The sequence below is a fragment of the Mesorhizobium sp. P3_A9 genome (assembly GCF_056402975.1).
This window is the reverse complement of the sequence record NZ_JBFUGJ010000009.1, coordinates 1-57,671: the sequence shown is the minus strand read 5'-3', so window position 1 is coordinate 57,671 and position 57,671 is coordinate 1. Positions and strand designations below refer to the sequence as shown.

Here is a 57,671-nt window from a genome sequence, read left to right as displayed (position 1 = left end):
GATCGTCACCGGCTCGTCGAAGGGATTGCGCCAGGCATGACGCGCGCCCTGCTGCACCACCGTATCGCCCTGCTTCAGCTCAACGGTCTTGCCGTCATCAAGCTCGAGCACAAGCCGGCCCTTGACGACGGTCACATAGTCGACCGTCGGCGTCTGGTGCATGCCGGGGCTGTCCATCTCGAAGCACTCGGCGATGCCGGGCGCGGCCTTCACATGCTCCGGACCCGCCAGTTCGGGTTTCCAGTCGGGCGACATCATCACGCTGTCCGGCGGAAAGGTGATCATCCAGAACACCGAGCCCCCGACCGAAGCCAGCATCGTGCCCTCGCTCGCCATCGGATCGACGCCGTCGCGTTTGGCCAGATCCGGCGTCCCGTCGACCTTCCACTGCGGGGAGGAAACGAAGCCGGGCGTGTGCCGCAGCGCCATCTCGCGCGGCGAGGCGCCGTCGCTGATGAATACCGATTTTCCTGCGGCGTTCTTTCCTGTGACGATGCGGCGAATGTTCATGTCTTGAACCTCCCAAATAACATGGATACCATCCGGTATCAACATACTACTACGTATGCAATTACGGATGGATCACAAAATTCGAGAACCCGCCATGGCGCTGGGCGATACCCGAAATGGCCTCATTGACCTTGCTCATGGGCGTTGCATGGGTTTCCAGGAGGTCGAAGCTGACCTTGCCGATCCCGACGAGGTCAGCCATTTCCTGGCCCTCGGATGTCGTCAGCCATGCCGAACCGATAAGACGCTGGTTGCGGTCCATCATCATGTGCACGTCAATGGGAACCGCACCCATCACGGCGCCGATGTCGACGGCGACACCGCCACGGCGCAGTGCCCTGAGACCCGCCAGGAAAGGCTCTTGCGGGGTACCGGGACCGTTGCAGTCGATGAAGGCGTCGACCCCTTCGCCATGCGCCGTCCTGGAACGGGCCCATTCGTCGGGCGATCCGTCGTCCAGCGAATGCGTCTCGATGATGCCAGGCGCCAGCGCCTCGATCTCCTTCAGCAGCTTCCTGTCGCGACCGGTGCCGAGAATCTTCTTGACCCCGAAGGACGGACCGAACACCGCGATCGATATGCCGAGCGTGCCGGAAATGCCATTGACGAGGATCGTGTCGCCAGGGCCGACCTGCGCCTTCTTCAGAGCGGAATAGCCTGTGCCCATGTAGCCGAGCCGCGCCGCCTGATCGAAGGTCATGTTGTCTGGAAGCGCGACGATCGCCGATGCCGGCGCGGCCATGTACTCGGAAATGCCGCCGACCGGGTAGTCTTCGAATGTCTGCAGCGCGTCGTGGCTAAAGCCGAAATAGCCCTGGAAGGCGTAGTGGCGGCAGGAAATCATGTCACCGCGCCGGCAATGACGGCAAGAGCCGCAGGAGCGCCCCGGATTGACGTAGACGCGATCGCCAGGCTTCAAACCGTGGACCTGGCTGCCGACCGTGGCGATCTCGCCGGTCGGGTCGAGGCCGAAGATCGCCGGCAGCGGCGGCTGCGGCATGTGGGGAAACCAGGTCGGCCACATCGCCAGGATGTTGGCGAGGTTCGGCACGATGCCGCACGACCTGACGCGAACGAGCACGTCCATCGACCCAAGCTTCGGGACCGGCACTTCCTCGATCCTCAGCTGGCCGCCGATCTCGTGCATGCGCGCCGCCTTCATCGTCTGCGGAATTGCTGTCACGTCGATACCTCCCGTTCGCTCGAACCAGTGCATGCCGAACTTTTCGGCGCGCACCTGGGCCTCCTCCCGAGGCCAGATCGGTGGTCGCACACTTTTTTCGAAATATCAATATTTTTTCGTAACTTTGTTGTGACAGGTGGAAATCGGCACCATGCTCAACCAGCGATCAGGCCATTTCGGTCTGAAATCGGTTCGCTTTGCCGCCGCCTTCCAACGACTTGCATATTTTCGAAAATCCGATTTACTCCGCTGCAGAGGTGCCTGCCTTCATGGCACGTCTTGAATGGGTGAGCCTTTGAAATTCGCTTCCTTCGTTGACCACTCCGGTGCCGGCTATGGAATCGTCGACGGCGAAACGATCCTGCGCCTGGATTCCGTTCCCGGCGCGCCGCTGGATCTCAAAGCCCATCTCGGCAGCCGCTTTCCCGACATCGCGCCCGACAAGGGCGATTTCGAAACCCTGCGGCTGGCCGAAGTCAGCCTGCTCCCTCCGATACCCAACCCGGGCAAGATCTTCTGCGTCGCCACCAACTTCCACGAGGATGGCAAGCCGGCGCCGCAGTTTCCCCTGCTGTTCATGCGCCACGCGCAAGCACAGATCGGCCATGGAGGCGCGATCCTGAAGCCGGCGATTTCCGAAAAGCTGGATTTCGAGGGCGAACTGGCGGTGATCGTCGGGCGCCGCGCCCACAAGATCGCGCGCGCCGAAGCGATGGCATGTGTCGCCGGCTACGCATGCTTCAACGAGGGGAGCGTGCGCGATTGGCAGAAACACTCGAGCCAGTTCACGCCAGGCAAGAACTTCTACCACAGCGGCGCGTTCGGCCCCTGGATGGTCTGCACGCGCGAGATCCCGGACCCGGCGCGGCTCCTTCTGGAGAGCCGGGTCAACGGCGTCACCAAGCAGTCGATCGCGATCGATCGCATGATCTTCGACATCCCCTGGCTGATCTCCTACATCTCGACGTTCGCCCCGCTCGACCCTGGCGACGTCATCGTTACCGGCACCCCCTCGGGTTTCGGCGCCAGCCGCAATCCGCCGGAGTTCCTTTTCCCCGGCGACGAGGTCGAGATCGAGATCCACGGGATTGGAACGCTGCGAAACACAGTCCGTTCAGACAGCCACCTCTAATATTTCGTAATAATATCTTTTTTTCGAAAATTATTGCCGTCGGATTGAGTTTGCTCTAAGGAGATCGCCAGGGCCACGCTGCGACCGCAAGAGGAGGATAGTGATGCACCTGGTATTTGGGGTCGGTCACATAAAGCTGAATGTCCGTGACGTCGGGGCCGTGATCCACGACTCGACGGAGATTCTCGGGCTGCGGATCACCAAGCAGACGGCGGGCGAGACATGGCTGAGCTCGAACGGCCGCAAGGCCGAACTCGTTCTGCTCCAATCCGATGAGAATTCCTGCCATACGATCGGGCTCGAAGCGCTGACCGCCGAGGCCGTCGCGGAAGCCGCCTCGCGCGTCGACGGTGCCGGCTGCCGGATCCTCTCGCGCGAACCCAGCCTGGCCTGTTGCGATGCCGGCGTGACCTTCGCAACGCCGGAAGGACTGCGCTTCGAGGTTCACACCCCGGCGCGCGACGACATGTACAATCCGCGCTTCCCAACCAACGGTATCAAGCCGCGGCGGCTTGACCACATCAATCTCATCACACCCGACCCGGTCGTTACCAGGCGGCAACTCTCCGAAATCTGCGGCATGCAGCTCACCGAGCGCATGGTCAACGAAGCGCTGAGCTGGATGCATGGCGGCAACCGCCAGCATCACATCCTGGGTTTGGCTAAGGGCCCGGTCGGGCTTCACCACTATTCCTTCGAATTCAGCCACTTCAGCGACTACTGCCGGCTCGGCGACATTCTCGACGGGTTCGACCGCCAGCTCCTCTGGGGGCCGGGCCGCCACCGTCCGGGCGACAACACCTACGCCTACTATCTGGACGCCAGCGGAGCCATGGTCGAGTGCTCCGGCGCCATGCACACCGTTGCCGACGACGCCCACTTCGTGCCGAACGTCATCACCAATTTGGAGCGCCCAGGAAACGTCCGCCAGATGAATGTCTGGGGGTCTCCCGCCCCCCAGGACTGGCGCGAGCACCATTTTCCGTTCGCCAGGATCGACTGACCAGGAAGGTGCGGCGGCGGGCCGCGCTTCGGCAGACCGTACAAGGAAGCAAGGCGAAGCAGCTCAACCCAGGGTGTGGGCGCTGCTTCGATAGGAGATTGCCATGCAGGAAAAACTGACGTTCGAATCCGACGGCCTGAAACTGTCGGCGATTCTGCACATTCCCGACAGCCACCGTCCTGGACAGAAGCTGCCGGCGTTCATCGTCTGCCACGGTTTCGTCGGCTCCAAGGACGAGTCGCACGCCCAGATCCAGGCGGAGATGATGGAAGCGTTCGGCTATGCCGCGCTGCGCTTCGACTTCCGCTGCTGCGGCGAGAGCGAGGGCGAGCGCGCCCAGGTGCGCTGCTTCGATCAGGTCGCCGACGCAAAGAACGCGCTCACCTTCCTCGCCAAGCGCCCCGAGATCGACCCGAAGCGAATTGGCATCACCGGCCACAGCTTCGGCGCCGCGGTGTCAGTCTACACAGCCGGGATCGATGAGCGGTTCGCCTGCGTCATCTCCTCATGCGGCTGGGGCCACGGCGAGCGGAAGTTCCGCGGCCAGCATCCCACGCCGGAGGCCTGGGAGCGTTTCATGGGCTTGCTCGAGAAGGGGCGCGAGCACAAGCGCGCGACGGGCGAGAGCCTGTGGATCTCGCGCTTCGACGCCGTGCCGATCCCGGAAAAACTGCGCAAGAACCTGTCGCCCAAGGCGATCATGGAAATCCCGACCGAGACGGCATGGAGCATGATGAACTTCAGGGCGGATGACGTGGTGGCCAATATAGCACCGCGGCCGGCCCTGTTCTTCCACACCGCCGACGACATCATCACGCCGACCGAGCAATCCATCCGCCTGTTCGAAAAGGCCGGGCAGCCGGCCGAACTGATGCTGATCACGGGCACCGCCCATTTCCCGCTCGCCCCTGAGGACGCGCCGCGCACCAAGGTGATGATCAAGGGCTGGCTCGACAAATTCTTCCCGGCAACGCCGGTCGCTTGAGGTCGATGCGGCCAGACCAGGAGACATCAGGCATGCCCGTCGCCCAGGAAACCGAACTGACCGATTTTGCCGCAGCGCTCCTGCATGCTGCCGGCTATACGCCGGACGAGGCGACACAGACCGCGCGGCTGCTGGTGTGGGCCAATATGCGTGGCACGGATTCGCACGGTGTTCTCAGGATCCCGCGCTACATCGAGATGATCAAGACCGCCGTCGTGTGCTCTGGTCAGCAGCCGACGCTGATCCGGGAGTTCGGGGCGACCTGCGTCTTCGACTACGCCAAGGCGCCGGGCGCCGGCGCCATGATGCACGCGGCGGGCAAGGCCGGCGATCTGGCCGAAGTATTCGGCATCGGCTGGTGCGGCGCCCGCGCCATATCGCATGCCGGCGCAATCGGCTACTTCACCACCCAACTGGCCGGCCGCGGCCTCATCGGCATCGCCATGACCGCGTCGAGGCCGCTCATGAGCTACTTCGGCGCCAAGGGCGAGGCCCTGTCGACGAACCCCCTGTCGATCGCCGTTCCACGGCCGGGCGGCGCCGATCCGATCGTGCTCGACATGTCGACCGCCGCCGTCGCGCTCGGCAAGATCATGGCGGCCAAGGATTCGGGCAACCCGATCCCCAAAGGCTGGGCCATCGACGGCAACGGCGTCGAAACACAGGATCCACATGCCGTGGCCGCCATCCTGCCGATGGCCGGACCGAAGGGATCCGGCCTGTCGCTGATGATCGAAATTCTGTCGAGCGTGCTGATGGGCAATGCGGTCATCGCGCCGTTCCTGCGCGGCGAAAAGAAAGGCGGCTTCAATGGCCTCATGCTTGCCATCAATCCGGCGGCCTTCGGCGACAGCTCATCCTTTCTCACCTCGGTGGAAAGCCTCGCCGGCGCGATCCATGCGCTTGATCCGGCAGGCGGCTCCGATGGCGTGAAACTGCCTGGCGAACGTGGCTTCCAGACCAGGCGGGAGCGTACCGCCAACGGCATCCCGCTGGCCAAGGGCACGGCCAGGAACCTCACCGATGTAGCCGTTCGGCTGGGGCTCTCGGTGCCGACTTTCCTGCAGTGATGCCGCGCGGCAGTTCGCACCGTGCCGGCCAGAGAGGACGGGAGTATCACTGATGGCGCATGATGAGGCGGACGTCGTGGTGGTCGGGCTCGGACCGGTCGGCATCACCTTGTGCAATCTTCTTGCGGCAGCAGGCGTCGGGGTGGAAGGCATAGACGCCGCGGACGACGTCTATGCCCTGCCTCGCGCGATCGGCATGGACCATGAGGTGATGCGGGTCTTCCAGAACATCGGCGCGGCCGACGCCGTGGCCGCAGCGACGGGGCACTATCGTCCATCGGAATATAGGTCCGCCGACGGGACCTTGTTGCGCCGGTTCGAGTCCCCTTCCGAACCCTACCCGCTTGCCTGGCCGCCCTACCAGACCTTCCTGCAGCCGCAGCTTGAACAGGCCCTGCGCGCCAATGGCAAGAGGTTCGCCAATCTGACGCTTCGCACCGGAACGGAACTCGTCGGCCTTGAGAATCCCGAAAGACCGGTCCTTAAGCTGCACGACAAGGCGAGCGGTGAGCGCACAACGCGCGACCCGCGCTATGTCGTCGGTTGCGACGGCGCGAACAGCTTCATCCGGCGCGGGCTCGGCGTCGCGCTTGAGGACCTCGACTTCGACGAACCCTGGCTCGTGGTCGACATGATATTGGAGGACCAGCAGGCGCCATTGCCGGAGACCAACGTCCAGTTCTGCGATCCCGCGAGACCGCACACCTACGTGTGTGGGCCTGATCAGCTACGCCGCTGGGAGTTCATGATCCTGCCGGGCGAAAATCCGGCGGAGATCAACCGCCCGGAACGGATCTGGCAATTGCTTTCGCCCTGGCTTCGGCCGGAACAGGCCAGGCTGTGGCGCTCGGCGACCTACAACTTCCACGCCCTCGTTGCGGAGCAGTGGCGCGTGGGTAATGTCTTTCTCGCCGGCGATGCCTGCCACATGACCCCGCCGTTTCTCGCGCAGGGAATGGTGCAAGGCATCAAGGATGCAGCCAATCTTGCATGGAAGCTGGCCCATGTGATCGGCGGCGGATCGGAGCACTTGCTCGACACCTACCAGGCCGAGCGCAGGCCGTTCATGCGCGAAGTCATCGACATCACCAAGCGGCTTGGACAGTTCATCTGCGAGCTGGATCCGGACAAGGCGCAGGCGCGTGATGCCGAGATGGCCGCAGCCATGCGCGCGGGCCAGGGTGTTCAGATCCGGCAGAACCTCTTTCCGCCCATCCGTCACGGACTTGTCGCCAGCAACATCGACGGCTCGCCGAGCCCTGGCGCCGGTGAGCCATGTCCTCAACCCTGGGTTATCGGGCCTTTCGGCCGGATGCGGCTCGACGATGCGTCGCCGCCAGGATTCCAGCTTCTCATCGCCGGCGACATGGACCCCTCTCCTACCCTCCTGGACAAGGCGCGGGAGGTGGGCATTGCCGTGCATCGCGTGGCGCAGGAGAAATCCTACCCTTCGCTGCTGATGGAAGAGGACCGCGTTCTCGTCAACTGGCTGACCGCGAAGGGCGCGCGCGCCGCCCTGGTGCGTCCCGACCATGTGGTCTTCGGTACAGCCGCCGGCACAAGGGAGGCCGAGCAGCTCGTGTGTCAACTTCAGATGATGCTGGTGGCGGCACCAACCCAATGACGGTGCTTGCGTCGTGCGCCTGGACGGCCTCGGCTGCGAGCCAAGACTGACCGGTGCGTGTTGGAAGCGGCCTTATTTGCGGGCTGGCTGCTTCAAGTGCCTGTAGAGATGGGCTTCGTGCATCGAGGTGAGCGTGGCCCTCACCATCTCACCCGGCGAATCGTCCTTCATGAAGCTGGACAGGCCGCCATAGATGAGTTCGAGAACGACGCCGCCGACATAGAGTGGTTCGATATCGGAACCACCGTACGGGAAAAGCTTYCCGGACAGCAATTTGCCCAGGCCCACCCACTGGTCCTTGAACAAGCGCAGATGCCGCTCTTCTAGCGTGTTGTCCCGGCGGGCGATCCGCAGCAGGTCGATGGCAAGCGTTCCCCACCGCTTGTCCTTCGCGCGCTGGTTGGCCCAATTGCACATCGCGTCGATGATCTCTTTCGGGTCATCGTAACCGTCGAGCAGGCCGGTGAGTTCGACCACGTCGCCGCCGGCATGGCGCTCAAGCAGTTGAAGGAAAATCTCTTCCTTGGTGGCAAAGTTCGAATAGAAGGCGCCCTTCGAATATCCGGCCTCTTCCGCGATGCGTTCGATGGTCGCGCCGGAATAACCGTCGCGCGCCACGACCTCGCTCGCCGACAGCAAAAGCTTCTCGCGGGTCAGAGCCTGGCTCTGTTCGCGTGTCAGTCGCGCCATCTTTTAGTCCTTCCAGTCCACTATCGGGATACCTCTGGTATCCGAATCGGCCGAAGGTTAGAAGGCCGAAACAATACAGGCAAGCGCCCAGAAAATCGGGTATTCGGGGCCCATCAGCTGCCAGCGCCAGCGTGGCCCATTGATGCGCACCACCGCATAGGCCGCCCCCAGCAAGACAGCCACGCCGCACGCCGCCGCCCATCGCGGATGAATGTTGAACACCATTCCAACGGCGGCGAGAAACTCCAGCCCTATGGTCAGCACGATGAAAGGCTTTCCTGGCTTCAGTCCCGCGGCCTCGAACGTCTTCGTCGCCTTTTCGAAGTTCCTGATCTTTCCGACGAGATGCGGAAGGAACCAGAGCCCGCACAGAATGCGCAGAAGATCGATTGGCGTTAGCGTAAACTCCGGCACTCATCCCTCCGTGTAGGACGCCGAACGGGCCTTCGATGCCCTTTCATCTGTCCTTGTTGCCTGGATGGCGCCACGTTCATTCAGCGAGCGAAGTTCGCGCGGCGAAAGCGTTCATCGCCGGGCCGCAACCGGCACGGCATACGCCGAGATCTCCTGCAAATGCTTTCGTCAGTGGAAATCGGCTCTTGCGTCATCCAATCCAGATACTGTACGGTATCTGCAATCCAGTTGGAATGTCAATGCGGCATCTCCGGGAACCGACATATTGGGAGGAACAGACGATGACGATCATGATGCGGGCGGCACGGCTACATGCCGTGAACGAGCCGATGCGTGTCGAGGAGGTGGCGAAACCGGTGGCGTCCGGCACGGATGTGGTCGTCGAGGTCAAGGCCTGCGGGATGGTGCCCAACCTCGCGAACGYGCTGAACAACTGGGAAACCTGGTACCCACATCAGCCGCTGCCGACAAAGCCCGCGATCTTCGGCCTCGACCCCGCGGGCATCGTGCATCAGGTCGGCAACCAAGTCGTGGCGATCAAGCCTGGCGACCGCGTCTACGTCAATCCGCTGCGTTCCTGCGGCGCCTGCCATGCCTGCGTCAGCGGCCATCAGGCGAAGTGCGAGTACTTCACCTTCAACGGCTATTTCGGCTTCAACGAGAAAAGCCTCGAAATCTACAAGCGCTATCCGGAAGGCGGTTTCGCCCAGTTCATGTGCGCGCCGCAGAATGCGATCGTCAAGATTCCCGACAACATGACCTTTCCGCAGGCCGCCCGCATGGGGTACCTCGGCACGTCCTATTCCGCGATCAAGAAGTTCGGCATACCGACCGGCAAGTCGCTGATCATCAATGGCGCGACGGGCACGCTGGGCGTCGGCGCCACCCTCTTCGCGCTCGCCATGGGCGTCTCGACGATCTACGCGGTGGCACGCGGCAAGCCCCTGCTCGAGCGGCTGAAGCAGCTTGCCCCGAACCGGATCCAGACCTTCTCCAACCAGGACGGCAAGGTCGCCGACTGGGTCCGCTCGCAGACCGGTGGTCTCGGCGCCGACTTCATGCTCGACTGCCTCGGCGCGGTCGCCGACGTCAATGCCATGAAGGATGCCATGATGGGCGTCAAACGCGGCGGCCGCATCGTCAACATCGGCGGCACCGGCAGCGACATGCTGTTCAACACCAAATGGTGGATGGACAATTCGATGGAGCTGATCGGCTCGGCCTGGCTGACCACGGCCGAGGGCATGGAGATCGCCGACATGGTCCGCTCCGGCACGATCGATCTCTCGGTGCTGGAGGCCAGGACGTATCCGCTCGAGCGGATCAACGAGGCTATCAACGGCGTCGCCTCCGGTGACGGCGGCTTCACCAACTACGTGCTCGAACCATAGGCGCAACAATCGGCGGCGGCGGATCTCGGCATCCGCCGCTTGCCGGATCGCGTCGCGAAGAGAACCGAAATGATCATCGACTGCCACGGCCACTACACGAGCGAACCGCAGGACCATCATGCCTTTCGCAAGGCGCAGGTCGAGTTCGTCGAGGGCACGCGCGACTTGAGGCCTGCCTATCCCCGCATTGCAGACGACGTGCTGAAGGCAACGGTCGAACAGAACCAGTTGCGCCTGCAGCGCGAGCGCGGCTCGGACCTGACCATCCTGTCGCCGCGTGCTTCAGGCATGGGCCATCATATCGGCAGCGCGGAGAACAATGCCGAATGGTCGCGCATCTCCAATGATCTGATCGCCCGCATCGTCGACATGTTCCCGGCCAACTTTGCCGGCGTATGCCAGCTGCCGCAATCGATGAGCGGCGACCTGAAGCCGGTCCTTGCCGAGATCGAGCGCTGCGTCGTCGAACTTGGCTTCGTCGGCTGCAACCTCAATCCTGATCCGTCCGGCGGCTTCTGGTCGGCGCCGCCGATCCACGACCGCTACTGGTACCCGCTCTTCGAAAAACTAGTCGAGCTGCAGGTGCCGGCCATGATCCATGTCTCCGGCTCCTGCAGCTTGTGCCTGCATACGACCGGCGCGCACTACATCAATGCCGATACCGCAGTGTTCATGCAGCTGATCCAGGGCGACCTGTTCAGCGCGTTTCCCGATCTCAAGCTGATCATCCCGCATGGCGGCGGTGCRGCGCCCTATCACTGGGGCCGCTATCGTGGCCTGGCGATGATGTTGGGCCGGCCTGAACTGGGCGCGCACCTGCTGCGCAACGTCTACTTCGACAGCTGCGTCTACCATCAGCCAGGCATCGACACGCTGTTTCGCGTCGTTGGTCCGGCCAACATTCTGTTCGGCTCCGAGTTGCTTGGAGCGGTCAAGGCCATCGACCCGGAGACCGGCTTCGACTTCGACGACACGCGGCGCTACATCGACGCGCTTTCGCTCGATGAGGCCGAACGGCACGCCGTGTTCGAAGGCAATGCCCGCAAGGTCTATCCGAGGCTTGATGCGCGGCTGAAGGCGCAAGGGCGCTAGGTCGACCTATGAGCACTGTTTGGGCGCGGCCAGACGGCCGCCCCTCATCGTTACGGGAGAACACCGATGGCCAAAGTCGTCACGAAGACCGAGCGTACGCCGATCGAGACCTGCGATGCTCTTGGCCAACTTGGCGTGGCCACGGTTCACGAGGCGCAGGGACGGACGGGCCTGCTCGCCGCGCGGCTGCGGCCCATCTATGATGGCGCCAGGATTGGCGGCAACGCGCTGACTTGTGAAGTCGCGCCGGGCGACAACTGGATGATCCACGTCGCCCTGGAACAGGCGCGACCAGGCGACATCCTGGTCGTCACCCCGACCTCGCCTTGCGACGACGGCTATTTCGGCGACCTGCTGGCTGAATCGGCCAAGGCGCAAGGCATCAGGGGCCTCATCATCGATGCTGGCGTGCGCGATGTGTCGACCTTGCGCTCCATGGCCTTCCCGGTCTGGTCGAAGGCGATCAGCGCACAGGGGACGGTCAAGGAGACGCTCGGCAACGTCCAGGTGCCGATCGTCTGCGCCGGGGCCCACATCCGGCCCGGCGACGTGATCGTAGCCGATGACGACGGCGTGTGCGTGGTGCCGCGCGAAACCGCTGCAAAGATCCTCGAAATCGCCCGCAAGCGCGAGGCGATGGAAGAAGAAAAGCGCAGCCTCTATGCCGCGGGCAAGTTCAGTCTCGATGTCAACGACATGCGCGAGCGCTTGCAGCGCAAGGGCCTCATCTACGAATAAAGACGCCTTGCCATGAGGCGCGCAGTAGAAACGGAAATCGAAAGGGCTAACGACCTATGTTATGGCCGGCGCGCCCTTACTCCTGGTAGATGGTCTCAATGCCTTCATCGCGGGCGGCAATCGGGCTCGAGAAAATCTGTGGCTTGCCGCCGAACCAGATCTCGCCGCCATCAGGCTGATAGACTCCCGAGACACATTTTATCAATGTCGACTTGCCGGCGCCATTGTCGCCGAGCAAGGCAACCACTTCGCCCGCCGCGATATCTAAGCTGACATCATCGACCGCTGTCAGGCCGCCGAAGCGCTTGACCAGATGACGGATAGAAAGCACGGGCTCGCTCATGTGCCCCGGATCGAAATTCAACTATTGCTCGGTTCGCGTCTCGACTAGCGCAAATAGAGATTTCTGTATCCGTGGATATCCTGGAGGCGGTTTGCGATCATCTTGCCCACGGCTTGTGGGCTGTGCATTGCGGCCATATAGGAGCGGGCACGCTCGCCGATGGCGGTGATCAAATCGCTTTGCCCAGCCAGTAACGTCATGATCCGGGCGGCTTCGATGACATCGGGGTCCGCCCATTTCTGCCCTGGGATAAAATAAGGATACTGTTCAGGTTCCACGCCGATCAGCCGGTAAGGAATCGGAAATGCCGTCTGAGGGCTGACAAAATCCTTACTTCCCGAATAGTCCGTCGCGATGACTGCCTTGCCCATGGCCATGGCTTCGGCAATTCCCAATCCAAAGCCTTCCGAGCGATGTAGAGACACAAAGACATCGCACGATGCCGTCAGGCTGTATGTTTCGGATCGGGTCAGAACCTCGTCGATCAGGATGATCCTGTTGTCCGCCTGTGCCAGGCTGCGAATTGTATTCAGGATCGCTTTTTTTTGCGGGCTGCTTCCCATTGTCTTGATGACGAGGGACACCCGACGATCGCTGTCTTGCCCGAACGCGTGCAGATATGCCTGCAGGACGGCATCCGGGTTCTTTCTGTCCGGGTAGGACGAAAAATCGAACGCGAAGAGAAATGCGGTCGAGGTGGCGGGAATATGAAATCGCTCCCGGTTCGGCGCTATGTCGGGTGGGATGGATATAGCGACCGGAATATGCGTAACGGGGCGATCCGTCCCCGCCACGAACGCGTCGCGGACAAAGGTCGTCGGGGCCCAGATCTCGTCCACTTGCTGCAAGGCGTCCAGCCATTGCGGATTGATGTTGGGCAATTCCCAGAACGGGCGCACGACATTGTACCTGTTGGGAAGAATGTCGTTGCCTATTCCCTGGATGGTCGATCCCAGCATGTCAGCGTTCACGCAGAAAACGTTCACCGTTTTCGATGGTCGCTCGGCAACTCGAGACGCCAGCGCCCGATCGCCACGTGACGAGGTTACCTGCTGATCGAAATTCGTGACGTCGTAGCCGATGTTGGCGCTTTCGATCGAGCTTGCCAACAGACGCATGCCCTCGCCAACGCCCGTCTCCGAAAAGGGATAACCGATCAGAGAAAGACCGGGCACAAGCGCGGCCTTGGTTGTTGCGTCGAAATTGGTGGGCCATCCGCGTCGCAGGAGCGCATCGAGAACCTGCCTTCGCCTAGCCGCCGGTACCTTTCTGTAGAGCCATCGAATACGGGGCTCGGCCCTCAGCAGAGCTCTATAAATACCACGCGCGACACGACGCGTGGCGATCGATACCGCTCTGCCTGAAGCGCTTGTCACACCTTCTGCAGCCGTGATGGATGAGCCGAGCCGATCAATTCTCTTGGCAACGGTGTCAATGAACCGCGCTGGGATCCCAGCCGACGTGGCACCGCCGGTGACATACCAGTCGGCGAAGTTGACCTGCGCCTGGGCTTCCCTGAGCGGGAAGTGGAACTGCAAATCCGGCCGCGCCGCCCAAAGTGTGCGCGCGAGTTCCGTGACCACGCCACCGGGATTTGGATCGACATCGGCTGGACGGTCGAGATAGTCGGGCATGACGGCGAAGGGGTCACCTTCGATCGGCTCAAGCTTCTCGCGAAACAGCACGCGCGCCAGGATCGGAATTGCGGTTCCGTCGGCGAATGTCCCGAAGCCGTAGGGCATCGAAGAAAATCTGCTGGCGCCGTGATCTTCCAATTGCTGGTGATAGTCCGTCAGCAAGGTCGCCAATTCCGGGGTGGAATTCGGCTTCCAGCGCTGCTGATGCTTGGAGAGGACACTTCGATCGCTGGGCATGATCCCGCTGAAGTGAAAGAAGGCCAGCGGCGAACCGTTGACGTCGTAGTCGTCGCCCTTCTTCGTGATCGTGCGCGAATCCAGGTTCCAATACGCCACGTTGTAGGCCGGATCGCGCAGGATGTGCGTGCCGGGGCAATAGGCCGGCCACAGGTCCATGAATTTCTGATCTACGAAAATTCCGTCGGATATCCGGGTCCAGACACATTCCTTTTGCAGACGTGTCTCCCACCATTCCAGCAGGGCCAGCGTCTCCTTCGTCTTGGCCAGGGCCAGAAATCCCAGATTGTAGACGCCGGCGCGCAGGAAGGTCAGGTCGTTCGGACTCTCTGCATGAAGGTTGGGTTCGAGCGCGTGCGGCGTCAGTATCGAGGAAGCTCCGGCGTCAAACGCCGCCAACAGCTCGTCGAAGCGACGATAGGCGAAGATGTCGGGGTCGAGGTAAATGACGCGATCAAAACCTTCGGCGAACAGTCGACGAAACATCGTCGGCTTGATGGCCGTGTTCAGCTCCATGACATCGTAGCGAAAACTCAGAGCATGACGATCCGGAAGATCGAGATCGTCGAAAAAAACATGATCGTCGAACTCGGGAAACGCGTCCTTTCCCAGGTCATCGCGAGGCTTGTCGCAGATCGCGATCACACATGAAAAATCGGGATGATGACGGGCGAAGGAGGATGCCACGGTCCGGGAATAGTGGAGGTAGTTCCACGACGAAATCGTAAAAAACACATTCCTCATGCTTGGCTCGAATCTTCCCTCGCCGGTACATTAGAAACTTCGCCATAGCGCATGCGTTGAGCCGCCACAATTCAAACGCGGGAGGACAGGCGTGGCAAATGAGCCGGCGTCGACAACAGGCATCACGGCCCAGGACTGTGGGCATCAAACAAGGCTGGTCAAGTACTCGGTGAAAAGGGGGAAGTCTCGCGGCGGATCGACGGTCTCGATACGGATCGGAACTGGGGTCAGTGTAGGGTCCAAGTTGAAGCTATTTGGGAACGCTTYGACACGGCGCGCGTCAGTAGCCCCACATCTGGTTCAGATCGCGTCCGATCAGGTCGCTGGTTATGGCGACCTCTGCCGCGAACAACGCTTTCAAGTCGCCCGCTACTTCATCCGAAACAGCCATTTTGGAGCCCTTCGCGCGATTGTCCCAAACTCTCTGGCTGACTTTGATGCCCAGGAACCTCTGCAGATCTTGTTCCCATATCCCCTTTTCCCAGAAGCGGCGGGGTCTTATCAGATCCTCATAGATGAGGACTATTATCTGATCTCTGGGAAAGAGATCATAGTAGCGGCGCAGGTTGCTGCCATAGAACGAGTGGGCGATGTTCAGAGACGCCGAGTACCAGGAATTTTCCTGATGTTGCGCGCTTTTCATCTCGGCGAGCCCGGCTCTCAGATACGCATCGATATCAAACGCGAGTTCCGGGCCGAGGGACACGTCTACTTTTGCCTTCATGTGTCTGTATTGCGAAATCACACGGCTGACGGGTTCCCGCAGCGTTGCGATGATTTTTGCTTCGGGATTGTAGGACTGTATCCGTTCGGCCGCCTGCCGGCTTGAAAGGTAGACCGGAGAGATATCCGCCAGATAGCGGCAGTCACTGCGTGCGTCGGCGAAGCGCGTTTCATAGCGGGCTTCGGCCATATCGGCGTCGATGCCGAAGCCATTAACTTCCTTTTCCGGGGGTATGAAAACTTTCCGCGTGGCGCCAAGCATTCTGGCCAGACTGCTTGTGGCTGTTCGCGGCGCGCCGATACCGATGAGATTTGCCCGCCTTGGGGACTGCTCGTTCAATGCCAGCAATTATACCTCTCGGGACGGCCGGTAAACCAGGCGCGACTCCAGCACTCTAAACGATCCTGTTGAAGCGCCAAGACGATCGTTGTCGAACGCGGTGCGTGCCCCTATGACCTTTGGCAGAAAATCACAACGGGGAAGATTGTTGGCGACTGGGGCGATCACGACCCGTGTCCCGGACCAGGCGGCATCGAAGCCGGCGTTTCGGCGCAGTTGCGCCCGCGATGCGGCCGTCGCGCTGCTGCTCGGGCTTCTTTCCCTTCTTGTCTACAATGCAAACCTGCGCTCGATAACGGCGGCTGACAGCTATGCAGCGCGCTACCTGCCCTTTTCAATCTGGCAGAACCACAGCCTGACCCTGAACCCAATTCTGACCACCGTAGCTCAGGGACGAAAGCCCCCGGCAACGCTGGAGAAAGGCGATACGGCTCACTGGATTCTGAAGGTTCGTGGAGACAACTATGTCTCAAAGTTTCCCATTGTTGTTCCGGTCATCCTCTCCCCGTTTTACCTGCCGGCCGTCGTCTATCTGAACCATCATGGTTCCGATCCGCTGGTTTTCGACAAAGTCGCACGCATCATGGAAAAGCTCTGTGCTTCTTCGTTGGCGGCGCTGTCGGTCGCTCTGATCTATCTGCTTTTGCGACGGCGCACCGATCAAAACATGGCCGTCATTCTCACGCTGCTTTATGCATTTGGCACGACGACGTGGGTCATCAGCAGTCAGGCTCTGTGGATGCACGGGCTCGCCCAAGTCCTGATCGTGGCTACGATGCTGTTGCTCACGGGACCTGCCACAACGTGGCGGATTTTCCTGGCAGGCCTGCTTTGCGGACTTATCGCAGCAAACCGTCAGCCCGATGCCATTCTGGCGGCTGGGCTTGGTCTCTACGGCCTGTGGTGGGCCGGCCGCATGCGGCCTTTGTTCGTCCTGGCGGGCCTGATCCCCGTTGTTTTGGTCCTGAGCTACAACATCATGCTCGTCGGCAATGTTGCCGGAGCTTATGCGGTCCATGTCCGCGCCGACAATTTCAACGACAGCATCGTGGGCGGCATTGCTGGCCTGCTTTTCAGCCCGACCCGAGGGCTATTTGTATTTTCGCCCTTCCTGATGTTCGTTCTGATCTTTTGCCGACGAATAGCAACCGAGCGCCTGGGGCGGGGACTCACCGCGGCCGTTGGCTGCGCCATGGTCATCCAGTTGCTTCTCTATGCCATGATCGATTGGAGGCAGGGTCTGTCCTGGGGTCCGCGGTGGCTGACAGACATGCTGCCCATGCTCATCTGGCTGCTTCCGCCCGTGGTCCAGGCTCTTTCCCGCAGCGGGCGGGTGGCATTTGCGCTTGCATCCCTTGTGGCAATCTCGATCCAGACCGTTGGCGCGTTCTGGTACACTGGCGTTGCCGATATGCCCGTCATCTCCACCCAGGGACCAGACCGGATGCGGCCCGCATGGGACATTCGCAATGCCGCCTTTGTCGCGGAACTGATGCATCCGCACGTCCAACCCGACCTGATCGTTGATCTGCGCGGCAATATCGATGCCGTCAACATCCTGCCTGGCGAGGCAAGCACCGGCGGGCTCGTGCGCCGACAGGTCGAGGTCCTGGGATGGGCACTGACCAACAACCATTCTCCAAGTGACGTCGCGGTGTTGATCGATGGCCGGCCCGGCGCTGGAACCAGGGCCTTCTTCTCGCGGCCCGATGTCGAGAAGACGCTTGGGCAATCGAGCCCGGCCGGTTGGCGCCTTACCATGCCAATCGATCAACTCGCCCCAGGAGAGCACCTTCTGGCGGTATTGGTGCGCGCCACCGAAGGCGGCGAGCCGCGCCTGCTGAAGCAGACTTCACTCTTCGTCGCGCAAGGCAACGAAGCTTTCGAGCATGTCACGGACCTCCCGAGCGCAGCACGGCGCGCACGGCAGATGCTCGAAAGCCGCCAGCAGGCCAGCGGTTATTGGCTGACGGCGTATTCGTCCGCAACGCGCTTCGAGCAGCCGCGCCAGGAGATGAATACCTATCTCAACGCCGTCATCCTCGATGTACTCAATCCGGTGGCCGAAGCGGCGGGTGCAACCGACATGCTGGCAAGGGTGCGCCAGTTCCTGACCACCCAGATCGAGCAAAGCGGGCTTGTGCGCTATCACGGACGACCGGACGCGCCAACGATTGGAACTCTTGGCTGCGCCATCACGCCGGATTCGGACGACACTGCCCTCACCTGGCGTGTCGCGCCCAGCGACAGGATGGAATTGCGGCAATCCGCGCTTGCCATGATGACAGAATTCAAGCGGGCGGACGGCCTCTATCGGACCTGGCTCGCGCCGCGCGACAAATATCAATGCCTTGATCCTGGACATGACCCCAACCCGGCCGATGTAGGGATCCAGATGCATATTTTGCTGTTTCTCGAGCAGGTGGACAAGCCAGCCGCGCATGCGCTCTGCGAAGCGCTGTCGCTAAAGGCGGCCGACGACGATATCTGGGTCTACTATGCCGGTGCGCCGCTTATGGTCAGGCTGCGCTTGGCGGATCTGGAAAAGGCAGGATGCGTGCCACAGTTCCCGCAAGCGCGACTACGGACTGAAACGCCCGGCCAGGACATCTGGGTTCGGGCCGCGGAGCAGCTTCGGCAGATGGAGACTGGTGGTGGCTCGTATGAATTCTATCAGCAAACCAGCGAATTGCTGCGTGCGATTGCCGCGGACGACTTCGACCTGCTTAGCCGCGCGCCTCCGCTCCTCTATCACAATGACCTCACGGCGACGGTAAAACGCTTCTATTGGTCACAGGATTTCGGATATGCGCTCTGGTTAAGGCTCTATTTCGAGAATGAGATCATGCTTGCAAAACTTCCCTGTGCCTCTGGCGGCCCAAAACAGAAGTGCGGGTGACAATTGACGAGAATCACGACCGACACAGCTGTTCAAAGTCGCCCCGCAGCGTATCGGCTGGCGGCACGCTGGTTGTCTTGCATCCGGTTCGACGAAGTCGCCGCGCTCCAGGCAACACCGCTGATCGGCGCGGTTTTTTCAGCCGGGTCATTTTCGGTGACCCATGTCCTGGCCCTGGCCGTCATGATGGCGGCAAATGTTTGCCTGGTGGCTCATGTCTTTGTTATCAACGACTGGTCGGGAATCGACGGCGATGTCAAAGACCCGAAGCGAGCCAACAGAACATTTGCCGCAAAAGGTCTGACGCGAACGGAAGTCGGCTACATCGCGGGCTTGTTGCTCGCGATCAGTCTTGTCCTGTTCGGGTTGCTCAACACGAGAGTACTCCTGTTCGCCGTGGTGATTGCCGGGCTGAGCGCCCTGTATTCTGCTCCCGCGTTGCATTGGAAGGGGTCTCCGCTCCTCAACTCGGCCCTCCATTTCGTCGGCGGGTCGGTGCATTTCCTGCTGGGCTATTCGGCTTTCGGCGCCATCGACATTCGGGCGCTTGTCGTCAGTTGTTTCTTCGGGCTGGTATTCACCGCCGGCCATTTCACGCACGAGGCAAGTGATCATGAGGTCGATCGCCTCAACGGGATCAGGACGAACGCCGTGGCTTTCGGCAAGGCAAGAAGCTTCGGCGCCGGTCTCGTTCTCTTCATCCTGGCATATGCGTTTGTGGCTGCCTTGGGCGCGCTCCGATTTGTGCCACCAACACTCGTCTTTGCCGCCGGGCTCATTCCGGTGCACCTGTTGGCTTCCTTCCAGGCCATACGGGCTGGTCTGACGCCCGAGAGTCTTCGCCGGCTGCAACGATGCTACCGGGTGCTGTTCGCCGCTGTCGGCGTCGTCATGACCGTGTCGGTCGTCCTGTCTTGACAGGCACTGCCGGCTCCGGCGGAAGCCGACATCATAGGCCCGAGGTTTCATGCTCTCTGTAATCATACCGGTCTACGACGAAGTCGCGACGTTGCCGCTCGTGCTGGCGATGGCAAGTGCGGCGCTTCCCACGGTGGAGAAGGAGATCATCATCGTCGACGACGGATCCCGCGATGGTACGCGGGAGTGGCTGCTGGCCAATTTTCCAACCGGTGCCCGCAATGGCACCTGTATAACCGTCGGGGTCGACGGAGACCTGGTCATCACGAATGAATCAGCAGCTGCCCGCGTCACGATAATGCCGCTCTACCACGACAAAAACAGCGGAAAGGGCGCTTCCCTGCAGACCGGGCTGGCGAAAGCCAACGGTGATGTCATTGTGGTTCAGGACGCGGACCTGGAATACGATCCCGCGGATTGGGCCGTCATRTACGACCTCATCGACCGGCGCAAAGTGGCGGACGTCGTCTACGGCTCACGCTTCTACGGCCGGCCTCATCGCTCGCTCTATTTCCACCACTATGTCGCAAATCGCTTCATCTCATTGGTGTTCAATCTTCTTTACAACCAGACCCTCACCGACATCGAGTGCTGCTACAAGATGTTCACGCGKGAAGTCATGAGGCACCTGCGCCTGACCTGCAACGATTTCGGTTGCGAGATCCAACTCAGTGCCCAGATTGCCTTGGCCAACCGCTGGCGTATCTATGAGGTCGGCATCAGCTATTTCGGCCGCACCTACGAGGAGGGCAAGAAAATCGGCTGGCGCGATGGCGTCAAGGCGATCTGGTATCTCATCCGCTTCCGGCTCTTTTCATAAGCCACCGCCTTACTGTTCCAAGGGATGCCGGCCTGTCAACGCCTGTTAGCCGGAGTTGATTTTCTTCAGTTCGGCCTCGAGCGTCTTGGCGTAGGTTTCCATCTCGGCCCGCGACTTTTCGAGGCTCTTCGCATATTCGGTTGCGGTTTCATTCGCGGCCCGCATCTCGGCTAACGCGCGTTCCAGGGAGTTCGCGTAGCGAGCGGCCTCCGAAGCGCTTTTCGAGCGCTCTTCCAAGGCAGCCTGCAAGCTGCCAACATATCGGCCGACCTCGCCCGTCAAGCCGGTGGCCATAATCGCCTGAGTGATCTGTCGCTCAAGCGCTGCTCGAACGCCAAGCCGTTCCAGATCCCCGTTGAGCCTGCTTTGCTCCAACTCCGTGCCGATAAGGTAGTCGCCAAGGGGAGCCAGGGCCGAAGACGGTAGCGAGTCGATCACGGACGCTATCACGCGTGCATTTGTGTAGGGCCGCGTCGAGCGTAGCATGCTGGCCTTGCGTATCCGGTACYAAAGCAGAGGCTCAGGCAGGCTCAGGATACGGAATCCCGCGACGGCAATTCGCAGATGCATCTGCCAGTCTTCGTAAGTGACGCCGTGGATTTCGTGGAAGCCACCGACCTGGCCAAATATGTCAGTTCGATAAATGCCCGTGCAGTCGCCGAAGCAGTTGTGGATGGCGCCGAGGAGAACTGGGCCTGCCGAAAAATAATGCTCCGTTCCATTCCCATGCGTCGCAGCGTCTGGTGGCTGGGTTTCATCATGGAAATGTTTGATTCCACAGGTCACCACATCGGCCTTGGACGTTCGGGCGGCACTGCAAAGGGTCCCGACCATGTCTGGAAACGCCACGTTGTCGTCGTCAAGCAGGATGACGAACTCGGTCGCCGCCGCCCGTATGCCGGTGTTGCGCGCGGCGCCAAGGTACCTGTTCTCCTGCCTTATCAATTTCAGGTTCAGCGGGCGAAACCGATCCTCGACCGTCTCCAGATATTCCCGGGCCTCCACGCCTCTGCTTCCGTCATCGACCACGACAACGGAAAAGCCCTTCTCCGTCTGCTGCATCAGGCCTTGTAAGTTCTGTTCCAAAAGGCGTGGTTGCTCGTAAGACGTAATCAGCACAGTGGTGTCGGCTGCATCCCTACGCGGCGTTTGCTTGACCGAAATTCCGGCTTTCATCGGCAGGATCTGTTGAAAAGCACGAAACCAATCGTTTTCGGGCGTCTCATCGCCGATTGAGAGCGTTGAGGCCGTTCGCCATCCTTGCTCGGTCATCCATTGCGCGATCTCGGGACGCGGCAGGATGACGAAATCGGCAAACTCGAACGCCATTTTCTCCAGATGCTCGATGCCGATCGTCATCAGGTTTGAGGGAAACTCGCCTTGCTGCTGCCGGGTGCGACCAGAGCTTCCCATGGCCACGACGGCGAGCGGCACTCCGTCAAAGGCCAGATCTGTCTGATTGGCGATGGCACTGGCGTAGGCCAGGCCATCCCGATCCTGGAAAAGAACTGCATCGAATGCCTGGCCGCGGGCGTATCTGAGCAACTGGATTGTCGATGCCAGGAACGAGGGCTGGATTGGAGKGTCATCGATACCGAGATATTCAACGTCGAAGCCACGGCTTTGGGCGAACTCGGCAAAGGAGTCGACATCAGCTGACTGGAAAGTGCCGATTTCGACGATAGAAATATCGATGTCCGCGGCAATGGCAGCGTCGATTGCGGCTCTCTCATCCTTGGTGCCGGGGGCAGGCTTCCAAAACAGATCGCCGACAAGACATACTCTTCGTCGGCCCTTCCCACGACGCATGACTCTTATGCAACGCTGGGTGCTGCGAACTATGGATTGGTGCGAGGCAGGATGCYGGATGCATTCATAGACTTCATCGAACGACTGCCTTACCGCGCTGAAAACGGCACGATCGAGAGGGTGGCCCCGACCGGCGCCGCGCATCTCCGCGAACACCGGCGCTATCCATGTCGTCCAGATCCCCGGGCTCGAGCCAAGGTCATCGGACTCGCGATGGTGTCGGAGCTCCTGCGACAGAAAACTGTCGATATCGGAGGCAGCGTCAGGGATGGACACCGGCCACCGGATGTCGAGTTCATCGCCGAGGCGGGCTGCGACTGATCTCCAGTCGTCAAGCAGCTGCGAATAATCGCAGAACGCCCTGTTGATCGACCGCGTATGCTCCTCTGCCGCCAAATTGTAGCGCAACCACACCAGACCGCCGCGCTCCAAGGACCAGGGCTGGCTATCTCCCGCCAGGCCCTGGCGCTTCGCCAGCGACAGTGCGACTTCTGCCGGATTGCGCGAAATAATTGCGGCAACGCAGCGTATATCGAGCTTGGCCAACGCGGCCTCCCAAAGCGGGAACACCAGTGCGATGCGTGGGTCTTTCAACACGAAGAGCGGAGCGTCTCCGTATTCAGCGGAGATCAGGTCCTTCAGCGTGTCGACGAAGGCTGTCGCGGCAGGCGTTTCCAGCCAGGCGGGAGACGGTCCGTTGACATCGTTCACCGGCGATCCAGCCAGATCCAGGATCTGGTCGTTGAGACGAATTGCAGCTTCGGGTTCCCAATGGCCTGACACATTGCCCAGTTCCTCACCATAGAGGTTGCGCGGCAATGATGCTCCCAGAAGGCTGAGCATTCGCGTCAAGGCGGACGTACCGCTGCGATGCATTCCAACGACGACTATGGCGGTTCTGCGGGTCACGATATTTCCAACGATAAATGCTTGCGGGGCCGGGCGGAGCGGATGTGGTCGACCTTCACGCGCGCATGACGCCCAAGCGCTTTTGGTTCAACATCGGTGAGACCCCGCAGGAATTCGGCTGGTCTGTTGGCAACGACAGGGTGCGCATGCATAGTCGCCTGGCAGTGTCGTGACCGACGTGGCACTTTTGGATCAAACCTTCATCTCCTGATTGACGCAGGACCTTGGTTGGAGATTAGAGAGATGCACTACCAAGCACCAGCGTCGAGTTCGGCTGAAAGGGAGCGCGCCCAAGCGATCGTTTCAAAAGTGACGCACTGGCATCACAAGTTCGAAGTGTTCCCCGGGGTGGTCACTCCAGGCAGCTACGATCCCCAATTTCTACTCGAAAAACTGCAGTTGCCGACCGATATGACCGGCATGCGGGCGTTGGACATCGGCCCTTCGGATGGGTTCTTTTCCATGAACATGGCGCGTCGTGGAGCCCAGGTCACGGCAATCKACTACCGGGCCAAGGATGGTCATGGATTTGGGGCCATGGAGCGCCTTACCGGCCTGGAGTTCGATTACAGGCAGATGAACCTGTACGACATACCCGCTTCGGATCTTGGCGAATTCGACCTCGTGCTGTTTCTAGGTGTCCTTTATCACCTGCCCGACATGATACGCGCGCTCGATATCGTAGCGCGACTGTGCCGTAGCCGCCTGCTTGTCGAAACGCAGTTTGAGCCGGAACTGATGCCGGGTGTGGCGGTGGCGCGATATTACGAAGCGGGCACTCTGGCGAACGACATCACCAACTTCTGGGTGCCCAACAGGGAATGTCTCTTTGCGATATTGCGGGATACAGGCTTCCATATGAGGAGAGAGGATAGCTGGGGCAAGCGCCTGCTGGTCGATAGCTCTCGCTTCAAGACAAACACCAAGAAGATGGACCTCGCTTACGGCTTGGTTCCGGGTTAACCGCCAACGGCGTCGGCTGGCAAAAATGGATAGCCGCAGGACAACGTCCAGCCTGCGAATCAACGTTACGGGAAGAAAAAGGCGCATGCGAGTTGCAGGAAGGGCGTAAAAGGCCGGAAGCGGCGGTCCCGGCTGCGGACAAATCGGCAAAATGCAGACATCTCTATGCAAGACATCGCAAGAGTCATCTGGATCTGATGAATACGTCAGGCTCACGCAGCCATCGAATCGACGAACAATGATAACCGAACGTCGCCGCCGACGCTTCTATCTGCACCATGGACGCAAGTCCGAGCCCATCGGTTTTCAAGATGGCGTCAATGGTTTCCAGATGTGGGTGGAAATGATGTCTCGCAGTTCCGTGCGCACCGCGCGGAAGAGTGGGCGAAAGTTCGAGGACATCGGTCGCTGCGAGGAGGTCGCGAGGATCAGCTGTCGGGTAATCGGCGGGTCGAATGGCCAGACCTCGATGCGGCCAGCCTCGACAAGGAGATGCACGGAAGCATAGGGCAGAACCGTATAGCCAGTACCCTCCTCGACAAGCAGCAAGGTTGAAGGCATCGCCTCCAGTTCCATCTCGACACGCGGATAGATGCCATGCTCCGCCAGGGTATTGTCGATGAGCCGCCGCAGCCCGTGCGGGCGGCTGGGCAGTATCATCGGCAGTTCGGCGAAGATGTTGAGGCCGACCGGCCCGCGCGGCAGCACGCGCTCGGACAAGACCGGTCCGATCAGAAACAGTTCGTCATCGGCCAGCGGTTCGGTCAGCACGGAAGGATGGTTCGGCGAATTGTAGAGCACGGCGGCATCGATGCGACCAGCGATCAGCCATTCCAGGATATGGCCGCTGAAACCTTCGATCACCTGCAGCGCGACATTGGGAAACTCGTTCTTGATCTTCTTGACCAGCGGCACCGTCAGCACGGTGCCGACCGAAGGCGGCACGGCCAGCACCAACCTTCCCTTCGGCGAGGATTTGAGGTTCGAGACGGCATTATGCGCCAGCCGCATCCGCTCGACGATCTCGTCGGCATGGGCCTTCAAAAGCACGCCCGCCTCGGTCAGCACGACACCGCGGCCGTTGCGATAAAACAGCTCGACGCCGAGTTCCTCCTCAAGCCCGCGAATATGACGCGTGACCATAGGCTGGGTGACATTGAGGTCGAGCGCGGCCTTGGAGAAGCTGCCAGCCGCACCGACGGCGATGAATACCTGTAGCTGCTTCGTGTCCAACTTTCACCCTAACCATCCGCTGCTGCGGCGCTTCCATGCTCCCCCAATGGTGTCACGTGCCGAACGGGTACTTCTGGCCTCGAACATTCAGGAACACGGCATAGACCGATGTTGTCGCCGTGATGAACAGCCGATTGTTGCGCGGCCCACCAAAGGCCAGGTTCGCAACCATCTCCGGCACCTGAATTTTCCCGATGAGTTCACCTTCGGGCGTATGGCATTGTACGCCATCCCATGCGCTGATCCAGAGATTGCCCGCGATATCAACGCGAAAGCCATCCGGAATGCCAGGTGATATGTCGGCGAAGACGCGAGAATTTACCAATCTGTCGCCGTCGACGTCAAACTGCCTGACGTGATGCGGAGCGCTGCGATCGGTGAGAAAGCCGGAGTCCGAAATATAAAGGTGCTTCTCGTCAGGCGAGAAGGCGAGCCCGTTCGGCATTGAGAAATCATCGGCAACGACTGTGATCATCCCCGACTGCGGGTCGATCCTATAGACGTGGCAGCCAGCCTGCTCCTGCAGGCCCTTGCGCCCGACATAGTCTGAAATGATCCCGTAATTAGGATCGGTGAACCAGATGCTGCCGTCGGATTTCACGACTACGTCGTTCGGCGAGTTCAAAGGCTTGCCATCGAAAGAGGCGGCCAGCACGGTGATCGAGCCGTCCCATTCGGTGCGCACGACGCGACGCTCCCCTTGCATGCAGGTGACCAGCCTTCCGTTGCGATCGCGCGTGTTGCCGTTCGGGTTGGAGACATGGCTTCGGAACAGCGAAACCGCCCCCGTGTCCTCGTCCCAGCGCAGCATGCGGTCGTTGGGAATATCACTCCAGATCAGAGAGCGAAGGTCGGCAAAATAAACCGGTCCCTCCGCCCAACGATTTCCCGTATGGATGGTTTCGAGGAATGCGACAGGGTCGATCAGATCCCCGAACCGCGCATCGATCGTCTCGTAGCAGGACATCGGCCGCCCCTCGCCTATGGCAGCCGGATCGCGACGGTCTTGGTCTCGGTGTAAAGCTGGAGCGCCTGTTCGCCAAGTTCTCGCCCCCAGCCCGATTGCTTGAACCCACCGAACGGCATGGTGACGTCGTTGAAGTTATGGCAGTTCACCCAGACCGTGCCGGATTTGATCTTCGCGGCCAACCGATGCGCGGTGCCCAGATTGTTGGTCCAGATCGATGCGGCAAGGCCATATTCTGTATCGTTGGCGTCCTTGGCGAGGTTGTCCAGATCCTCGTCGTCGAACGGCATAGCGCAGGCCACTGGCCCGAATATCTCTTCGCGGATCACCGACATTTCCGGCCGCGTGCGGGAAATGACCGTCGGCTTGACGAAATAGCCGACGTCGCCGGCACGCGCGCCACCGGTGACGATCTCGGCGCCGTCGCTCCTGCCTTCGGAGATCAGCCTGGTGATGCGTTCCATCTGCTGCTGTGAGACGACGGGGCCAAGCTCGGTTGAGGGATCAAGCCCGGCGCCGAGCTTCAGCTTCTCGGCGCGCGCCGCGATCCCGGACATGACCTTGTCGTAGATCTTCTTGTGAACGAAGAAACGCGTTCCCGCGCCGCAGCTCTGCCCGGCATTGAAGAATGCCGCGCTCGAGGCTCCCGCCACAGCCATGTCGATATCGGCGTCGCCCAGCACGATGGTCGGCGCCTTGCCGCCAAGCTCGAGGCTGACCTTCTTGAGATTGCCGGTCGCGGCGCGGGCGATCAGCCGGCCGACTTCGGTCGAACCGGTGAAAGCCACCTTGTCGATATCGGGATGGGCCGCCATCGCCGCACCCACGGTTTCGCCAAAGCCGGTCAGGATGTTGACCACGCCTTCCGGAAAGCCGGCGTCCTGGACCAGCTGGCCGAAATAGAGCGCGCCGAGGGGTGTCTGCTCGGCTGGCTTGAGCACGATCGTGCAGCCGGCCGCCAGGGCCGGTGCCACCTTCCAGGCCAACATGCTGAGCGGGAAGTTCCACGGAATGATCTGGCCGACGACGCCGACCGGCTCGCGGCGGGTGTAGGCGTGCCAATCACCCGGCGCGTTGATGGTCATCGTCTCGCCGTTGATCTTGGTGGCCCATCCCGCATAGTAGCGGAACGTCTCGGCCGTGAACGGCACCTCGCCATTGCGGGAATCGCCGATCGGCTTGCCGCTCTCATAGGAATTGAGCGTTGCCAGCATATCGACATTGGCATCGATCAGATCGGCGAGTTTCCAGATCAACTTCGCGCGCTCGGCTGGCACCATTTTCGACCAGGGACCGTCGATCGCCGTCCGCGCGGCCTTGACCGCCAGATCGACATCGGCGCTGTCGCCAGCCGGCACGGCAGCAATGATCCGGCCGTTCGAAGGATCGTCCACGTCCAACGTCTTTCCCGAGGCCGCCGGGAGCCACGCGTTGCCGATCAGCATCGCATGCTTGCCGCCGACGAACGCCGCCACCTTGGGATCGAGTGGCGGCACGGCATCGAAACGTATGGTCATGGGTTCCTCCCGAAGCATCTGGTCGGTCAGCGCTGGACGAACGGTGCGGGAATGGAATTCCCGGCATCGATCCAGATGCTTTTTTCCTGAAGATATTCGTAGATGGCGGTCTGGCCGTTCTCGCGGCCGATGCCCGACTGCTTGTAGCCGCCGAAAGGCGAGAGATAGCTGGTGGCGCGGTACATGTTGACCCAGACGCTGCCGGCCTCGAGCCGCTCGGGCAGGCGGATCGCCCGACCGAGGTCCTGAGTCCACATTCCGGCCGCAAGCCCGTAGATGGTGTCGTTGGCGATGGCCACCGCCTCGTCCTCATCCTCGAAGGGAATGACCGATAGCACCGGTCCGAAGACCTCTTCCTGGGCGATGCGCATGGACTGCTTCACGTTACCGAAGATCGTCGGCTCGACGAACCAGCCGTCGGCGATCGATGTGTCCTCGGGTATCTTGCCGCCGAGCAATTGCGCGGCGCCCTCACCGTTGGCGATGCCGATGTAATCGAGCACTTTCGCGCGCTGCGGCAAGGTGGTGATCGGACCGACCTGGGTCTCGGGATCGAGCGGATCACCGATCTTCGCGGTCCTGGCGAAGGCGACCAGTGTTTCCGTCACCTGGTCGTAGACGGAACGCTGCACAAGCGCGCGCGAACCGGCGATGCAGGTCTGCCCCGTCGCGGCGAAAATGCCGGAAACGAGGCCGGGAATGGCGGCCTCCATCTTGGCGTCGGCAAAGACGATGTTGGCGGATTTGCCGCCGAGTTCGAGCGTGACCTTCTTGAGCCCGCCAGCGGCAGCCTGGTAGACGCGGCGGCCGGTCGCGTCGCCGCCGGTGAAGGCCACTTTGGCGACATCGGGATGGGTGACGAGGCGGTCGCCGATTTCGTGACCGAAGCCGGTGACGATGTTGACGACGCCCTTGGGAAAGCCGGCTTTCTCGAAAAGCCGGCCGAAGAACAATGCCGACACCGAGGAGAATTCCGACGGCTTCCAGACGATCGTGTTGCCGGCGGCGAGCGCTGGGGCAAGCTTCCACGTCGCCAGCATCAAGGGAGAGTTCCACGGCGTGATCGCGGCTACAACCCCGAGGGGTTCGCGGCGCGTGTAGTTGAACACGCCCGGCTTGTCGATCGGGATGACCCGTCCCTCGATCTTGTCTGCGAGACCGCCAAAGAAGCGGAACCATTGCGGAATGTATTTGCACTGCATCCGCATTTCATTGATCAGCTTGCCGTTGTCGCGGGTTTCGAGAACGGCCAGGTTTTCGGCCTCCTCCGCCACGAGCTCTGCAAAGCGCGTCATGATCTGCCCACGCGCGCTTGGGTTCATCGTCCGCCACTCGCCGCGGAAGGCGGCCGCGGCTGCCTGAACGGCCGCATCCACATCGGCGACGCCGGCGCGCGGAACCAGCGCCCAAGCTTTGCCGGTGAAAGGATCGAAGGACTCGAAAAAATCCCCTGACTGCGCGGCGGCCGAGCGGCCGCCGATCAGCATGGAGAGTTTTTCCGTGGCGAGCGGCGGACGGGTTGTCATGCTCCGACTTCCTGCATCGCTTCGCGTGCCACCCGGAAGGAATCGACGCCTGCGGGCACGCCGGCATAGATCACGACCTGTAGAAGGACTTCGCGGATCTCGTCCTTGGTCACGCCGTTGGTCAGCGCGCCCTTCACATGCATCTTCAGCTCATGCGGACGATTGAGCGCGGAAAGCATGGCGAGGTTCAGCATGCTGCGAGTCTTCTTGTCGAGCGTGTCGCGGCCCCAGACGGCACCCCAGCAATATTCCGTCACGAGTTCCTGCAGCGGGCGATTGAAATCGTCGGCGCTGGCGAAGGATTTCTCGACGAATTCGGCGCCCAGAACCGATTTGCGGATTTCAAAACCCTTGTCGAATACGTCTTTGCCCATTGGATTGTCCTTTCCGGTTGATTGGGAGATCAAAGGCCGGGAGTCGGCCGATATTTGCGGCCGCGCGCGATGACGTGGCCGAGCGAGCCGTTGGTCAGGTAGATCTGCGTCGCCTTCGAATCGTAGGGGACGTTCTCCTGGCCGGGATAGCCGATCAGTTCGCGCACGCGCGGGCTCATATAGTAGGTGGCGATGGCAATGGTGCTGATCGCCGAGAAGGCTTCGCCATCCTCCTTGTTGAGGCTTTCCAGGCGAGCCTCGGCGCCGTTGGCCGGATCGACCGAGATGCCGCGCGCAAAGCCCGGCTTCAGATCAATACGAAAATCCAGCGACTTCTCGACATCGGCGTAACCGCAGACGTCGCTGAACTTCGGCATCTCGCCATGCGCGGGGATGAGGAAGTCGGCGAGCGCGAAGAAAGTGTTCTGGTTCGACATGTCAGGCCACCTTCTGGTTGCGGCGCTCGGCGATCATGCGGCGCGTGTTGCGCAGCGCGACCGCCATGATGGTCGCCGTCGGGTTGGTGGCGCCCGAGGTCGGGAAGGTCGACGCATCCATGACGTAGAGGTTCGGCACGTCGTGGCAGGCGCCCCATTGATCGACGACCGAGCGCTTCGGATCGTCGCCCATGACGGTGGTGCCGATGAGATGCCAGCCGGATTCACGCACCGGCGTCGAAACCAGCGTCTCGATGGCGCCGGCGGCGCGCACCGATTCCAGGCAGCGGTCGATGTTGAACTTCAGCAGCCGGTTGGAGTTCTCGTTGACCTTGTAGACAATCTGCGGCGCCGGCAGGCCATCGGAATCCACCAGATCCTTCGACAGCACCACCTGGTTGCTCTCCTCCGGAAGATCTTCGCCGACGATGCCCCAGATCAGCGAGTGGCCGAAGCGGCGCGCCACATTTTCATGCAGGTTGGCACCCCAGAAATCCTGAAACCGGCCGCTTTCGGCGACATAGACCTTGGACCCGGTCGCGCCGGATACGCCGACCGGTCCGCCCGACGGCATGCAGTTCCATTTCGAGCCGCGTACAAAGCCGCGGCTTTCGTCGGTCTCGTAGAATTCCAGCGAATAGACCTGCTGGCCGAAAGGACCGCGCCAGGAATCCAGCGGATCCTGGTAGGAGGCGAGTACGCTTGCAAAAGGATGCATCATCAGCCGCTTGCCGACCATGCCCGACGAGTTGGCAAGGCCGTCCTGGTTCCCGGCTCCACCCGACATCAGCAGCAGCCGGGGTGTACCGACGCCGTTGGCGCACAGGATCACCACCTTGGCGCGCTGGCGCCGATCGCGACCGTTCGCATCGACATAGACGACACCGGTCGCCAGCCCCTGGTCGTTGGTCTCGATCTCCTTGACACGGGCACGGGTGACCAGCCGCGCGCCGGCCTTCAGGGCCAGCGGCCAATGCGACCGGTCGGTCGTCGATTTCGCGCCCTCCGGACAGCCGGTAAGACAGGTTCCGCGGCGCACGCAGGGATTGAGTTCGCCGAACTTCTCCGACGGGATGGCGTTGCTGCCGGGCCACCAGTGCCAGCCCATCTTCTCCATGCCCAGCGCACCGCGCTGGCCGACGGAGCCCATGGGGAGCGCCGGAAAGGGATAGGCGCCGCGCGGCGGGTAGGCCGGATCGCCGGCAAGGCCGGAAACGCCCACTTCGCGCTCGATCTCGAGCTGGTAGGGCAACAGGTCTTCGTAGGTGAACGGCCAGTCCTCGGCCACGCCATCCATCGAGCGGACGCGGAAGTCGGACGGCAGAAAATGCATCCACTGCGCGCCGTAGAGCGTCGCGCTGCCACCGACGCCGGCAAACATCAGCGGGTTGATGTCCGTCGTCGAGGTGTCGACGGGATAGTCGTTCGGGTTGTCGCGCACGTTGGGATTGGGATGCCAGAGCTTGGTGCTGACAAGCTCGTGCTCGGGACGGGCACCGGTATAGTCGGCATAGTCCGGCCATTCGCCCTGCTCGAGCACGACGACGGAAATGCCGGCACGCGCCAGATGAAGTGCGGCGACCGAGCCGGATGGACCAGCGCCGACAATCACGACATCGACTTCCTCGTCGCGCCTTGCCCGTGCACTGCGATCCGCCAGAACTTCAACGGTCATTTTCTTCCTCCCTTGCGGTCCAATGGCAACATCGTGTCAGACGAGGCGCGTCCGGTAAAACGCCGCCGCGCCGATGATGATGATGCCCTTGATGATGAGCTGCATCTCGATCGGAAATCCGAGCAACAGCACGAGATTGTTGATCACCATCAGCACGGCCACGCCAAGCAGCGCCGCAAAGATGTTGCCGCGCCCCCCGGTCAGCGCGACACCGCCCATGACGGCGGCGACGATGGAGTCCAGTTCGTAGCCCTGGCCGACCCAGTTCGAAACGGTGCCGACATAGCCGAGCAGGAACAGCCCGCCTATTCCCGCGCAGACCGAGCAGATCACGTAGCACAGGATGATCACGCGATCGGGCGCGACGCCGTTGAGGAACGCGGCCTTGGGATTGGTTCCGACCATGAATATTTCGCGGCCGAGGCGCGAGCGATGCAGCACGATGCCGAAAGCAATCGCCAGCACCGCCAGCGTCATCAGGTTGACGGGAACGCCAAGAATGCGGCCGGAGGCCAGAAAGCCCATGCCAGGCGGCAAAGTGCTGATCGGCGCACCGCCGGTGTAGGCGAAGCGAATACCCTGCAGGATGATCATCATCGCCAGCGTCGCCAGGAACGGACTGACGTTGCGCCTGGCCACCAGCCAACCGTTCAGCAGGCCGACAATGGCCGAGAAGACGATCGCCGCCAGGAAGATCAGCGGAATGGCGTCGTTGGTGGTGGCCTTGAAGGCTGTGGCGAGCACGGCGACCGTGGCCATCAGCGACGCCACGGACAGGTCCAGCCCGCGCACCAGGATCACGAATGTCTGGCCGATCACGACCATGCCGAGCGGTGCGGCGATGGTCAGCACATTGACCAGGTTGGCCGGCCGCAGGAAGGTCGGCGACGCCGCCGCGGCGACCGCCATCAGCACCGCCAGGAAGATCAAGAGCCCGTAGCGTTCGAGGATGGTCGCGAGCGACAGGCCTCGTGAGCGTGGCATCGGAGTGTCGAGAGGCGCCATCGTTATCTCCGCCTCGAAGTGTGGATGCCGACCGCGATGATGATGATGAGACCCTGGATGACCCACTGGTAGTAAGACGAGACGTTCACGAAATTCAGCAGGTTGTTGAGCATGGTGACCAGCAGCACGCCGAGGAACGTGCCAAGCACGCCACCCCTGCCGCCGGCCAATATGGTGCCGCCGACAACGACAGGCGTCACCGATTGAAGTGTCAGCGCAGCACCGATGCGCGGATCGCCGACACCGGTGCGGGCGGTGAGGAAAATCGCCGCGATGCCGGCGCACAGGCCTGACAGCGCGTAGGCAAGCACGACGATGCGGTCGACGGGCAGGCCGTTCAGCCTTGCCGCTTCCCGATCACCGCCGACGAAATAGATGCTGCGGCCCGAACGCGTCCGCTGCAGCCAAAGACCAGCCAGGGCGAAAATGGCGACGAGTATGATGGCACTGACCGGAATGCCCGCGACCTTGGCATAGGCAACGTCGGCGAAAGCACGCGGTACGGAGCCTCCCGGTTCCTTGCGATACATCAGCGTTGCGCCGAAAATGACAGAGGACATGCCGAGCGTCACGATCAGCGAATGGACGCGCAGCACGACCGTCAGCAGCCCGTTGAGCGCGCCGACGGCGGTGGCAGCGACCAATGCCAGCGGCAGTGCAAGCCAGACCAGATCAGGGCGCCATTCAAGGAAGTTCGCCAGGAAGACCGTCAGAGCACTCACCAGCGAGCCGATCGCCAGATCGATGCCGCCCATCAGCACGACGAAGGTTTGGCCAAGGCTGACCATGCCCAACACGATAAGCTGCTGGAACAGATTGCCGATGTTGCGCCAGGTGAGGAAGCGGTCGGACAGGAAACCCCCGGCAACAGCAAGCACGACCAGCAGCACCGCGACGATCAGGTACGACATCGTCAACCGGTTGCGGCGAATATCCATGGCGATGGCGCTCATGCGATCTCCTCCGCTGTCGCCTTGTGACGCTCGATCGATCTTACCGCGAGATCCATGATTACCTCCTCGCCGAGAGCGTCGCCTTCGACTTCGCCCACGACGCGACCCTGGGCCATCACGAAGACCCTGTCGGACAGACCAACGATTTCGGGCAGTTCGGAACTGATCATCAGGACGCCGACGCCCGAATCCGCCAGACGCCGGACGATGCGGTAGATCTCGACCTTGGCGCCGATATCGACGCCGCGCGTCGGCTCGTCGAGGATGAGCAGCCGATTGGCGATCCTGGACCAGCGACTGAACAGCACCTTCTGCTGGTTGCCGCCGGACAGATTGCCGACCTTCACATCGGGCGAAGGTGTTGCGACCGAAAAATCGTGGATCTGGCGCTCGGCCAGCGCACGCTCTCGCGAGCGCTCGATCAGGCCATATCTCGTGATGCCTTGGAGGTCCGGCGCCATAATGTTGGCGGAAATCGGAAGGCCGAGAAAGAGGCCCTCGTCCTTGCGGTTCTCGGTCAGAAAACCGAGGCCGCCAGCGATGGCATCCTTCGGCACTCTCCCTGGGAACGGCTTGCCGTCGAACTCGATCACCCCGCCTTCGACGGCGCGCGCGCCGAAAATGGCCTCCGCGACTTCCGTGCGCCCCGAGCCGACCATGCCGGCCACGCCGACGATCTCTCCGGCCTTCACGCTCAGGCTGACGTCGCGCACGCGCGGACCGGCCCGCAGGTTGCGAACGCTGAGGATGTCCGGCCCGTCCGCCGGCGCCGCGCGCCGCGCCGGATAGATCTGGCTGAGGCGGCGGCCAACCATCTTGGTGATCATCTCTTCGCGGCTGATCTCTCCCACCGGACTCGTGCCGACGACCTGACCGTCCTTCAGGATTGTCACCCGGTCGGCGATCTCGAAAATCTCCTCGAGCCGATGCGAGACATAGACGATGCCGACGCCCTCGTTGCGCAGCCTGCGCATGTTCTCGAACAGAAGGTCGACCTCATGGCCAGCAATGACAGCGGTCGGTTCGTCAAGAATGAGCAGCCTGACCTTGCCGACCAGAGCTTTTGCAATTTCGACCATCTGCTGGTCGGCAAGCGGCAGTTCGTCGATCCTGGCGTGCGTGGGAATGCTGACCCCGAGCTGGGCGAGGATTTCGGCGGCGCGGGCGTGGCGGGCGCGATTGGAGATGAGCCCGAACCGGCCGCGAGGCTGTGCGTCGACCAGAATGTTCTCGGCCACCGACAGTTCGGGAAAAAGCGCAAGTTCCTGATGAATGACATGGATGCCGGCGGCTCGCGCTGCCTTTGGCGATTGCCAGGAGACCCGCTTGCCGAGATAGGTGATGGCGCCGGAATTCGGCTTCACGGCCCCGCCCATGACGCGGATAAGGGTCGACTTGCCCGCGCCATTCTCGCCGAGAAGGGCGTGAATCTCGCCTGGCTGCACGGCGAAATCAACCTTGTCCAGGGGTTTTACGCCGGGATACTCCTTCTCGATCTGGCTGAGTTCGATAACAGAAATGGACATTATCCGACGCTCAAAACAATCAAATCACACCCGGGTGCGCGTCCGTGGACGCACACCCGGTTGAGCTGGGAGGCTCACTTCGGATAGTCGGGATTGAACGTGCTAGGGTTGTACCCAGCCGGCAGTCCGTTGCTTGGCGACAGGTCGCCCGGGTCACTCATGCTGACATGGTCGAGCAGATGCCGGTCGCCCTTGACGGACACCGTATCGGCGCCTGGCGACGTCACCACCTGGAAGCTGACCTCGACCTTGTCGGGAACCGAAATGCCCTTGAGCACGTCGAGCGCCGTTTCGATGCCGGTGATGCCCATCGACGTCGGATAGTCGATGCCGACCATCTTGATGTTGTGCTGGTTGGCCAGCTGATACATCCGCGCAACGTCACCGCCGGTAATCGGCGGAAATTCGCCGTCCTTGTAGCCGGCGTCGAGGAACGCCTCGATCGCGCCATAGCCCTGCAGCGCGCTGTCGGACAGCACGCCGTCGATAGCCTTGCCGTGCTTCTGGATCAGCGCAGCCATCACCGATTTGCCCGTGGCCGGATTCCAGTCGCAATACTGCTTTTCCAGCACCTTGATGCCGGGGAACTTCGAGAACACTTCCTCGTTCGCCTTGATGCGGATTTCCGCGACGCTTGATCCGGCGATGCCCGGCAGCATGACGATGTTGCCCTTGCCGCCCAGCGTCTCGCACAGCCACTGCGCCTCGAGACGGCCCAGTGCCCAATCGGATGCGGTGACGTAGGTGATGTAGTTTGCCGGCGTCTTCACCTTGCGATCGACCATGACCACGGGAATGCCCTGTTCCGTGGCGCGGCCGACGACGGAATCGAGCGCGTCCTCGGTAGAGGCCGCAATGAGGAGAATATCGACGCCCTGGCTGATCAGATCCTGGATGTCCGCGATCTGCTTGGAGGGATCGTCGTTGGCGTCGGTGACCAGCAGATGGGCAATCTCGTCGCGATGCTGGCCGGCCGACCAGAGGACGCCATGCTGGAAGGCGACGCGCCAGGCATTGGAAATCGACGCATTGGAAAAGCCGATCGTATAAGGACCCGCCTTCTTCCACTTCGACGTGTCGACCATGCTGTTGGCATTAGGGTTCCACATCCAGGTGCGTGGCGCACCATAGTAGCCGGGCTTGGTTTCGGCTTCGGCCGCGGCGGCCGGGGTGGCCTGTGCAAGCTGGAGCCCCGGCACGGCGGCGATCGCCGCAGCGGCGGCCGGCATACCCCTGATGAAGCTTTTGCGTGATATCTTGTGGTCTAGGATGCTCTTTATTGACATTGGTTCCTCCTCCTGAACGCTCGACAGAGCGTTTGAAATTCTCCTCAGAAATCCTCGCACTCGAGAAAGTATAAACAAAGAATATATGTTTATATCTCGGGCAAACCGCACGACTATCTTCCTGATACCCTCCAATTCAGGAAAATTCGATTGAGAGCGATTTGACGCAAATTAGCAGTCGATTACCCACGATCGTCAATCTGCCGTCTTGTAATAGCTGCTATTACCTTTTTCGCCATTGGGGGCAGCGAAGAATACGACTTATCTAGCAGCCGGTGCCGGGCGCTTGAGGTGCGTTCCGTCGGAGGAGAGGCCGTGAATATTCTTGTTGTCTTGCGCATGATTCCGGATTCCGCAGGCGAGCTGCAGCTCGCCGAGGACGGGCGCAGCATCGATCGGGAATGGCTGGATTTCCAGCTCAACGATTTCGACGATCATGCCCTCGAGGAAGCAATCCTGCTCAAGGAAGCCGGCGGCGCGAAGGTGACGGCGGTCGCCGTTGGCGAAGGTGCCAACCGTGTCCTGCAGATGGCTGCCGCGCGCGGCGCCGACGAAGTCGTGGCGCTTCAATCCGAGGAGGACGCCATGATCTCCTCACGCGAGATCGCGGCGTCCATCGCTGCGATGGCGCGGGCGAAGTCGGCCGACCTTGTGCTGTGCGGCGTTCAATCCACCGAGGATGTCTTCGGCCAGCTCGCGCCTTATGTCGGTGCGTTGCTCGACTGGCCGCACGTTTCAGGAACCGCCCGCATCGTTGCGAACGGCACCGTGCTTCGCGTCACGCAGGAGCGCGGCGCGGGTGTCGCCGTCACCTATGAGTTGGCCACGCCGGCGGTGCTGGGCGTGCAGACGGCGTCGAAGGCGCCGCGCTATGTCTCCGGCAGCAAACTTCGCGAGGCGTCCAAGACGCCCATCGGCCGCGCCACTCCAGAATCGTCAGGCTTCGAGCGTTCCGCCGAGATCACCACATTGCGTCTGCCCGTCCAGGGCGGCGCTGGCGAGAACCTGGGCGGMAATGCCGAGACTGTAGCGGATCGTCTGGTCACCATCCTGGCAGCCAAAGGCCTGGCAAGGAACTAAGTCATGAAATTGATTGCCTGTACGGAAGGCCACTCCAGCAAGATCGAAGCCTTCTCGCTCGAAATGATCGCCGCGGCGCGGTCGGCCGCCAGGGCTGGCGATGAGGTCGTCGCCTTTTTCGCCGGCCGGGATGCGCAAGCAGCGTCTGCTTCGTTCGGCGCAGCCGACCGGTTGATCGCGGCCTGCGTGGCAACATCGGATCTTATTCCGGCCGAGACCTATGCACGACTTCTGCGCGACGTCGTCGCCGCCGAGAGCCCAAGCCTCGTGCTGGTGCCCTATTCGGCGAACGGCCTGGATGTGGCCGCCGACATCGCGGCAAGAACCGGCTGGCCGCTCATCTCCTACGTCAATGAAATCAAGCGGGACGGCGAAAGCCTGACGGTCGTCGCGCAGATGTATGGCGGCAAGATCCTCGCTGAATGCGCGGTGCGGCTGCCGGCGATCCTGATGATCAATCCGGGCGCCTTTGCGGAGGCAGCAGCTGGTCCGATCGAGACCGCGAGGGTGCGCACGATCGATGCCGAACCCGTGCTCACCGGCGGCAAGGTGAAGATGGTGGCCATCGACGTGCCCGACTATGCCGACGTCGATCTGACGACAGCCGAGAGGATCGTGTGCGTGGGCAGAGGCATTGGCGACGAGGCAAGCATCGACCTTGCGCGCGATCTGGCGACGATGCTGGGGGCGGAGATCGCCGGCAGCCGTCCGGTCGTCGACAATGGCTGGCTGCCAAAGCTGCGCCAGGTCGGCAAATCCGGCCAGAAGGTCAAGCCGAAGCTTTATCTGGCGCTCGGCGTGTCCGGTGCGCCCGAACATCTCGAAGGCATGTCGCAGGCCGACCTCATCATTGCCGTCAACACYGATCCGAAGGCGCCCATTTTCAATGTCGCGCATTATGGCGCCACCTGTGACCTGTTCGATCTCGTCGCCAATCTGAGCGACAGGCTGCGGGCCGGCTCTGGCCGCTGAGATGGCATCGACCCTGCCACTCTGGGTTTTGGTCATAGCAGCACTGGTCCTGACGGGCTGGCGCGCGCGACACTACGCCTTTGCTCTTGCCAAGGCGCCGGCCGCGGCCCGCTTCGACCAGCCGATGCGGCGTCTCGAAGGCGTCATGGTCGCGATCGGGCTGCATCGGAAAATGCTTCGCAAGCCGCTTTCCGGCGTGCTGCACGCAATCATCTTCATCTCGTTCTTCGTGCTGTTCACAGCCACCATCGATGCCTTCGGCTCGCGGCTGTTCCCGGGGTTTTCGCTTGCCCCCATTGGCGGCGAGACCTGGATCGCCTGGTTGCAAGATATCTTTTCGGTGCTGATGCTGGTTGGCGTCGGACTTGCGCTCTATCAGCGCTATGTGCTGAGGCCTGCCCGCTTCGACGGCTCGAGCGGCAGTGATGCGGCAATCATCTATGTGCTGATCGTTCTGATCGTGGCGTCCTTGCTGCTTGAGGCGGCGGCGCGCATAGTCGGTGGCGCCGACGGCTCGTGGCGGCCGGTCGCGTCGGCGCTGGCAGGACTGCTCGATCGTACCGGCATGTCGGCACATGCGGGCGAAGAGCTGTTCTACTGGGTTCACGTCGGCGCCATTCTGGCATTCCTTGTCTATATCCCCGGTTCGAAGCACCGGCACATGTTCCTTGCCGCGCCCAACATCTACTTCCGCAGCCTCGAACCGCGCGGCCTGGCGCCAGCGGTCCCGCAGGCCCGTGAAACTCCAGGCATCGACAGCCTGGCGCAGTTCGACTGGAAACAGCAGCTCGACCTTCTGTCCTGCACCGAATGCGGCCGTTGCCAGGCGGTCTGCCCAGCCTATGCTGCCGGTCTGCCGCTCAGCCCGAAGTTGCTGATCACCGACATGCGCGATGCGCTTGCCGCGGGACCATCGGCGGCCCCGCTGGTCGGCGGCGTGATTTCCGAGGAGACGCTGTGGGCCTGCACCACCTGCCGTGCCTGCATGGAAGCATGCCCGGTCGAGATCGAGCATCTGCCCAAGATCATCGACATGCGCCGTCATCTGGTCGACGAAGGCCGTGTCAGCCCCGGCCTGCAGGAGGCGCTATCGAACCTGACCCGTCTCGGCAATTCCATGGGCAAGCCTTCCAAGATGCGGGCGCGTTGGACCAGGGAGCTCGGCTTTCCGGTCAAGGACGCGCGCGAGGAACCCGTCGACGTTCTGTGGTTCGTCGGAGACTACGCCTCCTACGATCCGCGCGTTCAGGAGATCACCCGCAAGGTTGCCGAACTGCTGACCGCAGCCGGTGTCGACTTCGGCATTCTCTTCGATGCCGAGCGCAACAGCGGCAACGACGTGCGGCGCGCCGGCGAAGAAGGTCTGTTCGAGACGCTCGCTCAGTCCAACATCGATGAGATCAATGCGTGTCGCTTCAACCGGATCATGACCACCGATCCGCATAGCCTGAATGCGCTGAAGAACGACTATCGGCATTTCGGCGCGGCGTTCGAGGTGCTGCACTATACGGCGCTGCTGGCGGAACTCATCGCGGCGGGAAAACTCGACCTGCATGTCGCCGACGGCGCCAGGGTCACCTATCACGATCCCTGTTATCTTGGGCGCTACAATGGCGGCTTCGATGCGCCGCGCGCGCTGATCCGCGCCGCCGGCTACACGCTTCATGACATGCCGCGCTGTCGCGAGAATTCCTTCTGCTGCGGCGCCGGCGGCGGCCGCATCTGGCAAGGCGACGACGGCGTGACCGAGCGGCCGAGCGAGAGCCGCATCCGTGAAGCACTGAGCCTGGGCGACGTCGCCTATTTCGTCGTCGCCTGCCCGAAGGACAAGGTGATGTACACCGCCGCGATCGATGCGCTCGGCGTGGCCGACAGATTGAAGGTCGTGGACATAGCGGAGCTTCTCGTGCCGCGAACAGGCCAAGCGCTCGAAATGCCCACAGTGGAAACGACCTGACGGAATACGATCCAAGAGATCGAGACCAAGCACCATGGGCTATAGGCCCCGAATGAGGAGAGAGCGATCATGTCGACCCTGAAAATCGGCTTTGTTGGCATTGGAAAAATGGGTACGCCGATGGCGACCCGTCTTATCAAGGCCGGCTACGAAGTGACTGTCTACGACGTCGACAGCAAAGCCGTTGCGGAGTTGACCGATGCGGGCGCGAAAGCCGCCGCCGGTGCGCGCGATGTTGCCGATGTTGCGGAGATCGTCTTTGCCAGTCTGCCTAGCCCGCAGATCCTGGAGAAGGTGGTGCTCGGCGAAGGCGGCATCGCCGAGGGCAAGGCGGTCCGGATCTTCATCGACATCTCGACGACGGGTCCGCGGACGGCCGCCAAGGTTGCCGAGGGCCTGTCAGCCAAGAACATCGCCATGATCGACGCGCCCGTCAGCGGAGGATTGAAGGGAGCGCGCAACGGCACGCTCGCCGTCATGGTGTCCGGGCCGAAGGCTGCCTTCGAAACGGCAAGGCCGGTGATCGAGAATTTCGGCCGGATATTCTTCATGGGCGAAGTGCAGGGCTCCGCCCAGACCATGAAGCTTGCCAACAACCTGCTTGCGGCGGCAGCACTGGCGATCTCCTCCGAAGCGGTCGTGATGGGCGTCAAGGCAGGCCTCGATCCCAAGGTGATGATCGACGTCATCAACGCCTCGAGCGGCCGCAACAGCGCCACCGAGGACAAGTTCCCAAAATCCGTCCTGCCGCGCACCTTCGATTTCGGTTTCGCGACCGGCCTGTCCTTCAAGGATGTACGGTTGTGCGTGGATGAGGCGGAGGCGATGGGCGTGCCGATGGTGGTGGGCAGTGCCGTGCGCCAGCTGCTCAGCGTGACGAACCAACTCTACGGGCCTGATTCCGATTTTACCTGTATGGTCAAGACGGTCGAGACATGGGCGCATGTAGAAGTCGGCTCGGCCCAGACCACAGATGTCGCCAAAGCGAGCTGATCATGGGTGATGCCGGACGCTATGAAATCCATGCCGTTCGCTACGGCCATTTCGAGCGCCGCTCGGGCGAGAATTTCCTGGGCGGCGACACGCATGATGTTCCCATGCCGCTCGACTACTTCGTCTGGGCAATCGTCGGGGAGAAGCGTACCTTCATCGTCGACACCGGCTTCGACAAGCCGACTGGCGACAAACGCGGGCGCAGTGTCGTCAGGCCCGTCGATGAAGGCCTGGCGGCAATCGGCATCAATCATGCGGATGTCAGCGACGTCATCATCTCCCACATGCATTACGACCATTGCGGGAACCATCACCTGTTCCCGAATGCGACCTTTCACCTGCAGGATGCGGAGATGGAATTCGCGACCGGCCGCTGCATGTGCCACCATGCGATGCGTCATCCCTTCGAGGCCGAAGACGTGACCACCATGGTGCGGCGACTGTATGCGGGGAAGGTCTGCTTTCATGACCCGGAGTCGCAGATYGCGCCCGGCATAACTTTGCACAAGGTTGGCGGCCACTCGCGCGGATTGCAGGTGGTGCGTGTGGAAACCGACAATGGCGCGGTCGTGATCGCGTCCGACGCGGCCCATTTCTACGCCAACATGGAACGCGAAAAGCCTTTTCCGGTCTTCGACCGGCTGAGCGATGTGATCTTCGGGGTCGAGCGGATGAAACAACTCGCCAGTTCCCCCGCTCACATTGTTCCTGGCCACGACCCGCTAGTGCTGAAGCGCTTCGCGCGTAGCCGCCAGGACGTCGAAGGTATTGTTGCGTTGAACCGGCCCCAAGGCTGACGCATTGCGGTGGCAAGAGGTCTCCGCGGCATCCCGCAGATTTTGGAAAAACCAAGAGATCTCGTGTGAAGTGGCACCAGCCACGACGTCCAGGCGACAAGGATCACCACCGCCTCCTGAAAAGTACCGTCAGGACAGTTTAGAGGCTTCGTGGCAGGAAATTCCCTTTTTCTTCAATGCCTTAATGGGTAAAAAAGTACCGTCACGAGCCTCATTGACTCTGACGGTACTCAGAAAAATTTGGGTGGGCAATATGGGGAAGGTCCGTCAAGCGGTCCGTCAAAGCCAATCCTAGCGCACCGATTGTCGCTGATTGTTTCTGAAAGGATTTATTTTTGTTTTCAGTACGTTACGTCGCAGACTGGCGTATTTTCGGCGGCGTTTAAGTGGGCCTGAATCATTCCCACTCGATTGTACCAGGCGGCTTCGACGTCACGTCATAGACAACGCGGTTGATGCCGCGGACCTCGTTGATGATGCGGGTGGCGGCGGCACCGAGGAAGGCCATGTCGTAGTGGTAGAAGTCCGCCGTCATGCCGTCGACCGAGGTGACGGCGCGCAGTGCGCAGACGAACTCGTAGGTGCGGCCATCGCCCATCACGCCGACGGTCTGCACCGGCAGCAGCACGGCGAAGGCCTGCCAGATGGCATCGTAGAGGCCGGCCTTGCGGATCTCGTCGAGATAGATGGCGTCGGCCTCGCGCAGGATCTCCAGCTTCTCGCGCGTGATGCCGCCGGGGCAGCGTATGGCGAGGCCCGGACCCGGGAACGGGTGGCGGCCGATGAAGCTTTCGGGCAAGCCGAGCTCCTTGCCGAGCGCCCTCACCTCGTCCTTGAACAGTTCGCGCAGCGGCTCGACGAGTTGCATGTTCATGCGCGCGGGCAGGCCGCCGACATTGTGGTGCGACTTGATGGTCACCGACGGGCCGCCGGTGAAGGAGACGCTCTCGATGACGTCGGGATAGAGCGTGCCTTGCGCCAGGAAATCGGCGCCGCCGAGTTTTTTGGCCTCGTCCTCGAACACTTCGATGAACAGCCGGCCGATGGTCTTGCGCTTCTTCTCCGGGTCAACCTCGCCTTCCAGCGCCGAGATGAATTTTTCGGAGGCATCGACCAGGATCAGCGGCAGATTGTAATGCTGGCGGAACATCGCGACCACACCGGCCGCCTCGTCCTTGCGCATCAGGCCATGGTCGACAAGGATGCAGGTGAGCTGGTCACCGACCGCCTCGTGGATCAGCAGCGCAGCAACCGACGAGTCCACCCCGCCCGACAGCGCGCAGATGACCTTGCCTTTGCCGACCTGCTTGCGGATCGCTTCGACCGCGTGTTCGCGGTAGGCGCGCATCGTCCAATCGCCTTCGATGCCGGCAATGTTGTGGACGAAGTTCCTGAGCAGCCTGGCGCCGTCGGGCGTGTGCACCACTTCCGGGTGGAACATGATGCCGTACATCTTGCGCTCGACATTGCCGAAGATGGCGAAGGGCGAGCTTTCCGACTTGCCAAAAACCTGGAAGCCCGGCGGCAAGGCGATGACGCGGTCGCCATGGCTCATCCACACCTGATGGCGCTGGCCGGTCGCCCACAGGCCCTCGAACAGCGGGCTGTCCTTCTCGATCTCGACGAAGGCGCGGCCGAATTCGCGATGGTTGGAGCTTTCGGCGACACCGCCCATCTGCACGCACATGGCCATCTGGCCATAGCAAATGCCAAGCACCGGCACGCCGGCGTCGAAAACGATCTGCGGCGCGCGGGGGCTGCCTATATCAGACGTCGAGGCCGGGCCACCMGACAGGATGACGGCTTTGGGATTGATGCGYTTGAACGCKGCTTCGGCCGACTGGAACGGCACGATCTCGGAAAASACGCCGGCCTCGCGGATGCGGCGGGCGATGAGCTGSGTAAACTGGCTGCCGAAATCGACAATCAGGACGGTGTCGGGGTGATTGGCTGTTGTCATGGCGAGCGTTTAGAGAAAGAAACGAGTCGGCGCAATGGGTTACAAAGCCGCGCCGTTCACTGAACGCCGGCCGATTTATCGCTGGCGTCCGCCTGCCCGGCGTCGAGTGTCCGCAAAGCGTCCATCAGCGCCGCGAACCGCCTCTGGCCGATGCGCTCGACATAGCCATGCTCGATCTGGAGCTTGATGCGGTCGCCGTCACGCAAGGCATCCAGACCCTTGCGCGTGTAGCCGACAAGCTTGCCGCGCCCGTCCCGCGGGTCGGGCAGACGCTGCACCACGCCCTCCGCCTCCAGACCATCGAGCAATTGCTGGACCGCCTGCTTGGAGATTGCCGAGCGCTCGATCAATGCCGCCTGACGAATGCCGCCGCGAGGAATATGTCCCAGCAGCCCGGCGCGCGCTTCGGTGAACCAGCCGTGGCCGGCGATGCGCATCGCGGCAGCGAATTCGGCCTGCCAGGCACGGCTTGCCTGCCACAGGCGCCAGCCGACGTGGTCGGGCAGCGCTTCGGTTTTTTCGTCAAGCTCCTTGACCACTTTATTGCGACTCCATATAGTCAAGATACTTGACGACTTTGCTTGCGTCGAGCGCTTTCGAACTCAAACCTATGGACAGGGATAATGACAATTCTGAACAAGGATACGCTGGCCATTATCATGATCGGCACCACGCATGTCGTCGACATGGGCGGCAAGAGCGCCTTCATCCACTACGAAACCGAGGACCGGGCGCACATGCTATTGCCGGACGGCAACCGTTTCCATGGACTTTGGACGCTGCAAGACGATGGCTACAAGGTCGAATGGCAGGACGGCCCGACAGGCTCCTGGAAACTCGATCATACACCGGGAGCCATCGACTATGTCGATGCGACCGGCATTGCGCGCGGGCGCATCTCGCGCATCGATTTCGGCGATCCGGAGAACCTCACGGCTTGACCTGATTGCGCTCAGGCGCGCCGTGTAGGCCGGCACCGACCGCCTGTTCGAGGCGCATGACGGCGTCCGCCAGCTTCTCATCTATGACGTGCAGATATTCAGTCCAGTCGCCGACATGCCGCAAATCCGCCGCGCCGTCGGAAATGCCGCGCAGCCCGATGAGAGGGATGTCGAACAACTGACAGGCGCGCAGGCAGGCGAAGGTCTCCATGTCGACCATGTCAGCCGCGATCGTGTCATAGGCGGAACCGGTGATGACGGCGCCGCCGGTCGACAGCGTGGCTTGCTTGATTTCGGGGATACGAAACGGCAGCGGTACGGTCACCGGCAGGTCGAGAAACGGCGTCGCGCCTTTCTCGAAACCCAGCGGCGAGGCGTCAATGTCGCGATAGCTGACGGAGACGGCCTGATAGATYTCCGTCTGTTCCAGGGTCCGGCTGCCGGCTGAGCCGAGCGACACGACGAGGTCCGGCAAAGCCTTCTCGGATTTCAACCAGGAGAGTTCGGCGCCGAGCCGGACACCGGCTTCGACGGGGCCGACGCCTGTCATCAGCGGCGTGAACAGCCGCTGAAGATGCGGGCCATATTCGGCCTGCGCCGCCATGACGAAGAGGACATCCTTGCCGCCAACTCGCGTAACATTACCGGTCATGACCCTGCACCTCCCTGCACTACTACCTACGCTGGAGACAAGAGGAGCGACGTGCCCTCACCGGCGCCCGGCCCTTCGCTATGGCTCCGGGCGTTCGTCGCTCGAAAGGCCCATTCGGGGGCTTTTCGTCCGCTACGCGGACCGCTCCTCACCCAGCAATCCCGTCACGGCCCACCACCGTCATCATTGTGCCGGTCATGGTGGCTATCAGCTTGGCCTCGCCGTCGGCGGCGAAGGCATAGGCCTGGCCATCGGCAACGATGATGGTGCGGCCGGGCTTGGTCACCGAGCCACGGAACAGGAAACGCTCGCCCCTTCCCGGCGCCAGAAGGTTGACCTTGAACTCGATGGTCAGCACGCCGGAATTTTCCGGCATCAGGGAAAAAGCGGCATAGCCGCAGGCCGAGTCGAGCGCTGTAGAGATGACGCCGGCGTGGAGAAAACCATGCTGCTGGGTCAAGGCGACCGAATAGGGCATCTCGATCTCGATGATGCCGGGCGTCACCAATGTCAGCTCGGCGCCGATCGTCGCCATAGCCTGCTGGCGGGCGAAGGATGCCCTGACGCGATCCTCATAGTCGGGAGCCGGTACGATCTTTGCTGCCATCGCTGATGCCTTCACGTTTGCCGGGAAAGCTTATCGCAGAGGCACGAGCGGCAGGCAAATGCTTTTGCTGCACTGCAACAAAACGACATCGCCGCCTCCCTAGTTCAACCAGAGCAGCGAGGCGTTGAGCAATGTGGCGAAGGCCACCCATGCCGCGTAAGGCGTGAACAACCAGCCGGAAAGCCTGTCTCGGTTCCAGACGCTGGTGATGAACAACCCGATGCTGGCGAAGAGAAAGACGATGACGACCAAGGCAAGCCCCATCATCTTGGCGCCGAAGAAGGTTGGCGACCACGCGAAATTCAGGACGAGCTGGATGCCCCAGACCTTCATCGCCGATCCTGTAGGTTCTCTTCTCCATGTTCGCCAGCCAGCCACAGCGATCAGCACATAGAGCAGGGTCCAGGCAGGCCCAAAGACCCAGTTGGGCGGATTGAAGGGCGGCTTGGCCAGCGACGCATACCAAGCGCCCGGCAACGTTGCGTAACCGATCGCTAGGCCACCGCCCAGCACCAGGACGAGGAACAGCAGAAGCGACAGATATCTATGCAAGAATTCCACCCCGTGGCGGCCCGACGCCGCGCATCTGCAACTGGAGCGCTGTCGCCAGCTGTCAACGGCAGCGTCAATTCGCCCTGCGCATGGCGCAGAAGTAAAACCCATCAGTGCCGCTCAACGCCGGCGATAACGAAATATCCCCGCCAGCGCCGATCCGCGCGGCTGCCGCGTGGCCTGGAAAACGATTGTCCCAGAGCGTGCGGTGATCGACCAGGGCAAAGCCTTTGTGCCGCTCGCGAAACGCCGCGATCTGCTCGCCATTCTCTTCGTCGAATACCGAACAGGTGATGTAGACCAGCAGACCGCCGGGTTTGACATACAACTTGGCGGCATCGAGGATCGCCGACTGTTCGCCCTTGCGGGCGTCGAGCTGCCTTTGCGTCAGCYGCCATTTGGCATCGGGGCGGCGCCGCCAGGTGCCGCTGCCGGTACAGGGCGCATCGACCAGCACGATGTCCATATGATTGGCGAGGGGGCTGAGTTCAGCCGGCTTGGTGACGACCTGGACATTGCGGTTTTCCGAGCGGCGGATGCGGTCGAAGATCGGCGCCAGCCGCGCCTTTTCGGCATCGTGGGCAAAGATCTGGCCGCGGTTGTCCATTGCAGCCGACAGCGCCAGTGTCTTGCCGCCGGCGCCGGCGCAGAAGTCGAGCACCTGCATGCCGGCCTCGGCGCCGGCAAGTGTCGCTGCTATTTGCGAGCCCTCATCCTGGACCTCGAACCAGCCCTTCTGGAAAGCGGGTTCGGACTGCACGTTCGGGTGCCTGCCGTCACCGTCGATCGGCGGAATGCGGATGCCGAGCGGCGCGATCCGCGCCGCCTGCGCCCCGGTCTCGGCCAGTTCCTTGAGCACCTTGGCGCGATCGGCCTGCAGCGTGTTGACCCTGATGTCGAGCGGCGGGCGGGTCGCCAGCGCCGCGCCCTCCTCGACCCATGTCTCGCCAAAAGCCCGTTCGAAAAGCGGTTCGCACCAGTCGGGTATGTCGGCACGCACCGCGGGCGGCGCGGCGGCAAGCCGGCGACCGGCGATCGTCTGCAGCTCGGTGTCGCTGAGCAGCGGCGGCGCGAACTTGTCACCGTCGAGCGCGTCGTTGAGCGACTGCGCCGTCTGSCCCCATTCAAGCAGCAARGCGCCRAAGCCGATGGCGCGCGGCGTGTCTTCGCCGAGCAGCCAGCCGGCGGAGCGTTTGTGGCGCAGCGCGTCGTAGACGATGTTGCCGATTGCCGCGCGRTCACCGCCGCCRGCGAAGCGGTGCGACAGGCCCCAATCCTTCAGCGCATCGGCCACYGGCCGGTGACGCCGGCCAATGTCYTCCAGCACTTCGATGGCCGCAGCCAGCCGTCCGCCCAGTCGCATTCATCATTCCATCAAATCGAGAACTATCGCCTGCTCTTAGAGCCTTTCGCGTCCGGATTGAACCCCGCTTGCGCCCGCGAAGGCAATCCTGACCGAGGCCGACGAATCCGCTCGACCAGTGAATATCCCTGGCCGGCAACAGCAAATCGATCAATAGATGACAGGTCTCTAATGTTCACACCTGGCGACTGCAAGCACGGCGTGTGGCGCAACCGCTCTGCTTCCCAAGTTTTTGCGTTGGGAATACTCTTCACACCATGATTCGCGGCGCGGAAAACGCGGACCGGCGGATCGCTACGAGGAGAGGGCAATGAAAACTTATCTTGCGGAAGTTTTGGGCACATTTCTGTTGGTGTTCATCGGCACGGCGTCGGTGGTGACGGGCGGCTTCGGCGGCGCGCTGCCGCTTGGTCAGGAAGGCATCGGTCTGGCATTCGGCATCGGCCTCATCGCGGCGGCCTATGCGATCGGCCCGATTTCGGGCGCGCATCTCAATCCGGCGGTGACGCTCGGCGTCTTCCTCGCCGGCCGGCTGCCGGCAAAGGACGTCATCCCCTATTGGATCGCGCAGATCATCGGCGCCATCCTGGCTTCGCTGGCGCTGTGGATCATCGTCTCCGGCAAGGCCGGCGAACCCATCACCAACTTCGGTGCCAATGGCTGGGATGTGACGAAATGGGGCATGAGTTCGGCCTTCCTGTGGGAGCTGATCGGCACCTTCACCTTCGTCACCGTGATCCTCGGCGTCACCGCTGAAAAGCACTCGACGGCGTTTGCCGGCCTGGTCATCGGCCTGACGCTGGCCGGCATTCACTTCGCCATGATCCCGGTCACCGGCACCTCGGTCAATCCGGCCCGCTCAATCGGCCCGGCACTGTTCACCGGCGGTGCCGCGCTCAGCCAGCTCTGGCTGTTCATCGTCGCACCGCTGATCGGCGGCGCCATCGCCGGCGTCGTCGCCAAGGCGCGTATCTTCGAGAAGGATTGATCTCGAAAGCCTGAATGCAAAAGGCGCGGGCCACGGCCCGCGCCTTTTTTGTTGAATCGACTTCTGTCTGGATCAGCCGGCGATATCGAAGCGGTCGGCGTTCATCACCTTGGTCCAGGCAACGACGAAGTCTTTCGCAAACTTCGCCTTGGCATCCGCCGTCGCATAGACTTCGGCGAGCGCCCGCAGCTGCGAGTGCGAGCCGAAGATCAGGTCGGCGCGGGTGCCGGTCCACTTGACTTCGCCGGTCTTGCGGTCGCGGCCTTCGAACACGTCCTTGGCGTCCGACGCTGCCTTCCACTCCGTGCCCATGTCGAGAAGGTTGACGAAGAAGTCGTTGCTCAGCGTTTCCGGCTTGGTGGTCAAGACACCATGCTTCGACTGCCCGGTATTGGCGCCGAGAACGCGCAGGCCGCCGACAAGAACGGTCAACTCAGGCGCCGTCAGCGTCAGCAACTGCGCCCGGTCGACCAGCGCCTCCTCTACCGTCTGGCGCTGCTTGCCGCTGACATAGTTGCGGAAACCGTCAATCGTCGGCTCCAGCGGCGCGAAGGAGTGGATGTCGGTCTGCTCCTGCGAGGCGTCCATGCGGCCGGGCCAGAACGGAACGTCGACGCTGTGGCCGGCGGCCTTCTCGATGGCCGCATTGCCGCCAAGAACGATCAGGTCGGCAAGCGAGACTTTCTTGCTGCCGGTCTGCGCAGCGTTGAAGTCCTTGGCGATCGCCTCAAGCTTCTCGAGCACCTTGGCGAGATCGGCCGGCTGGTTGACGGCCCAGTCCTTCTGCGGGCTGAGGCGGATGCGCGCACCATTGGCGCCGCCGCGCTTGTCGGAGCCACGGAAGGTCGAGGCCGACGCCCACGCCGTCGAGACCAACTGCGACACCGACAGGCCGGAGGCCAGGATCTTGGCCTTGAGCGCCGCCGCATCCTGCTCGTCGATCAGCACGTGATCGACCGCCGGGATGATGTCCTGCCACGGCAGCTCTTCCCGGGGAACCAACGGGCCGAGATAACGCACGACCGGGCCCATGTCGCGGTGGGTCAGCTTGTACCAGGCGCGGGCGAAGGCGTCGGCGAACTGATCCGGGTTCTCATGGAAGCGGCGCGAGATCGTCTCGTAGGAAGGATCAAAGCGCAGGGCCAGATCGCTGGTCAGCATTGCGGGCGCATGGCGCTTGGACGCATTGTGCGCGTCCGGCACGGTGCCGGCGCCGGCGCCATCCTTCGGCGTCCACTGATGCGCGCCGGCCGGGCTCTTGGTCAATTCCCAATCGAAGCCGAACAGATTGTCGAAGAAGTCGTTGCTCCACTTGGTCGGCGTCGTCGTCCAGGTCACTTCCAGGCCGCTGCCGATGGCGTCGCCGCCCTTGCCGGTGCCGAACTTGTTGGCCCAGCCGAGGCCCTGCTGCTCGATGTCGGCGCCTTCCGGCTCGACACCGACCAGCGTTGCGTCGCCGGCACCATGGGTCTTGCCGAAGGTGTGGCCACCGGCGATGAGCGCTACGGTCTCCTCGTCATTCATCGCCATGCGGGCGAAAGTGTCCCTGATGTCGCGCGCCGAGGCCAGCGGATCAGGCTTGCCGTTCGGCCCTTCCGGGTTGACGTAGATCAGGCCCATCTGCACGGCGCCGAGGGGGTTCTGCAGGTCGCGGTCGCCRCTGTAGCGCTCGTCGGCCAGCCACTTGCCTTCAGGACCCCAGTAGACGTCCTGCTCGGGCTCCCAGACGTCGGCGCGACCACCGGCGAAGCCAAAGGTCTTGAACCCCATCGATTCCAGCGCAACGTTGCCGGTGAGGATCAGAAGGTCGGCCCAGGAGATCTTGCGGCCATATTTCTGCTTGATCGGCCACAGCAGCCGGCGGGCCTTGTCGAGGTTGACGTTATCCGGCCAGCTGTTGAGCGGCGCGAAACGCTGCTGGCCGGCCCCGGCGCCGCCACGGCCGTCGGCGATGCGGTAGGTGCCGGCGCTGTGCCACGCCATGCGGATGAACAGCGGACCGTAATGGCCGAAATCGGCCGGCCACCATTCCTGCGAATCCGTCATCAGCGCATGCAAATCCTTGATCACGGCGTCGAGGTCGAGGCTTTTGAATTCCTCGGCATAATCGAACGCCTCGCCCATCGGGTCGGACAGAGACGACTGCTGGTGCAGGATCTGGACATTTAGCTGGTTCGGCCACCAGTCACGGTTGATCCGGCCGGCGGATCCATGCGCGACCGGGCATTTGCCCGCGCTTTTGTCATCGGTGTTCGCGTCCATCTTCAGTCTCCGATTTTGCCGAGGTTTGCTTTTGCCGAGGTTGATTTTTTGCCAGGATTTTGGGGCCGGCCAGCGACCGCACCAATCTGGAACGATTCCAGACTAGGCCGCATTTGCGATAAAAACAAATTGCCTTTCCTGTTCATTTCGATAGGATTTTCTTATGATCGGATTGACAGTTCGCCAGATGCACTATTTCGACGCGCTGGCGCAGACGCTGCATTTCGGGCGTGCGGCCAAACTTGCCGGTGTCAGCCAGCCGGCGCTGTCCTCGCAGATCGCGGAAATGGAGCAGCGGCTGAACTGCCGGCTGTTCGAACGCGGCGGCAAATCGGTGCGCATGACCGACGAGGCGGTCGCACTGTTGCCGCGCATTGAGCGCATCCTGGCCGACATACGCGACGTCGAAACGACGGCCCGGCGCGGCCGCACGGCCATGGAGGGGCGCTTCCGGCTGGGCATCATCCCGACCGTCGCGCCCTATCTTTTGCCGCGCGCCCTGCCCGAGTTGAAGAAGCACTTTCCAGCCTTGCAGCTCGAACTGCGCGAGGCAGTCACTGCCGCCCTGGTCGAGGACATCGCATCGCGAAAGCTCGACGCCTTCATCGCCGCCCTTCCGCTCGACCATCCCGGCCTGGTTACCGAGGCGCTCTTCCCCGACCGGTTCTTCCTCGCCGTGCCGGCTGGTGATCCGGCCTTCGCCTCGCCGCCGGTTCCGCCTGAAAGCCCGGCGCTGGAACGACTGATGCTGCTCGAGGAAGGCCACTGCCTGCGCGAACAGGCGCTCGCCGTCTGCGGCAATGTGCGACCGGTGGCAATGGCAAGCTACGGCGCCACCAGCCTGACCACGCTGTTGCAGATGGTGGCGCACGGGCTCGGCGTGACGCTGATCCCCGAAATGGCGACGGGGCCTGCCGGCACCATCCCCGATCTCAAGATCGTGCCGTTCCAGGAGCCGATGCCGCAACGCATGATCTGCCTTGCCTGGCGACGGAACAATGCAAGGCATGGGGAGTGCGTGGAACTGGCGAAGATTATTCGCAGCCTCGGCGCGGCGGTGTTGGCGGCGTGACAGGCAATCAAACCGGCGTCAGAGAACCCCGGGGTAGGAACCTGCGGGTTCGCAGCGATATCGGGCCGGCGATCATCTCACGCTCCCAGACAAGCTAGGAAGCCGCATCACCTGTGACGGCGCACGTCGCTTTCTGATGAGGTCGCAGCAGGAAATAGAATGCGGCGATGTGCGTGATCATCAGCAGCGGCACGTAGATGATCGGGATCGCGTAGCCGGCGCCAAACAGTCCCGCATGGGCAGGAAGGTCGGCCTGGATGGCGTGGTAGTAGTCGAAGACGAGTTCGACCGTCCCGACGACATTGAAGGCGACGATGAAGAACCAAAACAGCGGGCGTATCCTCACGGTGAGCAGCGCCAGCATGGCCAGCACGCCTGTCGCGAAGTCGCCATAGGCGGCAAAGGTGGCGAAGCTTGCGGGCAGATCTGGGCTGACGACGCCTGGAAGGATGAAGACGAGCCCGAAGAAGCGGAAGCTGTGCAGGGTGGCAATGGCGCGTTGCGCCGCGAGCCGGTCCATCGACCTCAGCCACGGCAGGCCATAGGCGCCGAAGCAAAGCAGCCAGGCGACATAGCCGAGAACGAGATGGATCTGGAACAGTATTTCCGTAGGCATTTGGCCTCCTGTCGGCAGCTGGTGCGCGGCCCCCTGGCTTCAGGCGATTACCTAAACCCGCTTCCATAGTTCGACTAGCCGCTGTAATCACTACAACCTATGAAGCACAGCTACACAGTTCTGCATGGGGCGCTGGAGGGCGTCGAGGTGTTCCTGGCTGTCGCCAGGCGCCGCAACTTCCGCCGCGCCGCCGCCGATCTCGGCGTGACGCCGTCGGCCGTGAGCCAGGCGGTGCGCGCGCTGGAGGCCCGCATGGGTGCGGCGCTGTTTGTCCGCACGACACGCAGCGTCGGCCTGACCGAAGCCGGGCAGCGGTTCCTCGACCGTGCCGGCCCTGCCTTTGAGGAGATCGTCGCCGCCGGCGAGGCCGCGCGTGATGTCGGCCAACGACCGACCGGCCTGCTGCGCCTGTCAGTGCCGCGCGCCGTCGTGCCGTTGATCCTGGAGCCGGTGATCGCGTCGTTCTGCCAGGCCTATCCGGAAGTCGAACTGGAGATCGCCGCGAGCGACGAGATGGTTGATCTGGCGACCGGCGGGTTCGATGCCGGCATTCGCCTCGGCCAGTTCATTGCCACCGACATGGTCGCGGTGCGGCTGACCCCGTCATTCCCGTTCGTGGTCGTCGGCAGTCCCGACTATCTCGAGCGCCACGGCCGCCCCGAGCGTGTCGACGATTTGCGCCACCACGCCTGCTTGCGCCTGCGCCGCTCGAACGGCGCCATTGCGCCCTGGACGTTCGTCGACGGCAACGAGGCGATCGAGGCCATGGTCTCAGGTCCGCTGATCGCCCACGACTATCCAACGCTGGTCGGCGCCGCCATGCGGGGAATTGGGCTGGCGCAGCTTCCTCGACCTGTCGCCGAAGGTCCGATTGCCCAGGGAAAACTCGAGCCTGTGCTGGCCTCTATCGCCGCGACGACGCCGGGCGTCTTCCTCTATCATCCCGGCAAGCGCCAGATCCTGCCGAAGCTGCGCGCCTTCATCGACCACCTCAAATCCGCGGTCTGAGGTAGCGAAGGATGCCTCCCTTGGCGCTTCGCCTGCACCAAAGCTCTCATGGTATAAATATCAGAAATGCATAAGTAAAAAATACCACAAGATGGACCATTCCGGTCAAGAACGTCGTTCTTTCGGTGCTGAAGCTTACATTGCATGTGAAAAGCGCCAAGACCAAAAGGACCGCATCAGCAGCCGGCAGCCCCAGGGTCAGTCCTCTCCCCGTCAGCAGGCTGGCGGCTGCGACTCCCGGTATGGTAAGGCCGATCGTGGCGCAAGCCGAACCCATCGCGACATTCAAGCCACGCTGCAGCTCGTTGTTAAGTGAAGCGCGCACCGCCGAAATGGCCTCCGGCATCAACACCAGCCCCGCGATCATTGCCCCCACAATGCTGTCAGTCTGGGTCACCTGGTAGGCAACGAGCGTATCTTCGACGCTTGCCGCGACCTGCTCGGCGAGCATGACAATTCCGATCAGCCCGGCGATCAGCAACAGAGCGCTGGCAGAGATGTTCTCGTGAGGGGCAGCGCGCACCGAAACGTCGTGTGGTTGTGCCTGGGTAAAGTCTTCCCGGTGCCGGACGGTCTGCGCGAACACGAAGCTTGCATAGAGCAGCACTGAAAGGACACTGACGAAACCAAGTTGGGCTGCCGAAAACGTGCCGGGATCCGTGGTCTGGGTGTAGGTCGGCAAAATAAGCGTCATGACGGTCAGCGCGGCCAGAACCGCCAGATAGGCACTGGTCCCTTGCCGCACGATGGCCTGCTTGCGATGACGCCAGCCGCCAAACGCGAGACACATGCCGACAACGCCGGTGGATGTGATCATCACCGTCGAGAAGACGGACTCGCGTGCCAGTGTCGGGTTGTTCTCTCCATGCAGCATCATGGAAACAATGATCGACACTTCGATTGCGGTAACGGCAAATGTCAGCACCAGCGTTCCGTACGGCTCCCCTACCCGCCGAGCCACCGCCTCGGCGTGGTCGAGCACCACGAAAATGGTGACGAACATGATCGCACACGACAGCGAACCGACAAGGATCCGGGTGCTCGGCAAACCCTGGTCTACCGACAGTCCGCTGCCTCGGACCGCGACAGCCATCGCCAGCGCAGCGAGGGGCATCGCGTAGGAAATCGCCGATCGTCCGAAACCAGTCATTCAAGCCCCCATGTGTTCTGCGAACCTAGCGGAAAGCCTGTGGGGAGCCCCTCAGCCAATGTCATCGCGAAGCCGGCAAGCCCATCGCGCAGCGTTCTACTCCGACAAACGACACCGACCCGCGGCTCCTGAAGATGCCGCAAGGTCGCGCGGCCCTGGCATTATTGAGCGCAACGACAAAACCGAGGCGCCCACCCCTCAMGCCGTCTTCTGCRYCACMAGSCCMAGCTCCTCSACCATSGCKTYGCGCATCAGGAAYTTCTGCGGCTTGCCGGTCACYGTCATCGGCAATTCKGTGCGRAAGCGRATGTRGCGCGGGATCTTGTAGTGGGCGATCTGGCCRGCGCAGAAGTTYTTGATCTCCTGYTCGGTGGCGATCTGGTTGGGTTTGAGCACGATCCAGGCGCACAGCTCCTCGCCATATTTGGCGTCGGGAATGCCGAAAACCTGGACTTCCCGGACCTTGGGATGGCGGTAGAGGAACTCCTCGACCTCTCTGGGATAGACGTTCTCGCCGCCGCGGATGACCATGTCCTTGACCCGGCCGACGATGTTGCAATAGCCCTCTGCGTCTATTGTTGCGAGGTCGCCGGTGTGCATCCAGCCGTCGCTGTCGATTGCCTCTCGGGTCTTTTCCTCGTCGTCCCAATAGCCCTTCATCACCGAATAACCGCGTGTGCAGAGTTCGCCCGGCGCGCCGACGGCGACGGTGGCGCCATCGGTGTCGACCGCCTTGACCTCGACATGTGGATGGATGCGGCCGACGGTCGAGACGCGCTTTTCCAGCGGATCATCGACGCCGCTCTGGAACGACACCGGGCTGGTCTCGGTCATGCCGTAGGCGATGGTCACCTCCGACATATGCATCAGCGACACCACCTTCTTCATCACCTCGATCGGGCATGGCGAGCCGGCCATGATGCCTGTGCGCAGGCTGGAGAGATCGAAGGTCGCGAAATCCGCATGGTCGAGCATGCCGACGAACATGGTCGGCACGCCATAGAGGCCCGTGCAGCGCTCCTGCGCCACGGCCTTCAGTGTCGCGCCGGGGTCGAACCCCTCGCCCGGGAAAACCATCGTCGCGCCCTTCGACACGCAGCCCATCGTGCCCATCGACATGCCGAAGCAATGATAGAGCGGCACCGGGATGCAGAGCCGGTCGTCCACGGTGAGCTTGATCGCCGAGGTGACGAAATTGCCGTTGTTGACGATGTTGTGGTGCGTCAGCGTCGCACCCTTCGGTGCTCCGGTCGTGCCCGAGGTGAACTGGATGTTGATCGCATCCCCAGGTTTCAGCCCCTCGGAAATGCGGTCGAGGCTGTCATGCTCGTCGCGACCGGCCATGGCCAGCACGTCGGCGAAATTGAACATGCCTGGCGAGTTGTCCTCGCCCATGCGGATGACGATCTTCAGMKCMGGCAATTTYTGCGCCTTGAGCTTGCCGGGCGYGGCCTTSGYGATCTCCGGCGCCAGCGTCTCGATCATGCCGAGATAGTCSGAGGTCTTGAAGCTGGCCGCGGTGACGAGCGCCTTGCAGCCGACCTTGTTCAGCGCATAGTCGAGTTCGGTCAGCCGGTAGGCCGGATTGATGTTGACCAGGATCAGGCCAATGCGGGCGGTGGCGAATTGCGTAACCAGCCATTCCCAGCGGTTGGGCGACCAGATGCCAACGCGGTCGCCTTTTTCGAGGCCGAGCGCCAAGAAACCGGCGGCGAGCGCATCCACAGTGTCCGACAGTTCGCTCCAGGTGAAACGCTTGTCCTGACCGACAAAGACGGCGGCATCCTGTGTGGCGTATCTGCTGGCGGTGTCGGAGAAAAGTGCAGGGATTGTCTTGTCGAGCAGCGGCACCTTGCGCTCGCCCGAGACATCCGCCCGGCCGTCGACGGGCGCGACAAAGACGCTGCCGGCGCGCGCGCCGCGGCCGCGCAGATTGGTGGCGTTCTTCAGCTCGTCGAGATTGACCGGCATCGCTGTCTCCTCCCAGGCGCGCCCGAGTCTATCAGCCCGGCGGGGCAGTGGAAATCC

Annotated in this window: 50 protein-coding genes (1 of these 50 running past the window's edge); 21 read left to right on the top strand and 29 right to left on the bottom strand. The window is 62.1% G+C overall.

Going from position 1 to position 57,671, the window contains the following annotated elements; all coding sequences use genetic code 11:
• Together AC1DX0_RS03320 and AC1DX0_RS03315 are read right to left on the bottom strand one after the other, a co-directional pair.
• Positions 1-510: the 5' portion of a cupin domain-containing protein gene (locus AC1DX0_RS03320; protein ID WP_477222405.1), read on the bottom strand. The gene continues 33 nt to the left of window position 1, outside the view; the window shows 510 of its 543 coding nt (coding positions 1-510); its start codon is at positions 508-510; the stop codon falls past the left edge of the window.
• Positions 511-571: 61 nt separating this feature from the next.
• Positions 572-1,726: an alcohol dehydrogenase catalytic domain-containing protein gene (locus AC1DX0_RS03315; RefSeq protein ID WP_477222649.1), complete on the bottom strand. Its 1,155-nt coding sequence runs from the start codon at positions 1,724-1,726 to the stop codon at positions 572-574.
• A 250-nt stretch (positions 1,727-1,976) separates the two neighbouring features.
• Here AC1DX0_RS03315 and AC1DX0_RS03310 point away from each other — a divergent pair, with 250 nt between their 5' ends.
• The 5 genes from AC1DX0_RS03310 to AC1DX0_RS03290 all read left to right on the top strand — a co-directional run bounded on the left by AC1DX0_RS03310 (position 1,977) and on the right by AC1DX0_RS03290 (position 7,507).
• Positions 1,977-2,825 (top strand): fumarylacetoacetate hydrolase family protein, encoded by an 849-nt coding sequence (locus AC1DX0_RS03310; RefSeq protein ID WP_477222406.1) that lies wholly within the window; start codon positions 1,977-1,979, stop codon positions 2,823-2,825.
• Positions 2,826-2,928: 103 nt separating this feature from the next.
• Positions 2,929-3,828, top strand: coding sequence for a VOC family protein (locus AC1DX0_RS03305; protein WP_477222407.1), 900 nt, complete (start codon positions 2,929-2,931; stop codon positions 3,826-3,828).
• Between the two features lie 103 nt (positions 3,829-3,931).
• The gene (locus AC1DX0_RS03300) at positions 3,932-4,813 is read left to right on the top strand and encodes an alpha/beta hydrolase (RefSeq protein WP_477222408.1); all 882 of its coding nucleotides are present in this window, start codon (positions 3,932-3,934) and stop codon (positions 4,811-4,813) included.
• A gap of 32 nt (positions 4,814-4,845) precedes the next feature.
• Positions 4,846-5,883 (top strand): Ldh family oxidoreductase, encoded by a 1,038-nt coding sequence (locus AC1DX0_RS03295; protein ID WP_477222409.1) that lies wholly within the window; start codon positions 4,846-4,848, stop codon positions 5,881-5,883.
• A 52-nt stretch (positions 5,884-5,935) separates the two neighbouring features.
• Positions 5,936-7,507, top strand: a complete 1,572-nt coding sequence (locus tag AC1DX0_RS03290; protein WP_477222410.1) for a bifunctional 3-(3-hydroxy-phenyl)propionate/3-hydroxycinnamic acid hydroxylase — start codon at positions 5,936-5,938, stop codon at positions 7,505-7,507.
• A 72-nt stretch (positions 7,508-7,579) separates the two neighbouring features.
• Here AC1DX0_RS03290 and AC1DX0_RS03285 read toward each other — a convergent pair whose 3' ends face one another.
• Complete coding sequence (locus AC1DX0_RS03285; RefSeq protein WP_477222411.1) at positions 7,580-8,197, bottom strand: TetR/AcrR family transcriptional regulator; 618 nt, start codon at positions 8,195-8,197, stop codon at positions 7,580-7,582.
• Positions 8,198-8,254: 57 nt separating this feature from the next.
• Positions 8,255-8,611 (bottom strand): DoxX family protein, encoded by a 357-nt coding sequence (locus tag AC1DX0_RS03280; protein WP_477222412.1) that lies wholly within the window; start codon positions 8,609-8,611, stop codon positions 8,255-8,257.
• A gap of 281 nt (positions 8,612-8,892) precedes the next feature.
• Between AC1DX0_RS03280 and AC1DX0_RS03275 the strand changes: the two genes are divergently transcribed.
• From AC1DX0_RS03275 to AC1DX0_RS03265, 3 genes are all read left to right on the top strand, one after another.
• Entirely contained in the window at positions 8,893-10,002 is a 1,110-nt protein-coding gene (locus AC1DX0_RS03275) for an alcohol dehydrogenase catalytic domain-containing protein (RefSeq protein WP_477354264.1), read from the top strand.
• 69 nt (positions 10,003-10,071) lie between these two features.
• Entirely contained in the window at positions 10,072-11,094 is a 1,023-nt protein-coding gene (locus AC1DX0_RS03270) for an amidohydrolase family protein (RefSeq protein ID WP_477222414.1), read from the top strand.
• Between the two features lie 66 nt (positions 11,095-11,160).
• Positions 11,161-11,832: a 4-carboxy-4-hydroxy-2-oxoadipate aldolase/oxaloacetate decarboxylase gene (locus tag AC1DX0_RS03265; RefSeq protein WP_477222415.1), complete on the top strand. Its 672-nt coding sequence runs from the start codon at positions 11,161-11,163 to the stop codon at positions 11,830-11,832.
• Positions 11,833-11,908: 76 nt separating this feature from the next.
• Here AC1DX0_RS03265 and AC1DX0_RS03260 read toward each other — a convergent pair whose 3' ends face one another.
• The 3 genes from AC1DX0_RS03260 to AC1DX0_RS03250 form a co-directional block, all read right to left on the bottom strand.
• A complete protein-coding gene (locus AC1DX0_RS03260) occupies positions 11,909-12,163 on the bottom strand; it encodes an ATP-binding cassette domain-containing protein (RefSeq protein ID WP_477354261.1) in 255 nt (84 codons plus the stop codon).
• A 56-nt stretch (positions 12,164-12,219) separates the two neighbouring features.
• Positions 12,220-14,793, bottom strand: coding sequence for a glycosyltransferase (locus AC1DX0_RS03255; protein ID WP_477222417.1), 2,574 nt, complete (start codon positions 14,791-14,793; stop codon positions 12,220-12,222).
• Positions 14,794-15,073: 280 nt separating this feature from the next.
• The gene (locus AC1DX0_RS03250) at positions 15,074-15,865 is read right to left on the bottom strand and encodes a sulfotransferase family protein (protein WP_477222418.1); all 792 of its coding nucleotides are present in this window, start codon (positions 15,863-15,865) and stop codon (positions 15,074-15,076) included.
• A 103-nt stretch (positions 15,866-15,968) separates the two neighbouring features.
• Here AC1DX0_RS03250 and AC1DX0_RS03245 point away from each other — a divergent pair, with 103 nt between their 5' ends.
• The 3 genes from AC1DX0_RS03245 to AC1DX0_RS03235 are packed head-to-tail and all read left to right on the top strand — an operon-like array spanning position 15,969 to position 20,493.
• Complete coding sequence (locus AC1DX0_RS03245; protein WP_477222419.1) at positions 15,969-18,755, top strand: hypothetical protein; 2,787 nt, start codon at positions 15,969-15,971, stop codon at positions 18,753-18,755.
• A 3-nt stretch (positions 18,756-18,758) separates the two neighbouring features.
• Entirely contained in the window at positions 18,759-19,673 is a 915-nt protein-coding gene (locus AC1DX0_RS03240; RefSeq protein WP_477222420.1) for a UbiA family prenyltransferase, read from the top strand.
• Between the two features lie 49 nt (positions 19,674-19,722).
• Positions 19,723-20,493: a glycosyltransferase family 2 protein gene (locus tag AC1DX0_RS03235; protein WP_477354258.1), complete on the top strand. Its 771-nt coding sequence runs from the start codon at positions 19,723-19,725 to the stop codon at positions 20,491-20,493.
• A gap of 45 nt (positions 20,494-20,538) precedes the next feature.
• Here AC1DX0_RS03235 and AC1DX0_RS03230 read toward each other — a convergent pair whose 3' ends face one another.
• On the bottom strand, positions 20,539-23,211 hold the full coding sequence (locus AC1DX0_RS03230) for a glycosyltransferase (RefSeq protein WP_477354255.1): 2,673 nt from the start codon (positions 23,209-23,211) through the stop codon (positions 20,539-20,541).
• Between the two features lie 243 nt (positions 23,212-23,454).
• On the opposite strand from AC1DX0_RS03230, the gene AC1DX0_RS03225 reads away from it, so the two are divergent.
• On the top strand, positions 23,455-24,174 hold the full coding sequence (locus tag AC1DX0_RS03225) for a class I SAM-dependent methyltransferase (RefSeq protein WP_477354252.1): 720 nt from the start codon (positions 23,455-23,457) through the stop codon (positions 24,172-24,174).
• Positions 24,175-24,480: 306 nt separating this feature from the next.
• On the opposite strand, the gene AC1DX0_RS03220 is transcribed toward AC1DX0_RS03225, so the two are convergent.
• The 11 genes from AC1DX0_RS03220 to AC1DX0_RS03170 form a co-directional block, all read right to left on the bottom strand.
• On the bottom strand, positions 24,481-25,407 hold the full coding sequence (locus tag AC1DX0_RS03220; protein ID WP_477222424.1) for a LysR family transcriptional regulator: 927 nt from the start codon (positions 25,405-25,407) through the stop codon (positions 24,481-24,483).
• Positions 25,408-25,459: 52 nt separating this feature from the next.
• Positions 25,460-26,374 (bottom strand): SMP-30/gluconolactonase/LRE family protein, encoded by a 915-nt coding sequence (locus tag AC1DX0_RS03215; protein ID WP_477222425.1) that lies wholly within the window; start codon positions 26,372-26,374, stop codon positions 25,460-25,462.
• A gap of 14 nt (positions 26,375-26,388) precedes the next feature.
• A complete protein-coding gene (locus tag AC1DX0_RS03210) occupies positions 26,389-27,891 on the bottom strand; it encodes an aldehyde dehydrogenase family protein (RefSeq protein WP_477222426.1) in 1,503 nt (500 codons plus the stop codon).
• 26 nt (positions 27,892-27,917) lie between these two features.
• Positions 27,918-29,417, bottom strand: coding sequence for an aldehyde dehydrogenase (locus tag AC1DX0_RS03205; protein ID WP_477222427.1), 1,500 nt, complete (start codon positions 29,415-29,417; stop codon positions 27,918-27,920).
• The gene (locus AC1DX0_RS03200; protein WP_109661499.1) at positions 29,414-29,791 is read right to left on the bottom strand and encodes a carboxymuconolactone decarboxylase family protein; all 378 of its coding nucleotides are present in this window, start codon (positions 29,789-29,791) and stop codon (positions 29,414-29,416) included. The genes AC1DX0_RS03205 and AC1DX0_RS03200 overlap by 4 nt, the downstream gene beginning before the upstream one ends.
• 29 nt (positions 29,792-29,820) lie before the next feature.
• Positions 29,821-30,228, bottom strand: coding sequence for a hypothetical protein (locus AC1DX0_RS03195; RefSeq protein ID WP_477222428.1), 408 nt, complete (start codon positions 30,226-30,228; stop codon positions 29,821-29,823).
• Between the two features lies 1 nt (position 30,229).
• Entirely contained in the window at positions 30,230-31,903 is a 1,674-nt protein-coding gene (locus AC1DX0_RS03190; protein ID WP_477222429.1) for a GMC family oxidoreductase, read from the bottom strand.
• Positions 31,904-31,939: 36 nt separating this feature from the next.
• Positions 31,940-32,908 (bottom strand): ABC transporter permease, encoded by a 969-nt coding sequence (locus AC1DX0_RS03185; RefSeq protein WP_477222430.1) that lies wholly within the window; start codon positions 32,906-32,908, stop codon positions 31,940-31,942.
• A gap of 2 nt (positions 32,909-32,910) precedes the next feature.
• Entirely contained in the window at positions 32,911-33,861 is a 951-nt protein-coding gene (locus AC1DX0_RS03180; protein ID WP_477222431.1) for an ABC transporter permease, read from the bottom strand.
• Positions 33,858-35,387, bottom strand: coding sequence for a sugar ABC transporter ATP-binding protein (locus AC1DX0_RS03175; protein ID WP_477222432.1), 1,530 nt, complete (start codon positions 35,385-35,387; stop codon positions 33,858-33,860). The genes AC1DX0_RS03180 and AC1DX0_RS03175 overlap by 4 nt, the downstream gene beginning before the upstream one ends.
• 74 nt (positions 35,388-35,461) lie before the next feature.
• A complete protein-coding gene (locus tag AC1DX0_RS03170) occupies positions 35,462-36,673 on the bottom strand; it encodes a substrate-binding domain-containing protein (protein ID WP_477222433.1) in 1,212 nt (403 codons plus the stop codon).
• 315 nt (positions 36,674-36,988) lie between these two features.
• Here AC1DX0_RS03170 and AC1DX0_RS03165 point away from each other — a divergent pair, with 315 nt between their 5' ends.
• The 5 genes from AC1DX0_RS03165 (at position 36,989) to AC1DX0_RS03145 (ending at position 42,472) form a co-directional block, all read left to right on the top strand.
• The gene (locus AC1DX0_RS03165; RefSeq protein ID WP_477222434.1) at positions 36,989-37,753 is read left to right on the top strand and encodes an electron transfer flavoprotein subunit beta/FixA family protein; all 765 of its coding nucleotides are present in this window, start codon (positions 36,989-36,991) and stop codon (positions 37,751-37,753) included.
• A 3-nt stretch (positions 37,754-37,756) separates the two neighbouring features.
• Positions 37,757-38,725, top strand: a complete 969-nt coding sequence (locus tag AC1DX0_RS03160; RefSeq protein WP_477222435.1) for an electron transfer flavoprotein subunit alpha/FixB family protein — start codon at positions 37,757-37,759, stop codon at positions 38,723-38,725.
• 1 nt (position 38,726) lies between these two features.
• Positions 38,727-40,682 (top strand): (Fe-S)-binding protein, encoded by a 1,956-nt coding sequence (locus AC1DX0_RS03155; RefSeq protein ID WP_477222436.1) that lies wholly within the window; start codon positions 38,727-38,729, stop codon positions 40,680-40,682.
• Between the two features lie 69 nt (positions 40,683-40,751).
• Complete coding sequence (locus AC1DX0_RS03150) at positions 40,752-41,675, top strand: NAD(P)-dependent oxidoreductase (RefSeq protein ID WP_477222437.1); 924 nt, start codon at positions 40,752-40,754, stop codon at positions 41,673-41,675.
• A gap of 2 nt (positions 41,676-41,677) precedes the next feature.
• The gene (locus AC1DX0_RS03145) at positions 41,678-42,472 is read left to right on the top strand and encodes an N-acyl homoserine lactonase family protein (protein ID WP_477222438.1); all 795 of its coding nucleotides are present in this window, start codon (positions 41,678-41,680) and stop codon (positions 42,470-42,472) included.
• Between the two features lie 397 nt (positions 42,473-42,869).
• On the opposite strand, the gene guaA is transcribed toward AC1DX0_RS03145, so the two are convergent.
• Together guaA and AC1DX0_RS03135 are read right to left on the bottom strand one after the other, a co-directional pair.
• Positions 42,870-44,432, bottom strand: a complete 1,563-nt coding sequence (gene guaA / locus AC1DX0_RS03140; RefSeq protein ID WP_477222439.1) for a glutamine-hydrolyzing GMP synthase — start codon at positions 44,430-44,432, stop codon at positions 42,870-42,872.
• Positions 44,433-44,488: 56 nt separating this feature from the next.
• Positions 44,489-44,971, bottom strand: a complete 483-nt coding sequence (locus AC1DX0_RS03135; RefSeq protein ID WP_477222440.1) for a MarR family winged helix-turn-helix transcriptional regulator — start codon at positions 44,969-44,971, stop codon at positions 44,489-44,491.
• Between the two features lie 84 nt (positions 44,972-45,055).
• Here AC1DX0_RS03135 and AC1DX0_RS03130 point away from each other — a divergent pair, with 84 nt between their 5' ends.
• Positions 45,056-45,373 carry a hypothetical protein gene (locus AC1DX0_RS03130; protein WP_477222441.1) on the top strand — a complete coding sequence of 106 codons (318 nt, stop codon included), beginning with the start codon at positions 45,056-45,058 and terminating at the stop codon, positions 45,371-45,373.
• On the opposite strand, the gene AC1DX0_RS03125 is transcribed toward AC1DX0_RS03130, so the two are convergent.
• The 4 genes from AC1DX0_RS03125 to AC1DX0_RS03110 all read right to left on the bottom strand — a co-directional run bounded on the left by AC1DX0_RS03125 (position 45,363) and on the right by AC1DX0_RS03110 (position 48,547).
• Positions 45,363-46,025 carry a 5'-methylthioadenosine/S-adenosylhomocysteine nucleosidase gene (locus AC1DX0_RS03125; RefSeq protein ID WP_477222442.1) on the bottom strand — a complete coding sequence of 221 codons (663 nt, stop codon included), beginning with the start codon at positions 46,023-46,025 and terminating at the stop codon, positions 45,363-45,365. The genes AC1DX0_RS03130 and AC1DX0_RS03125 overlap by 11 nt on opposite strands.
• 148 nt (positions 46,026-46,173) lie before the next feature.
• Positions 46,174-46,632, bottom strand: coding sequence for a PaaI family thioesterase (locus tag AC1DX0_RS03120; protein ID WP_477222443.1), 459 nt, complete (start codon positions 46,630-46,632; stop codon positions 46,174-46,176).
• A gap of 99 nt (positions 46,633-46,731) precedes the next feature.
• A complete protein-coding gene (locus tag AC1DX0_RS03115) occupies positions 46,732-47,184 on the bottom strand; it encodes a TspO/MBR family protein (protein ID WP_477222444.1) in 453 nt (150 codons plus the stop codon).
• A 73-nt stretch (positions 47,185-47,257) separates the two neighbouring features.
• A complete protein-coding gene (locus tag AC1DX0_RS03110) occupies positions 47,258-48,547 on the bottom strand; it encodes an RsmB/NOP family class I SAM-dependent RNA methyltransferase (protein WP_477354249.1) in 1,290 nt (429 codons plus the stop codon).
• A 310-nt stretch (positions 48,548-48,857) separates the two neighbouring features.
• Here AC1DX0_RS03110 and AC1DX0_RS03105 point away from each other — a divergent pair, with 310 nt between their 5' ends.
• A complete protein-coding gene (locus tag AC1DX0_RS03105; protein WP_477222446.1) occupies positions 48,858-49,535 on the top strand; it encodes an MIP family channel protein in 678 nt (225 codons plus the stop codon).
• Between the two features lie 72 nt (positions 49,536-49,607).
• Here the strand turns inward: AC1DX0_RS03105 and katG are convergent, their stop codons facing one another.
• Complete coding sequence (gene katG, locus AC1DX0_RS03100) at positions 49,608-51,797, bottom strand: catalase/peroxidase HPI (protein WP_477222447.1); 2,190 nt, start codon at positions 51,795-51,797, stop codon at positions 49,608-49,610.
• Between the two features lie 163 nt (positions 51,798-51,960).
• Here katG and AC1DX0_RS03095 point away from each other — a divergent pair, with 163 nt between their 5' ends.
• Positions 51,961-52,869 carry a hydrogen peroxide-inducible genes activator gene (locus AC1DX0_RS03095; RefSeq protein ID WP_475452946.1) on the top strand — a complete coding sequence of 303 codons (909 nt, stop codon included), beginning with the start codon at positions 51,961-51,963 and terminating at the stop codon, positions 52,867-52,869.
• A gap of 94 nt (positions 52,870-52,963) precedes the next feature.
• Here the strand turns inward: AC1DX0_RS03095 and AC1DX0_RS03090 are convergent, their stop codons facing one another.
• Entirely contained in the window at positions 52,964-53,485 is a 522-nt protein-coding gene (locus tag AC1DX0_RS03090; protein WP_477222448.1) for a hypothetical protein, read from the bottom strand.
• 99 nt (positions 53,486-53,584) lie between these two features.
• On the opposite strand from AC1DX0_RS03090, the gene AC1DX0_RS03085 reads away from it, so the two are divergent.
• Positions 53,585-54,493, top strand: a complete 909-nt coding sequence (locus AC1DX0_RS03085) for a LysR family transcriptional regulator (protein ID WP_477222449.1) — start codon at positions 53,585-53,587, stop codon at positions 54,491-54,493.
• Between the two features lie 46 nt (positions 54,494-54,539).
• Here the strand turns inward: AC1DX0_RS03085 and AC1DX0_RS03080 are convergent, their stop codons facing one another.
• Together AC1DX0_RS03080 and AC1DX0_RS03075 are read right to left on the bottom strand one after the other, a co-directional pair.
• Positions 54,540-55,643: a calcium:cation antiporter gene (locus AC1DX0_RS03080; RefSeq protein ID WP_477222450.1), complete on the bottom strand. Its 1,104-nt coding sequence runs from the start codon at positions 55,641-55,643 to the stop codon at positions 54,540-54,542.
• Positions 55,644-55,841: 198 nt separating this feature from the next.
• Entirely contained in the window at positions 55,842-57,614 is a 1,773-nt protein-coding gene (locus AC1DX0_RS03075; protein ID WP_477354246.1) for an AMP-binding protein, read from the bottom strand.
• Between the last annotated feature and the right edge of the window lie 57 nt (positions 57,615-57,671).

Bases quoted from the DNA above. Each gene is read 5' to 3' on its own strand.
- AC1DX0_RS03205 (WP_477222427.1), bottom strand. From the start codon at position 29,417: ATGACAACCCGTCCGCCGCTCGCCACGGAAAAACTCTCCATGCTGATC.
- AC1DX0_RS03120 (WP_477222443.1), bottom strand. From the start codon at position 46,632: ATGGCAGCAAAGATCGTACCGGCTCCCGACTATGAGGATCGCGTCAGG.
- AC1DX0_RS03265 (WP_477222415.1), top strand. From the start codon at position 11,161: ATGGCCAAAGTCGTCACGAAGACCGAGCGTACGCCGATCGAGACCTGC.
- AC1DX0_RS03185 (WP_477222430.1), bottom strand. From the start codon at position 32,908: ATGGCGCCTCTCGACACTCCGATGCCACGCTCACGAGGCCTGTCGCTC.
- AC1DX0_RS03090 (WP_477222448.1), bottom strand. From the start codon at position 53,485: ATGCCTACGGAAATACTGTTCCAGATCCATCTCGTTCTCGGCTATGTC.
- AC1DX0_RS03105 (WP_477222446.1), top strand. From the start codon at position 48,858: ATGAAAACTTATCTTGCGGAAGTTTTGGGCACATTTCTGTTGGTGTTC.
- AC1DX0_RS03305 (WP_477222407.1), top strand. From the start codon at position 2,929: ATGCACCTGGTATTTGGGGTCGGTCACATAAAGCTGAATGTCCGTGAC.
- AC1DX0_RS03195 (WP_477222428.1), bottom strand. From the start codon at position 30,228: ATGTCGAACCAGAACACTTTCTTCGCGCTCGCCGACTTCCTCATCCCC.
- AC1DX0_RS03150 (WP_477222437.1), top strand. From the start codon at position 40,752: ATGTCGACCCTGAAAATCGGCTTTGTTGGCATTGGAAAAATGGGTACG.
- AC1DX0_RS03155 (WP_477222436.1), top strand. From the start codon at position 38,727: ATGGCATCGACCCTGCCACTCTGGGTTTTGGTCATAGCAGCACTGGTC.
- AC1DX0_RS03290 (WP_477222410.1), top strand. From the start codon at position 5,936: ATGGCGCATGATGAGGCGGACGTCGTGGTGGTCGGGCTCGGACCGGTC.
- AC1DX0_RS03295 (WP_477222409.1), top strand. From the start codon at position 4,846: ATGCCCGTCGCCCAGGAAACCGAACTGACCGATTTTGCCGCAGCGCTC.
- AC1DX0_RS03200 (WP_109661499.1), bottom strand. From the start codon at position 29,791: ATGGGCAAAGACGTATTCGACAAGGGTTTTGAAATCCGCAAATCGGTT.
- AC1DX0_RS03310 (WP_477222406.1), top strand. From the start codon at position 1,977: ATGGGTGAGCCTTTGAAATTCGCTTCCTTCGTTGACCACTCCGGTGCC.
- AC1DX0_RS03255 (WP_477222417.1), bottom strand. From the start codon at position 14,793: ATGAGGAATGTGTTTTTTACGATTTCGTCGTGGAACTACCTCCACTAT.
- AC1DX0_RS03130 (WP_477222441.1), top strand. From the start codon at position 45,056: ATGACAATTCTGAACAAGGATACGCTGGCCATTATCATGATCGGCACC.
- AC1DX0_RS03245 (WP_477222419.1), top strand. From the start codon at position 15,969: ATGACCTTTGGCAGAAAATCACAACGGGGAAGATTGTTGGCGACTGGG.
- AC1DX0_RS03215 (WP_477222425.1), bottom strand. From the start codon at position 26,374: ATGTCCTGCTACGAGACGATCGATGCGCGGTTCGGGGATCTGATCGAC.
- AC1DX0_RS03085 (WP_477222449.1), top strand. From the start codon at position 53,585: ATGAAGCACAGCTACACAGTTCTGCATGGGGCGCTGGAGGGCGTCGAG.
- AC1DX0_RS03175 (WP_477222432.1), bottom strand. From the start codon at position 35,387: ATGTCCATTTCTGTTATCGAACTCAGCCAGATCGAGAAGGAGTATCCC.
- AC1DX0_RS03180 (WP_477222431.1), bottom strand. From the start codon at position 33,861: ATGAGCGCCATCGCCATGGATATTCGCCGCAACCGGTTGACGATGTCG.
- AC1DX0_RS03080 (WP_477222450.1), bottom strand. From the start codon at position 55,643: ATGACTGGTTTCGGACGATCGGCGATTTCCTACGCGATGCCCCTCGCT.
- AC1DX0_RS03210 (WP_477222426.1), bottom strand. From the start codon at position 27,891: ATGACCATACGTTTCGATGCCGTGCCGCCACTCGATCCCAAGGTGGCG.
- AC1DX0_RS03300 (WP_477222408.1), top strand. From the start codon at position 3,932: ATGCAGGAAAAACTGACGTTCGAATCCGACGGCCTGAAACTGTCGGCG.
- AC1DX0_RS03095 (WP_475452946.1), top strand. From the start codon at position 51,961: ATGATCGGATTGACAGTTCGCCAGATGCACTATTTCGACGCGCTGGCG.
- AC1DX0_RS03190 (WP_477222429.1), bottom strand. From the start codon at position 31,903: ATGACCGTTGAAGTTCTGGCGGATCGCAGTGCACGGGCAAGGCGCGAC.
- AC1DX0_RS03170 (WP_477222433.1), bottom strand. From the start codon at position 36,673: ATGTCAATAAAGAGCATCCTAGACCACAAGATATCACGCAAAAGCTTC.
- AC1DX0_RS03315 (WP_477222649.1), bottom strand. From the start codon at position 1,726: ATGCACTGGTTCGAGCGAACGGGAGGTATCGACGTGACAGCAATTCCG.